The organism is Rhodococcus sp. 24CO (genome assembly GCF_050586165.1).
Lineage (GTDB): Bacteria > Actinomycetota > Actinomycetes > Mycobacteriales > Mycobacteriaceae > Rhodococcus_F.
Genome location: NZ_JAZFNF010000003.1, coordinates 230,686 through 287,827, shown reverse-complemented (window position 1 = coordinate 287,827; position 57,142 = coordinate 230,686). Strand labels below are relative to the sequence as shown.

Sequence of the window (57,142 nt, the reverse complement as noted above, 5' to 3'; positions counted from 1 at the left end):
CATCGGTCACGGCGCCGGCTTGGACGGCGTTGCGGCGCAGTTCGTTCGGTGGTTCGACTCGAACCCGAAGGACATCGGCAACCAGACCCGCGCAGTACTCTCCCAGCGCCCCGCAAGCGCCGAAGCCATGACGGCCCGCGCCCGGGCAATCACCGGACGCAAAGGCGGCAACGGCTCACTGATGCGCACCGCACCCGTGGCGCTCGCTTACCTCGACAACGCGAGAGAGTGCATCGGTGCTGCCGCTCAAATCGCGGCGCTCACCCACGACGACGAACGCGCCGTCCAGGCCTGCCAGCTATGGACGCACGCAGTTCGACATGCTGTTCTGCACGGCACCTTCGATGGGGTCCGCGGCTACCTGTCCATCGCCTCGTCCTCGGTCGCCGAGTTCTGGGGACCGCTGCTCGATCAGGCTGAACAGGGCTCCCCCGAAGATTTCGCGAACAACGGCTGGGTGGTGCACGCCCTGCAGACCGCGTGGTGGGCGATCACCACCACCGACGCCGGCGACGCCCGCCACCTGCAGCGAGCGCTCGAAGCCGCGGTCCGCGCCGGCGGCGACACCGATACCACCGCCGCGATCGCCGGTGGTCTGCTCGGGGCCCGGTGGGGCGCATCCGCAGTACCGGCGCGCTGGCGGCGGATCCTGCACGGCTGGCCCGGCTACACGGCGACGGACTTGGTGCGCTTGGCCGTCAAGACCGCCAACGGTGGATGCGATGACACACACGGTTGGCCGTCCACGGCGGCCCTCGACTACAGCCGCTTCCGTGGCACCGGCCATCTGACCCGTCACCCCCATGACGACGGAGTGTTGCTCGGCGGCAGCGACGCCGTCGAAGGTTCCGGGTTCGATGCCGTGGTGAGCTTGTGCCGAATGGGAACCAAACAGGTCAGCGGCGAACACATCGAGTTTCGGCTCATCGACGCCGGTAGAGACAAGAACCCGAACCTCGAGTTCGTCCTCGACGATGCCGCCCGCACCGTGCAGGCCCTGCGCGCCGAAGGTAAACGCGTTCTCCTGCACTGCGTCCAGGCACACAGCCGCACCCCCTCGGTCGCCGCCCGGTACTCGATGCTGCTCGGAGCCAACCCCGACGACGTACTCGGCGCAATGCCCTGGGCTGACCCGAAGCCTGAACTCTGGCAGGCCGCCACCACCCCCAACACGGACGACCGCGGCGGAGAAGTAATGACCAGGATCGACGTCATCGAAGGCGATATCACCACCCTCCACGTCGATGCCATCGTCAACGCCGCCCGATCCTCGCTGCTCGGCGGCGGCGGAGTCGACGGAGCCATTCACCGCGCCGGCGGAACCGACATCCTCGCCGCCTGTCAGGTGCTGCGCGCCACCAGCCTGCCTGACGGTCTGACCGTAGGTGCTGCAGTCGCCACCACCGCGGGAAAACTCCACGCGCAGTCGGTGATTCACACCGTCGGCCCGCGGTACTCACGCCGCGAGGATCGGTCGGAACTGCTGCGGGCGTCGTATACCCGCAGTCTCGCTGCCGCGGATTCTGTCGGCGCCCGCACGGTCGCGTTCCCGTTGATTTCCGGCGGATCATATGGCTGGCCGAAGGCGGACGCGGTTCGTCAGGCGGTCGCAGCGATCCGGTCCGCGGACACCAGGGTCGAGGTCGTGACGCTGGTGGCCTACAACGAAGAAACCGCGGCGCTGATGCGCCGCGCCCTCCGGTAGACATCAACCTTCCCTACCACCCGCAACACTCGCACCACGCACCACTCAACCGACACGATTCCTTTGCCCGACAACAGAAACGGATACGAATATGCCTCGGCCTGGACCCCGCAGAGCAGCCACCGCCTTACGCCTTGGCGACGACATCCTGATGCAGCTGGATGAGCGAGCGTTGCTCGAAGAGTTCGTCAAAGGCGACGGCGAACCCAACCGCTCCGACATGATCAGACTCTTCGTCGACTACGGCCTTGCCACCATGCCGATGAACTGGCGCCCGACCGTCGACACGCTCCAGAAACTCCGATAGCAACTACGTCGCGCCGGTCCTCGCTGATCCCACATACAGTACAAATCCGGAACGTCAGAGAATATCCCAGCAGCCAACGCAGCGTCAGAGTGAAAGTGAAAAATATGAGAGTCGAAAAGGGCGACGTTGTCGACGCCTTGGCAAACGATCCCCTGTACCAACTCTCCGCCTCGGACCAAGACGGATTCCACACCGGAATGCTGTACTGGCTGCTCAGCACCCATCTGAATGCGTCAACACCATTGACGGAGATTTCTCATTCCTTTTATGGAAGTATCGTCAAACGAGACTGGCTCGGCTTGGACCTTTACGTTGGCCACGACGACATGGGCGGATATGATCCGCTAGGCGCCGTAAATACCTCGACGCCCGAAGCGAAGTACGTGTTACACGACGACACCAAGAAAATAAAATATCACTCGAAGGAACCAAATATTTCATATATATACCGCCACGTTCCCCCCGACATGACACACGACGAACTGGCTGACATCTTAGCCGAATTCACTTCATATACCGACCGGTACTCCGCCACCCACTGAAATCCCCCGATTGAACGATCTAAACCAGACAAATGCAACGACGTACACAGAAATTTCAAAGAATAGAGAGGTGACGATGGACGATTCCACCAATTCAAGTGAAGTTTCGGAGTGGGCCACAATGGTCGACTGGATAGTGAAATCACTGCCCGACAAACCGGTTGCGCTCGTCCTCGACATGGGTCCCAATATTCGCATCGCCAATGAACACCAGGAGGTCGTCTGCGCGCAGATTCAGTTGCTCGGAGACGGGGTGCTGATGCTGCGCCGATCACGCACTATAATGCGCCGCTTTACTGCTGGCGGACTACCCGCCAGATGAGCTGGTACTCGATCGATGGCATTTCGACGGCCACTTCGAGGAGTCAACACATGGCAACTTCTTCGGTTGATTACGAACCGAGGGCACACAAGCTGCATTGAAATGCCTGGTGTAGGCTTACTGCCGCCACCATGAATTAACGGTTCTTGTGGAATGCAGTTCTAACTAATCCAAATTCCGATAGAGACAGAAAGTAGGCCACGGACTGCAGTGGTCCGTGACCCCTTTGCCCATAAGCCGGTTTGTCGTCAGACACGCAAACAGGTCGGGTCAGCGTTTGCCCGATCAAGATCGAAGAGCTCCATACCTGATGACCCATCCCTAGCCATGCGTGAAGAATATGTGCAATATCTAACAGCTCAAACCCTCGTCGAACTGAACGGCCTGTTAGATGCTGTCATCTGGGATCAATTGCAAAGTCCACGACGGAACTGCCGAAAATCTCTGGGTTGAATACGAAATCCTCAAAACCCGCGTAAATTGCCTCGCCGCAAAGAGCGCGAATACATCGAAAGTGAGCTACGGCGACGGTCGCCGTGGAGCAACTGAAAGGCACGACAATGACTCAGCCTCCCGGCTCAGGTTGGTTTCCCGATCCCGAGGGAGTTCCGAACCAATTGCGGTGGTGGGACGGTCACCAGTGGACCAGCGCTACTCAGCCCACACCAACTCCGGTCACACCAATTGCTCCTGTACCGCAGCCGGAACAAATCAAATCGGCACGGCAGACCAGCGAAGAAATACCGACACTTGGATTAACTGATACCAACAGTAACGAGCCTAAGAAGAAGTCGAACAAAGTTGTTCTCGGCGCGATTGCCGCAGTTGTCGTAGTCATCTTCATTGGAATTGCAGCAGCCAATAGTGGTAATGCCGATGAGACCGAAATAGCCGCAGCCACCACATCCAAAGTTGCGCAAACAACCACTGCTAAGCCGACGACTACAACAAAATCTGCTGCTGAAGTATCCGCAAGCGCTGCTGCGGCCACATCCGCACAAGCCGCAGCGGCCGCAGCCGCAGAAGCTAAACGACAAGCCGAAGCTGCGAAGTTCGATCCGAATACCTACGAGTCGATATCTGACCGAGACTTCGCACTATTCGCAAAGAACCCTGACGCCTACAAAGGCCGGAAGCTGACCCTTTACGGAATTGTCACTCAGGCTGACGCCGCAACAGGCAACACGCTATTTCTTGCCCGCACAGCCGGGTCGCCACAAGATGCGTCGTACGACTACGACCAGAACACGATCGTCACGGCCGAGACCGCTGCGCTGGTAGCTGACGTCGTCGAAGATGACTTCGTAACACTGCACGTCGAAGTTCTCGGCTCTCAGACCTACGACACACAACGAGGCGGAAGCACAACAGCCCCAAAAGTGCAGGTCAACATAATCACCGTCACAGGATCCAAGTAGTTCAGAGTTCTTCGAGAGCTGCTATGAGGACGTTGGATGCGGCTTGCACGGTCCGACGATCCAATGACCATAAATGTTGATCATCATCATCCACGACGCACACGAAGACCGTAGGTCATGTGGACGGGCGCTGTGAACCGCACCGGAGTATCCGGAGACTTTGATGTGCATCGGATCCGGCACGGTTCACTCCGACGTCTCAGTAGAGGGTTCATCAACTCTGACCATCCCGCGGCGTGACACAGCATGAGTGGCGCGGCTGCCTGACCGATAAGGGTGATGCCGCCGACCTGAACCAGCTTGGGGGGCATCCTTCACTCGGGAAAGAACCGATCATCTCACGAGGAAATTTCTATACTGCCATACGTGACCGGTCGAAAGTCCTAGCATCTCTCGACAGCGTGCGCCAAGCTGAGCGCTGTTCCGATGGTACGGAAGATGGTTGCGAGCACTCCGTTTCGTGCGCGCCTCGTCAAGACGACGAGCTTCAAGTCCTGATGAATTCGATGGTGTTGTCTACGCTGGGGAAATGTGAGTGGACGGTGTCGACGACCACCTCATCGAGGATGCAGGCGAGTTACTCCACGAGTCCCTCGACACTCTCCTCGAACGTGTAGCCAGGCGGCCGGAATTCGGGCCCAAAGCGGGCTGCCGAGATGACTGAGTTTCCTGCTGCGGCCAGGAAATGCCGGTCCAACACCGCCGTCGACCCCATTCTGGAGCACGTTCAGCGCCGTCCTTCAACGCCCTTCGATATTGGGATTGTTATGAGCGCTTTTCCACGATCCGAGCGCGACAGCGAATGAGGTGACCCAGAGTGCACCACCGCAGAGAAGAACAACCCAAAGACCTCAACCGATCGAGGCTGCTAGGGTCTGACCCGACTGGGTGGGTCGTCGTCGTAGATTACGCCGATCCCGTCATCTACGACGGTGAGCTGGTGCGGGGCTGGGCGCCGGTGCTGCGATGGACGATCGTCCCCGACAACGGCGGTCTGGTCTTCGCCGCCGAGGGTGGCCTCGAACTCGCCTGAGCTTCCCCTCCCTCACCGAGAAAGAATCACGGGATGCAGGTGTGCTACTCGTTGGTGTCAGTGAGAAAAGATTCTGTTTACAATCTCAATGTTCGGCATCGAAAGCATCGATGATGTCGGCTTTGACTCTTCCGCGTGGAAAGACGTCGAATCCGTTTTTGCCGGCCCATTCCCGGATTGCTTTCAGTTCATCGACGGATCGACCTGATCCCGACGTCTTAGTCGCAGACGAGGCTTTTGCGCGGGTTTTGCTGGCAGAGGAGACCTTCTCTGCAACCTTCATATAAGGGGCGAACGCCGCTGCGATCTTGTCGGCATTGGCGGGTCGAAGATCAATCCGATAATCGGCACCCTGATAGGAGAAGGTGACTTCGTGTTCCAATCCGGTGTCGATGGGTTTTCCGTCGAGATCGTCGATGAGTTGGCGAATGAATATTTCAGCCACAGGGAATCCTCTTCGTTGCATGCTGGATAAATATCTCATTCATGTTAACCGCAGTATCCGATAATCAAAAACACCCCTCCAGTCGCCACGCGGTTGCATGACCACTCACCGCACCGGGGCCCAAGCGTGCCGCCGCGGCCTCGGCAGTTGATCGGCCCCGATTTTCGGCCTCCCAGAACCATGTTTCATAAACGCTGATATGTGAACCACGGCCGTAGCAAAGTATTGACCTGCGTTTGGCCATGTTCTGAAACTCGTGTCCGAAAATGATGGTTCATAAATTCTGCTGTCGACGAGTTATGGAAACTGGCGTATGAGGTATCCCTACGCCGCGTACGAACAATGACCGTAAGAGGTGGTTGAGATGGACAGCTTCATTCATTTGGCGGGAGACAGTTGGAACTTCTGGTCCCCTTTTCCACCCGCAGTGACTTCCTGGCTGATCGATGTCATGGGCCAGCTTTGGCGATCGGGAATCATCCCCGGAGGCGGCTGAGGATCTATCGGCCCGAGATAAAATGGCCAATTTTCGCCATTTGAATAATTCTGGGCGATGAATTCATGGGTGAACCTTCCACCTCGACGGGACTTACGTCCCCGCCGCCTGCAGTCGTGTGGCACACTTCCAGCTATGTGGTGGATTGTCGGAATTGTCGCCGTCTGGATCGTCCTGGGCACGTTAGCTGCCTTCTGGATCGGACGAGCAATCAGCCACACCGACCTTGAGGAATCAGCCGCCGAACTGCGACGTGCGGAAAAGCATCGAGAGCAACCCAAAAGTTGCCGAGAGTAGTGCCCGACTGAGCGGAAATGCTCGCGGCCATTTTATTCACATCGGCCCTTGGCTACGCCGATTTCTGACATCGGGCAGCTCGCGCCGTCGGTGCCGGACACTGATGCGTACCCGCGAAATTCATCCTTCTGAGCCCCACAACCGAATCGCGTTGAGAGCGTTTCTGCGGGTTTGGGTGTGCGTTTTGACCATCGTCATACCGGACGATCGCAAACGGGCTTCTGCGAGAAATTGACGTGGGGAAATTCTCGCGATTTCGTCCGGTTTATGTGTCCGTTGGATTCGTCCGATATGGCATAGTTTCTAGCGGACAGTTTGTGTCCGGGACGTCGTGATCGGCGAAAATCCGAGTGGAATGAAGACCGGCTACGCGCGCGTGAGTACGGCCGCCCAGGACTCGTCGATCCACGTTGCATTTCTGCCAAAGAAGGGGTCGGCGATCACGCCGCTCCAAGGCTCAAGAATGCGATCAACACCGTCCGGTGATGACGACGTCTCGGCGCGGCCAAACTCGAGTCTTTCTCGCCCTGCGCAAACGCCAAAAGAGGCAGTCAAGAAGTTGGTCAGGCAAGGCGGCGCAGTGTCGATCAGATGGAAAATCTACGACCCAACCGATTCGATGGGCGATATGTTCTTCGGCATCCTCCGCCTGATGACCGAATTGAAGTCGACCTGATCCGGGGTAGTGGCGCCGAATGGAGATCGAAATGCGGACGTAGCGGATCCGTGGCACGTTCGCTCAACGCCCTCGCTTCGCCCGCTCCGCCACATCCATTGCCGCAGCTTCCTCCGGAGTGGGCGCGCCTCCCCCTAGCCGACGCGGGACCCAGTAAGCACCCGGCTCATGGGCAAAACCGTCCTGAACGTGACGCAAGATGGCGTCCATCTCAATCCGCAGAATTTCGGTGAGCGCGTCCGCCGGCTCTACCGGATCAATTGGCGCACCAACCTCTACGGAGATGGGAAAGTGATTGCGGCCCAGGTTCTTCGGTCCGCCTTTTGTTACCAACCGCTGCGCACCCCAGACGATCACGGGAATGATCGGCACATTCGCTTCGATGGCCATCCGGGCAGCACCGGACTTGAATTCCTTGATCTCGAAGCTCCGACTGATTGTCGCCTCCGGATACACGCCCACCAATTCGCCACGGCGCAGAGCGTCGACGCCGACTTGGAAGGCCTCGGCACCGGCCGAGCGATCCACTTCGATGACGCCACAGCCGCGCATGAGGAACGCGAGAACCTTGTTGTTCGCCAATTCTGTTTTGGCCATCACCCGAAGCTTCCGCTTCGACTCGCGCACGGCAAGGGCCGCATGAATGAAGTCCAGGTAGCTCGTGTGATTGATCGCGATCACCGCTCCGCCGATACGCGGAACGTTCTCGGTGCCGGTTCGGGTGACCGCCAGACCCTGTAGACGGCAGAGAACACGCGCGGTGGTCTCGACTGCCGTGTACACGGGTTCGGCGGTCACGGACTCAGCCTTCCGACTTGCGGGCCTCGCGTGCTTTTGCCTTGGCCTCGGCTTCTTCGGCATCCATCTTGTCTGCCTGTTCGAGGGTGGGCGCACTGCCACCCAATCGTGCGGGTACCCAGTACTCGCCAGCGGGATGCTGGTAGCCCTTCTGAGCTTCGAGTAGCAATTCCTGCATCGTCGTGCGCAACTTGGCCGTCAGCTCACTGGCCGGTTCGAACGGTTGGATGGGCTCACCGACAGCAATGGAGATCGGAGTATTGGTGCGGCCCAACCGCTTCGGGTAGCCCTTGGTCCACACGCGCTGTGCACCCCAGATCGCGACGGGGATGATGGGAACACCGGCCTCGATTGCCATGCGGGCAGCACCGGACTTGAATTCCTTGATCTCGAAGCTCCGACTGATTGTGGCTTCCGGATATACGCCGACCAGTTCGCCGCGCTTGAGAAAGTCGACGGCCGCCTTGTAGGAATCAGCACCAGCGCCGCGATCGACGGGGATGTGCTTGAGGGCTCGCATGATGGGCCCGGAAATCTTGTTGTCGAAAACTTCCTTCTTGGCCATGAACCGGATGTACCGCTTCGGGGTGCGCGCCGGCAAACCCGCGTAGGTGAAGTCCATGTATCCGGTGTGGTTGATCGCGATCACCGCACCACCGGTTGCGGGGATATTCCGATCGCCCTGAACCGAGAACTTCAGGCCTTCGAACGCGAAGACGGTACGGGCGATGCCGATGACTGTTCTGTATACGGGGTCCACAGGTTCCCAGCCTAGCGGTGAACCCGTGATCTGACCCACCGCGTGGGCGCGTGTTTCCGGTGGTGACGTCGGGTTATCCGCGATGCCCAGGGGTTGCCTGATCGAACCCGCTGCGCGGAGGGCCTACCCTGGTACCGTCGCTCAGCACATTTTCAGGAGGCATACCAGTGCAGGTCACCAGCGTCGGTCACGCCGGATTCCACATTCAGACGACCGCAGGCTCGATCCTGTGCGATCCGTGGGTCAACCCCGCGTACTTTGCGTCGTGGTTCCCGTTCCCGGATAACTCGGAGTTGGATTGGGACGCCATCGGTAATTGCGATTACCTGTACGTCTCGCACCTTCACAAGGATCATTTCGATCCCGAGAACCTGAGCAAGCACGTCAACAAGGACGCCACGGTCCTGCTGCCGGATTATCCGGTCCCGGACCTCAAGCGTGAGCTCGAGAAGCTCGGTTTCCACAAGTTCTTCGAAACCGAGGATTCCGTCAAGCACACCGTCTCGGGCCCCAAGGGTGACCTGGAGATCATGATCATCGCCCTGCGCGCCCCGGCCGACGGCCCGATCGGCGATTCAGGCATCGTGATTTCCGACGGCGAGACCACCTGCTTCAACATGAACGACGCGCGTCCCGTCGACATGGATGTTCTGGGCGAGCAGTTCGGCAAGATCGACATCCACCTTCTGCAGTACTCGGGCGCCATCTGGTACCCGATGGTCTACGACATCCCGAAGGGCACTAAGCGCAACTTCGGCAAGCAGAAGCGTCAGCGCGGCATGGACCGCTGCCGCAGCTACATCGAGCAGGTCGACGCCACCTGGGTCGTCCCGTCGGCCGGCCCGCCGGTTTTCCTCGACGACGCTCTGCGCGACCTCAACGACGATCACGACGACGAGGGAAACATCTTCCCCGATCAGATCGTATTCCTCGAGCAGATGCGCATCCACGGCAACAACGGCGGCCTGCTGATGATCCCCGGCTCCGTCGTGGATATTCACGGCAGCGAAGCTGTTCTGTCCCATCCGATTCCGGATGCCGAGGTCGACAAGATCTTCTCGAACAAAGCCGAGTACATCGAGAACATGGCCCAGAAGATGGCTCCCGTCCTCGCTGCCGAAAAGGCATCGTGGGCACCCGCCGAGGGTGAACCGCTCCTCGAAGCGATCAAGGCGAAGTTCGAGCCCATCATGGCGCAGTCGGACGTCATCTGCGACGGCATCGGCTACCCCGTCGGACTTGTCATGGGCGACGAGACGGTAGTCCTCGACTTCCCGAAGCGCCTCGTCCGCGAGCCCATCGACGGTGAAGGCAAGTACCGCTACGGATTCCGCATCGCACCCGAGTTGGTTCGCACCGTCCTGCGCGACGACGAACCTGACTGGGTCAACACCATCTTCCTCTCCACCCGCTTCCAGGCGTGGCGAGTGGGCGGGTACAACGAGTTCCTCTACACGTTCTTCAAGTGCCTCACCGACGAGCGCATCGCCTACGCCGACGGCTGGTTCTCCGAAGCCCACGACGACACCGCGTCAATCGAACTGGGCGGCTACGAAATTCAGCGTCGTTGCCCGCACCTGAAGGCCGACCTCACCAAATTCGGTGTGGTGGAAGGCAACAAGCTCACATGCAACCTGCACGGCTGGCAGTGGGATCTCGAAACCGGCGCCTGCAAGACGTCCAAGGGACACGAGTTGCGCACCCGCAAGCTCTAACCATGACATAGCCAAAAGTGGGGCTGCAGGTCGTCAGACCTGCAGCCCCACTTCATGTTACGGATGAGGAAAGTTCAACTTCTGCCCTACGAGCCGAAGATGTTACCCAGCGAACCCGATCCACCGGGTACCGTACCCGCCTCGGTGACGTTGATTGTCGACCCGGCAGATTCCGACGCCTTCATCCCGGGACCACCGCTGAACACCGCAGTGATCGAATGACTGCCCGCAGTGGCGAAGGTGTGATCAAGAACAGCAACACCGTTGACCACGTCCACCGCTGCGCCCAACGGCACATTGCCTTCGAAGAACTGCACTGTACCGACGCTGCCCAGCGGAGACACATTGGCCTTCAACTGAACACTTTTACCCACAACACCTGAGGCCGGCACATTCAACGTTGTCGTCGTATCCACATCAGTCGGCGCTACAACAGTCACATTGACAGTCTCCGCATTCGACGTCGAGCCGGCCAACGTACCGGAACCGCTGTACACCGCAGTCACCGTAACCGTGCCGACGGCGTTGAACGTGTGCGTCAACGTCGCTGCACCGTTAACTACAGGAACCGAACCAACACTGACACCGTCAACCTTGAAGTCGACCGTGCCGCCCGACGGAGCCGGATCACCTGAAGGTTGACCGGCAACAGCAGCGGAAAGATCCAGTTCCACACCGACCTTCGCTTGACCGGCAACACTGAGCACCGTTGCCGAAGTCGTGTCGACCACCACTGCATCAGTCACCGTCACTGTCGACGGACCAGCGCTAGACGCCACAAAACCCGTACCCGAGAAATCCGCCGTCACCGACTGAATACCGGCAGAAGCAAACGTATGCGACAGAGTCGCAACATCATTCGACACCGAAGCAGTACCAACCTCGACACCGCCAACCTTGAACGACACCGAACCCACAGCATTCGCCGGAGCAACCGTCGCCGTCAAATCAACAGCGACACCCGTCGTCGCCGCAGACGGAACCGACAAACCAAGCGTCGTATCAACATCAGGCGGAGCCAAGACGGTCACAGTGACCGGAGCTGAGATCGGACCGACACCAACAGCATTCGCCGCAACGGCAGTCACGGTCAGGGTGCCGACCTCGCTGGTGACGATGTCACAGCTGAAAGCACCGGCAGCACCAGCAGTAGCCTTGCACGTCTTGTCACCAGCAATGACAGTGACCTCCGAATTGGCCTCAGCAGTCCCGGAAACCGTCACGGTGCCACCGACAACAACAGATGTCGGGTTCACAGTAACGGCGGTCGGCGCCGCCGGTGCGGTCGGCGCAGCGGCAACCGTTCCGGTCTGTGCGGTCGAGGTCGATACTGCGTTGGTGGCGTCGCTGAGGTACTTCGCGGTGATCGAGTACGGCTTGCCGGCGTCCGCGCCGGACGGGGTCCACGCGTAGGTAGCGGTGCCGTTGGCGATCATGCCGGTACCAAGGGGGTTGTCGTTGTTGAAGAAGGCGACGTCGCCGGTGGCACCTGTTGTGACGGTGGCCGTCAGAGTCGAGGCCCGATCGGCCTGCGGTGCAGGCGCTACGGCGAGGGTGGTCTGCGTCGCAGCCTTTGCGACGGTGATAGACGGACCCGTATTGGCGGTTTCAGAGCCCGTACCCTGGTTCGCACTGATGCCGGCGCCCGTTATCAGGGCTACGTCGCGGGCACAGTTCTGGCCGACGGTGTACTTGACCGTGTAGTCGATGTTCCGATCGACGGCGCTGCGGATCCACGATCCTGTCATGCTCACAGATGTGGAGGTCGAACTCGTGCCGACGCCATTTCCGGCGACTTTTGACGAATCCACGACGTAGGTGAGGCAGTCCGGGTGAATGTCCTTGAAGGCACTGATGGTCGGAGCGAGACCACCGTTCCACCGGATGTTGTTCGTGACGGTAATTGTCTCGCCGGGGACGGGCGTACCGTTGCTGATCGTTCGGTTGAATGTCCAACTGCCTGACGCCGTCGATGTGCTCACGGGCGCAGCGGACGCCGTCATGACGCCGAACGTCGTGGCGAAGCCCACCGCCATCGCTGCGGTGCTGACGCCGGCTAACAACCGACGTAACTTCTTGTCTTTCATGTGCTTCGAGCCCTCTCTCTGCGATGCACTGACTGGACGGAACAACCGCCGCAGCCAGTGCCACAGCAGCAGTTGAGCTAAATCCGAATCTGCTTTGCGCAGCAGAAGGGAAGCCCACCCAGCGAGTCGACATTTTGGTTAAGAACTGTTGATCAAAAGTTGAATCACAGAGTAGCTAGAAAACTGCTACCTGTATCAGTTTTCGCAAGACGGACGTCCAATAAGGAACAAAATGTTGCTGGCCTCTGTGTTGGGCGAGCTATGGAGGCCGAAATAGACAAGAGCGGGGCTGCAGATCGTCAGACCTGCAGCCCCGCTCTGTGCGAAACGACTACCCCAAGCCGAACACACTTGGTCAGGTACAAAAAGCAGCCGAGGCCGCGACGAATCGTCGCGGCCTCAGCTTTTCAGCTAAGAAGAAGTCAGCGCAACACATCCGTGCCGACAAACGGAACCAGTGCTGCCGGCACCCGAACGGTGCCGTCGGCCTGCTGGTGGTTCTCGAGGATCGACACAATCCAGCGCGTCGTGGCGAGGGTGCCGTTGAGGGTGGCAGCCGTCTGCGGCTTGCCGTTCTCGTCGCGGTACCGAACGCTCAACCGTCGTGCCTGGAAGGTCGTGCAGTTAGACGTCGAGGTCAGCTCGCGGTACGCCTGCTGCGTCGGAACCCATGCCTCGCAGTCGAACTTACGGGCAGCGGAAGACCCGAGATCTCCACCGGCAACATCGATGACGCGGTACGGAATCTCCATGGCGTCCAACATGTCCCGCTCCCAACGCAGGAGACGCTGATGCTCGGAGTCGGCGTCCTCCGGTCGGCAGTATGTAAACATTTCGACCTTGTCGAACTGGTGCACGCGGATGATGCCGCGGGTGTCCTTGCCGTAGCTGCCCGCTTCGCGGCGGAAGCACGAGGACCAACCGGCGTAGCGCTTCGGGCCTTCGTTGAGCTCGAGAATCTCACCCGAGTGGTAACCGGCCATCGGGACCTCGGAGGTGCCGACGAGGTAGAGGTCGTCTTCCTCGAGGTGGTAGATCTCGTCGGAGTGATCGCCGAGGAAGCCGGTACCGGCCATGATCTCGGGGCGCACGAGCACCGGCGGGATCATCATCGTGAAGCCGTTGGAAATAGCCTTCTGGGCGGCAAGCTGCAGCAGACCGAGCTGGAGCATCGCGCCGTAGCCGGTCATGAAGTAGAAACGCGAACCCGAGACCTTCGCGCCACGCTCCATGTCGATGAGGTTCAGCGATTCACCGAGCTCGAGGTGATCCTTCGGCTCGAAGTCGAACGAAGGAATATCGCCGACAGTCTCGAGGACGATGTAGTCGTCTTCGCCGCCGGCGGGAGCGCCCTCCTGCACGACGTTCGAGATTGCGCGATGCGCGGCGTCGAGCGCTGCCTGCGCCTCGTGCTGCGCGGCTTCGGCTTCCTTGACCTTGGCGGCAAGTTCCTTGGACCCCGCGAGCAGTGCGGGACGCTCCTCCGGAGATGCCTGTCCGACCTTCTTGCCGAACGCCTTCTGCTCGGCGCGGAGGTTGTCTCCGGTCAGCACAGCGGCGCGTCGGGACGCGTCGGCTTCGAGCAGAGCGTCGACCAGTCCGGGATCTTCTCCACGGGTGCGCTGCGACTCGCGGACGATTTCGGGATTCTCGCGGAGGAACTTGAGGTCAATCACGACTAGGAACTTTACCCACTCACCCCAGGTCGCCAACGGTCACGTCCGCGGCCGCTCCGTACGACGCTCAGGATTCGAGCAGGGAAAGATAGTCCTCGCGTCCGAACATCCGAGCGGCGTCGATAGCGCTCGGATGCCCGCCGCGCGGGTCTGCTCCCCCGCTCACCAGTGCTTTTACGACGGCGTCCTCACCCTTGAAGACGGCACCGGCAAGAGGTGTCTGGTTCTTGTCGTTGGCCCGATTGACGTCTGCGCCACGCTCGATCAGAGCTACGACGGCATCAACGTGGCCGTGATATGCGGCCAACATCACCAGCGTGTCGCCGCTGCTGTTGGTCAGATCCACCGGAATCCCGGCGTCGATGTACGACGCCAGAGACGCAGCGTCGCCGGTCCGCGCCATGTCGAAGAGGCGTCCGGCAAGTTCGACGGCTTCGGGTTCGAGCCCGGATTCTTCGGTCATAGTCCATAAATTACCTGCTTCGGACGTAAACGTTTTGCCGTGAAGGTTCGGTATGGCATGGAAAACAGGCATGATGGGATCGATGCCTGAAGACAAGATCGAGAAGCCGTCCGATCCGGCGGGCCCGACGGGCGCGTCGGGGAAGAAAACCGTCTCAGCGAACCGCACCAGACGCGTTCTGGCTGCTGTTGCGGTGGGCGCGGTTGTTGCCGCTATTGCGACAATCGCCATTTCCGGCGGCATGAACAGTGGCGACAAGCCAGCTGCCACTGTCGGCGGAATCGGCTCTCAGGCCACCAACAAGTCTGCCGAAGAAAACGCCTTCACGTCTGCCGGCGCCGGTGATTGCCTGAACTGGACGCCCGCGACGGCATCGGGTGGTGATCGCACCGACATGTCCATCGTCTCGTGCGACACCGAGCACCGCTTCGAAGTTGCCGGCCCGCTCGACTTGTCGGTGTTCCCGGGCGCGGAGTTCGGCCCAGGATCGCGGTACCCGGGCGCGCTGCGGTTCGCGGAACTGCGCGACGAGCACTGCACTCCGATCGTGAACTCGTACCTCGGCTCGCGGTTCGATCCGAAAGGCAAGTTCAGCGTCGGTCTGATGTTCCCGAGTGAGTCGTCCTGGACGTCTGGCGACCGTTCGTTGCGCTGCGGCCTGCAGTTCTCGACCACAACCGGCGAACTTCTGCCGTTCACCGGCCGGGTTGCCGATCAGGATCAGTCGAATGTCTGGGACGTCGGAACCTGCATCGGCATCAACCAGAATCTTCCGACCGACCCCGTGGATTGCTCGAACCCCCACGCATATGAGGTCATCTCGGTAATCGACCTGGGCACACAGTTTCCCGCCGGCATGCCGTCGGTCGAGGATCAGGACGCCTATCTCGAAGGTGTCTGCACGCAGGCCGCCAACGAGTACCTAGGTACGGCGGACGCGCTGCGCGACAAGACGCTGACCCTGTTCTGGGACAACATCGCCCTGGAAAGCTGGCTGGCCGGCAGCCGACGCGTCAACTGCTCGGTCGGCACGGAAGTCGCCACCGGCGGGTTCGCGACCATCACCGGCAGCGCCAAAGGCGAAATCCTGATCAACGGCGCGGCTCCGGTCCCGCCGCCTTCAGCACCGGAAGGTCGGTCTGTGCCGACGCCGTTGCCCGGCGCGTCCCCGCCGTCGTAAGCCATGACGGTAACCATGAACGACGACCGGTTCGAAGACCTGGTCGGCGAGGCACTCGATCTCATTCCGCCAGAACTGGCCAAGGCCATCGACAACGTTGTTGTCCTGGTCGAAGCTCGTGACCCCGAGGAACCGGGGCTTCTCGGGCTGTACCAGGGCATTGCCCTCACCGAGCGCGATTCTCAGTACGGCGGATACCTGCCCGACACGGTGACCATCTACCGCGACGCGATCCTCGACATCTGCGAGTCCGAGGAAGAGGTCGTGCACGAGGTTGCGGTCACTGTCATCCACGAGATCGCCCACTATTTCGGAATCGAAGAGGACCGCCTGCACGAGCTTGGGTGGGGTTGAGAAAACCAGTCCGATTTCGAGGGAACCGATAGCTCCCGGCCTGCATCAAAGTAGGTGCGGGGAGTTCGACCTTCGGCGCCTGTAAAGCGACGGCTGATGATCCTCGCACATCATTCGCACTGGTCACCTAGGAGTTCGGCACATGCACGTCGATCCTCACGCCCTGATTACCGCTGCACTCGAACTCGAAGCGGGGGCCGCACGGCTGCGCGGAGTCGTCGCGTCGACACGACCCGCCCGGCAAGTTCTGCCGTCCGGCTCCGACGAAGTGTCCACCAGCGCCGCGAGCAGTTTCAATGCGACGTCCGAAAGCTTGGCATCGTCGGCCGACCGCGCTGTTGTCGAACTCGAAAACGCGGCCGCCGCACTGCGCCGCTACGCCGCCGCTTACGAATTCGAGGACAACCGGACGCAGGCGGATCTGGCTTCGGCTCCACTCTGATTTCTCGTCCGCAGGCACGTCACTACTTCGCACATATTCGCTTCTGGGGGAAGAACAATGGTCGGCATCACCGGCGTCATCTGGTATCCACGCGGCGCAGCGCCCAATTCGGCTGCGTTGATCGCCGGCGCAGGTCCGGTGCCACTCAGCGTCGCGGGCGGGGCCTGGACGGCAGTGTCCGCCGGCCTCGGAGACACGGCGTCGACGGTCAGCCGAGTGATGGCAAATCTACGAATCGGGTGGACGGGCGACGCTGCCGATGCCGCACTCGCCAAGTTCAAGCCGTTCGAGGAGTGGGCAGCGCGGTCTTCGATCATCGCCCAGAAGACCGGTGGCAAGGCCCAGGTTCAGTCGGCGTCGTACACCGTCGCGGCCATTGCCATGCCGTCACTACCGGAGATCGCGGCCGTCGAAGCAGCCAAGCTGGCCGCGTACACGCTCGGCGGTGCCCTCACCGGATCGGCTGCGGTAGCTGAACTGGCGGCAGAGCAGCTCAAGCTTCGGGCTGCGGTGGCCATGGAAACCTACGATTCCGCTACGGCTCCCCTCGCCGTGCGGGACGAGTTCGAACCGCCGCCGTCCATCGCCATGTCCGATGTTTCGGGTCAAGGCTCCCAGCAGAATGTCAGCGTCGCCGAACAAACCGTCAACGCATTTGTCGAGCCGGTTCGCACTGCCGCGGCGGCAATCACGTCGGTGCTCTCCAACCCTGCCGTCACTGTGGCCGCTTCCCAGCTCGGCGCCGTACTGGGCGGAGCCAATGCCGCCACCACCGCAGCAACAGCAGCCGCAACAACTGGTGTCGTGTCGACAGCGATCGGTGCGGGCGCCGGGTTGGGCGCCGGTGCAACGTCACTCCTGAGTTCGCCGTTGACCGCGCTGGCCGGCGGCAACAGCACCGGGCGCCCTGCCGCAGCCACCACTGCAGCGGCTGCCACAACACCCGTCGGTTCACATTCGACAAACGCAGGGCTCTCGGGCAGTTCTGCCGGCCAGATCACGCCCCGCGCGGCGTCGGGGACGGTAGTCAATGCTGTCGGCACCGAAAGTGTGCGCTCCGACGCGGTTCGCACCGACGCCGTCCGCGCTACGCCGAGTTCCGCAGCCGGCCCCGTCGCCAGCGGTCGGCATGCCGCGGCGGATGACGACGACACCGAATTCCACGACACCCCCGACTACCTCAAGCACTTCGAGCTTTTTGCCGATGGGCGTACCGTCATCACCTCGGTGATCGGCGGCGCCGACATGGAATCGCGCCTGTGAGCACCCTTGATCTCGGAATAGCCACCGACACCGACGCTTTCCCTTCCGTCGATCTGACGTCGGAGGAGATCGAGTACGCCCGCGAGCGCCTTGGTCTCGACGTGCTACCGGTGGTACTCGGCGGCACAGCACTCTGGGATTCGGTAGCCGAATACGAGGCCGCGATGCGCAGTGCAGCAACATCTTTGGCTGCGCGAGATCTTCTCCCCGGCGGCGAGATCCATCACGGCATAGCTAGCACACTGCGCACCCTGACTCGCCCCTCGTGGGAACTTGCACTGCGCAGCCACAACCAGGGAACTCTGACCCGGGTGTGCGTTGCCGCAGATGAATCGCTGTGCGTGGAAGCATCTTTCAACGAAGAAACCAAAATCTACACACTTCGCAAGGGCATGAATCCGGCAGATGCGGTGGTGCGCGTACTCGGCCCGTCAGACGCCATGCCGATTGCCGTGATCAACGCACCCACCGACATGCTGAGCGGCGCACTGAACGCCGGACCCGACGCAGACACCGTCGCCGCCGCTCTGATCCAAGCCGGCGTACCACCCGCTGATGCCGGCCAGCTGGGCAGTGCGATGGTCACCTGCACGTCCTTCATCGAAATTGTCGGCATCCCGCGGGGCGTCGGCACCGAGAACATCCCGGCAGGAGTGGTGTCGGTCTTCAATACCGCGCATGGCCGCATTGTCGCGTCGTCAAGCACGTCGGCCGACGGTACGCAGTGGAGTTCGATCAGTTCCGGAACACCCCAACGGCTCCGACAGGCGGTGAATTCGCTGATAGAACAGCTGTCCGAATCGCCTGGCGCCGTCTCCCGGTAACCTAGGGCGATCCCCTAGACGCCCGGAGCCTTCACTCAGCATGCCTTTGCCCACCCCCGCCACCACCGTCGAGTCACCGCACAAACCGAGAACACGGCAGTACCGCGAAGACCTGAACGGGCTTCGTGGACTCGCTATCGCCTTGGTGGTGGTCTTCCATGTGTGGTTCGGCAAGGTGTCCGGCGGGGTCGACGTCTTCTTGGTTCTGTCCGGCTACTTCTTTGTCGGTTCGCTGGTTCGCCGCGCCGAGGCCGGTGGCTCGCTCAATCCCCTGCCGGCGTTCAAACGTGTATTCGTCAGACTGTTCCCGCCGATCGCGGCGGTGACGTTCCTGACCGCGGCGGCGGCCTTGGTGCTGTTGCCTCGCACCCGATGGGCGGGCCTCGCCGACGAGCTGACTGCTGTTCTCGGTTTCTTCCAGAATTGGCAGCTTGCACTCACGTCGAGCGACTACCTGGCCGCCGACGGTTCGGTGTCTCCGCTCCAACACCTGTGGTCGATGGCTGTGCAGGGTCAGTTCTATCTCGTGGCCATCGCCGTGGTGCTGGTGGCCGCGTCGTGCGTATCACGCACTCGCCCAGAGCTTCTGCGGCCAACACTGACGCTGGTGTTCGCCGCCTTTGCGGTCGCGTCGTTTACCTACGCCGCAGTGATGTCCGGCCACGATCAAGCCTGGAACTACTACGATTCCGCAGCCCGGTTGTGGGAGCCGTCTGTGGGCGCACTCGCGGCGTTGATGCTGACACGCTGGAATATCACGCGGGTCGGGGCCTGGCCGCTTGCGCTCAGAACAGCTCTCGGCATCGCCGGACTGGTGTCGATTCTGCTGTGTGGGTTCTTCCTCGACGGCGCCGAGCAATTCCCGGGACCGTGGACCCTGGTCCCCACGCTCGCGGCCATCGCACTGATAGTCAGCGGCGAGGGAAACAAGACTTGGACCGCACAGGTTCTCGCGCACCCCGTTCTCTCGCAGCTGGGTTCATTCGCCTTTGCGCTGTACCTGGTGCACTGGCCGATCCTGGTGTTCGCTCTCGTTGTCACCGGGCGCCCGGAAGCCGGATTTGTGGGCGGGACGTTGATCATCGCCGCATCGCTCGCGGTGGCCTACGGCTTGCGGATGGCGGTCGAGGTACCGATCGAGCGCGATGCTCCGGCACGGAGGCCGATCCTGCTGGCCTCCGTCGTCGGTGCGGCGGTCATCGTCACCGGAATGTTCGGTTGGCAGGCTTACGTGGGAAGTCAGAGCACGGGTCAGCGCGCAGCCGATACTCTCGACATCCCCACCCACCCGGGCGCCTTGACGTTGACCGACGGCGTCTCGATCCCGGAAGCGTCGATGGTTCCGTCCATTTTCGACGCACCACTGGACCTTCCGATAACCACACTCGACGGCTGTATCTCGGATTTCCAGCAGATCGACATCGTGACCTGCACGTACGGCGACGTGACCGCAGACCGCACGATCGCCCTGGCCGGGGGATCCCATTCCGAGCACTGGATCACCGCACTGGACGAACTGGGCCGCAGTAATGGTTTTCGGGTCGAGACGTATCTGAAGATGGGTTGTCCCCTGGTCGCGGGCGAGAGCCCGGACGTCAGCGACGTACCGGATTGTGCGCCGTGGTCGAGCGCGGTCCTCGACCGACTTGCCGCAACCACACCCGATTTTGTGTTCACGACAGCCAGCCGGCCCAGTCCGGACGGTCCCGGCGACGTGACGCCCGAAGCCTACGTCGAGGTGTGGCACGAACTGGAGCAGAGCGCCGTTCAGGTTCTGGCCATCCGCGACACTCCATGGCTGCACCACGACGGCGTGCCGTATCGCGCCATCGACTGCCTCGCAACTGCTACCTCAGCGGATCATTGCGCCTTGCCGCGGGCAGACATGCTCAGCGACATCAACCCAGCGTGGGACGCAATCGCGGAACTCTCCAACGTGCAGCTACTGGATCTGAGCGATGGCGTTTGCGGCCCCGACCTGTGCCGCGTGGTGGAGGGAAATGTGTTGGTGTACCACGATTCCCACCACCTCACAGCAAGCTACGTCCGAACCCTGACGCCGGAACTCGGCCGACAGTTGGGTTCAGCGACAACCTGGTGGTGAGCTGGAGCGTCAGCCCATCACGTCGTCGGCGCCCGGGATGAGCCGGTGCTCGAACGGCGGGTTCACCGTCCCCCAGCGCAGGCACTCCCAACCGCCGTCGGCGCGCGGCAGAAGTTCGACGCTTTCGGTGTTCGCGAGGTGATTGTTCGCCGCGAACAGCCCCGGGATGCCCGCGAGCTGAGCTGCGACCAGCCTGATGGCGGCGCCGTGGCTCACAACGACGATATCGCCGGCCCCTGGTGATCCTTCGAGAAACTCGTCGCGCAGTGAGTTGACTACGGGGACATATCGTTCCAAGACGTCGTAACCGGTTTCGCCACCGGGTATGCGGGCACCGAGATTGCCGGTGTGCCAGTGATGGAAAGTTTCGACAAACAGTCGGTGCGCTTCTTCGTCGGTTCGATCTTCCAGGTCGCCTGCCTGCACTTCATGCAAACCGTCTCGAACGTCCAGCGAGACCCCAGCGGCCTGTTCGACGAATCCCGCTGTCTGCCTTGCTCGCAACGCCAAAGACGACACCAAGGCAAGTGGCGGTGCGGCGGCCAGACCCTTACCCAGAACTTCGGCCTGCGCCAGCCCTTCCAGGGTGAGTTTGGCTCCAGGCAGTGCGGTGTCGAGCCGCTTGGCGACGTTGGCTTCGGTCTGACCGTGCCGAACGAGGATGAGCCTGCCGGTCATCGTTCTCCCTCTCCGCGCTTGAGTTCTTCGATCCACGCTATTGCTGTGTCATCCGAAGGAGGCTGTGGCCCTGTCGAATTCGCGGTCGCCCACGACCCCAGGAAGCGCACTCCGGATTTGCGATACAACGCGCGCATCGCTTCTGCCACCAGGGAGTCCTCAACATGCCCGACGCAGTCGACGAAGAATCGGTAGGTTCCCAGCTCCGTGCGCATCGGACGAGACTCGATTCGCGTCAAATCGATTCCGCGAGCTGCAAATTCGGAAAGCGCCTGAACCAGCGATCCAGGAGCGTTGTCCAGATGGAGCACCAAGGCGGTGCGGTCTGCGCCGGTTCTGGCCGGAACTGGCGCAGGTTTGGTGACCAGCACGAATCGCGTCACGGCCCCGCCCACGTCGGCGACATTGTCTGCAAGGCTTGCCAATCCGAGCATCTGACCGGCCAAGGCTGTGGACACACCGGCGTCGACGGTTCCCGCCTGCACGTCCAGCGCGGCACCGGCATTGGATGAGGAGATCACAACTTCCGCGTTCGGGAGATTGGCCGCGATCCACTCTCGAACCTGGGCGCTTGCATGCGGATAGGCGCCGATGGTGCGCACTTGATCCGCGGTGACGCCGTCGCGAACGAGGATGGAGAAGCTCACCTCGATCTCGGTCTCGGCCACGATCTGCAGCGGCGAACCCAACGCGAGTGAGTCCAGCGTCGGCGCGACACCGCCTTCCACCGAGTTCTCGAACGGCACCACGGCGCCGTCGACAACGCCGTCACGAACCAGGTCGAGCGTCGAGGGCGGACTACCCGCAGGCACCCGTTCGACCAGCTCGTCGAATGCGCCCTCTGCCTCGAACTGGGCGAGCGCTATCTCCGTGAAGGTTCCCGACGGACCGAAATACGCGATTTTTGGCACGCCTCAAAGGTTACGCAACGATCAGCTCAAACCTGCCGAACGTAGTGCCGTTTCTACGGAAGTCGGATCAGAGACCTCGATCGTGAGGAGAACCTCGCGCAACGCGGACTGGGCTTCGGGGATCAGCGCGGCCAGTTTTGCGGGCTGCGGGTCGAGGATCGCAGCGCGGGCGTCGTCGCCGCGCAGGGCCGCCATGGTTCCGCACAGCAATCCGATCACCTCGTCGGCGTTGGCCGCTCGGGCGACAAATCCCACCGATTCGTGGGCCAGCACCGCCAGGAAATCCGCGATTTCGGCAGGTGAGTGCCCTGAGTCGAGTCCCGGAATGCGGCCACCTTCACAGAGCAGCGCAGCCGATTCAGCCGGAGACAGAACCTCGTCGCCGCCGTCGACGTACACCGCGAGCGGGGCGGGCACGCGGAGCGCGATGGCGTCACCGATCTGGTCGGTTGTGCACTCCAGATCAAAGCGCACGGCTTCGTACGACGCGTCGGCATCCGCTCGCAATCGCGCGGGGTCGATATCGAGGAGAACTACGACGCGTCCGGCGGATTCGGCTCCGAGCAGGGCAGATGCGGGAACAACGCGGGGTTCGCCAGGGGCGCCGAGCAGGAGTCCGTCGAGCAGTCCGCGGGAACTTTTCGGGGGCAACCCGAGGGAAAGAGGTATGGCCACCGCTACACCGTAGTAGCGGGTGGGGTCGGGGATTTCAGGCGAGTTGCGCAAAAGTCTTGCGATTCACACCACAGCAGCTTAGGTTAGGGTTACCTCATCAACCGGTGAGGTAATCGGAAACACCCACCGAGGGGGCAGCATGGCTACGAAAACGAGCACCGGTCCATCCACCGCCGAACGAGTACGTAGCGCCTGTGCCCGAGCCCAGGATGCGGTTCTCGCCATCGAAGGCAGCGAACCGACCGTCACATCGGTGCACCACCTGCGATCCAACGGCGACATCGTTGTGGCCGTCCCCTCCGGTTCGGCTGCAACAGCACTCGCCTGGAGTGCCGGAAACGGCGGCCTACCTGCAGTGCTGGAGCTCACGGACCACGCTCCGCTGGCGCTGCGGGAACCTGTCCGCTCACTCGTCTGGCTGCGCGGCACCCTGCACGCGGTGCCGGACTACGAATCGCGGGTACTGGCCGACGACGTCGCCGCCGAACACCCGCACCCCGCGCTCCTCGACCTCGGCCACACCTCCGTACTACTCCGGCTGAGCCTCGCGTCGGCCGTTGTCGCGGACTCGTCAGGCGCCGAACCCGTCGCCGTGGAGGACCTGCTCGCGGCTCGCCCCGATCCGTTCTGCGAAATGGAAACGGCGTGGCTGCAGCACCTCGACGACGATCACAGCGACCTTGTGGACATGCTCACACGCAAACTGCCCTCGTACCTGCGCACCGGACGGGTACGCCCCCTCGGAATCGATCGCTACGGACTGCGCCTGCGCGTCGAGGACCACACCGGCGACCGAGACGTCTGGATGCCGTTTGCCAACCCCGTCGACGACGCCATCTCGCTGTCCCGCGCGATCCGCATCCTTGTCGGCTGCCCGTTCCTCAACGGTCTGCGCCCCGGCGGTTCACATGTCACGGGCGGCGCGACCAACGGATAGCGTTGCGCGGGTGAATGCCCGCCAAACCGTCCGCTCGTGGTTGAACCCACCCGCTCCCGCCGGACCCGCTCTCGATGCGTCCGAACGCCGCGGTGTGCGGATCGAGATCACGATCGTCCTGCTGGTCACCTTCGGCCTCAGCGGCCTCTCCGGCGTCTTGTCGCTCCTCGAATCTCTCGCAACGCCGGTCGCGCTGTCCGATCAGACGGTGGCACTCAATCCGTCGCAGGCAGCTATCGACTGGATCGACCTGGCTCGCCAATTACTGAGTGTCGCAAGACTGTTCGCGTGGGCTGCACTCGGCCTGTACCTGCTCTGGCGGGCGGGTATCGGTCCGACCGCGGCCGGCCTCCCTCCCAAACCGAAGCTACGACGCGACATTGCGCCCGGCTTCGGCCTTGCCGCCTTGATCGGCCTTCCCGGCCTGCTGTTCTACCTCGCGGCGCAGGCGTTGAACATCAACCTCACGGTGCAGGCGAGTGCCCTCGACGATCACTGGTGGCGCGTCCCGATCCTGATTCTCTCGGCGATCGCGAACTCGAGCGCCGAGGAAGTTCTTGTTGTCGCGTATCTGATCAGCCGGCTGCGCCTGCTCGGTTGGGGCGAGAACTCGTCGCTGCTCGCGTCGTCGCTGCTGCGGGGCAGCTATCACCTGTACCAAGGCTTCGGTGGTGGTGTCGGCAACGTTGTCATGGGGTTGATCTTCGGTCGGTACTGGCAGCGAACGGGCCGCCTGTGGCCGTTGATCATCGCCCACGCGCTCATCGACATGGTGGCGTTCATCGGTTACGCCCTCCTTCGCGATCATGTGGGTTGGTTGCCGTGACCGGTACCGTGAACTGGTGACCGGCGACTCCCCCTATCCTCAGCGCCCGCCGCGACCGGGTCCTCCACCGCAGGGTCCGCCGCCGCGGCGCCAGCCACCGCGGCGACCAGAGGGACAGCGGCCGCCAGAGGGAGCGCGCCCGCCCGAGGGAACTCAGGTCATCCGCCGTGACGGCCGGCCGCCCCAGAACCCAGCGCCGCAGAACCGAGCCTGGTCGCAGACCCCGCCACCCCAAAACCGCAACAACTGGGCCCCGCCGCAGCAACCGCAGCCGTACCGGGACCCCCAGCAGCAGAACCGTCAGCCACAGCAATACCGTCAAGCACCCCCGCCACCGCCACGCAGGACGCCGCCCAACCAGCCGCCCCGCCAGCCACCGCCGCGTCAGCAGCCGCCGTCGGCGCCTCGTCGACGCAAGCATTGGGGCAAGCGCATCGGCATCACGTTGCTGGTGCTGCTGCTCGCGTTTGTCGGCGCGATTTTCTACGTCGACAATTCACTGAATCGAATCGACGCACTTCCCGACTACGCCGGCCGGGTCGCGGATACGCCTGGCACGAACTGGTTGATCGTGGGTTCGGACAGCCGCGACGGTCTGACTCCGGAGCAGGAGCAGGCGCTCGCGACCGGTGGCGATACCGGACCCAAGCGCACGGACACGATCATGCTGGTCCATGTGCCCAAGAGTGGGAAGACCACGATGGTCAGCATTCCGCGTGACTCGTACGTGCCGATTCCTGGTGAGGGTTCCGACAAGATCAATGCCGCATTCGCGTGGGGCGGGGCGCCGTTGCTGGTGCAGACCGTCGAGGAAGCAACGGGTTTGCGGATCGACCACTATGCGGAAATCGGATTCAGCGGTTTTGCGGGCATCGTCGACGCTGTCGGTGGGGTCAACGTGTGCCTGGATTCTCCGATCGACGATCCGCTTGCCGGTATCAACTTGTCTGCCGGGTGTCAGGACCTGACGGGCTCGGAGGCGCTCGGATTTGTGCGTACCCGCGCGACGGCGTTGGCCGATCTGGATCGCATGAACAATCAGCGCAAGTTCATGTCGGCTCTGCTGTCGAAGGCCACCAGTCCTACGACGTTCCTCAATCCGTTCCGGTTGTGGTCCCTTGCCACCGACACGGCAAAGTCGCTTCAGGTCGACAACGGTGACCACATTTGGAATCTGGCGTCACTCGCGTGGGCTCTGCGCGGCGGCATGACAACCACGACGGTTCCCGTCGGCGGATTCGACTACGTCGACGGCTCGGGTGACGTCCTGTTGTGGGACAAGACCAGGGCATCACAATTCTTCGACGCGCTCGCCAATGATCAGCAGATTCCTGCGGAATTGGTCACACCCGGCTGAACGACGTAGATCCCGGAAGGCGGCCTGCACGCAGTAACCTGGAGACATGACACAGGCGAAGAACTCGAGCGAATTCACCCTTCTTCTGCGTGAGCAGATCCGTAACGAGTTCACGGCGTCTCAGCAGTACGTCGCGGTTGCCGTGTACTTCGATTCGCATGATCTTCCGCAAATGGCGACGCGTTTCTACAAGCAGGCGAGCGAAGAACGCGCCCACGCCATGATGATGATCCAGTACTTGCTGGACAACGATCTCGAGGTCGAGATTCCCGGAGTCGACGAGGTTGTCACGAAGTTCGAAAATGTACGCGGACCTGTGGAGTTGGCGCTCGAGCAGGAGCACACGGTGACAAATCAGATCACGCGTCTGGCTCGCACTGCTCGGGACACCGGGGACTATCTGGGCGAGCAGTTCATGCAGTGGTTCCTCAAGGAACAGGTTGAGGAAGTCGCGAGCATGACCACGTTGTTGTCGATCGTGGATCGGGCAGGAAACAATCTTTTCCACTTGGAAAACTTTGTGGCGCGCGAGATGAACAATCCGCCCGCAGCAGATGCCACGGCTCCGAAAATTGCGGGCGCCGGGGGCTGAATAATTAGGTTTCCATTAGTTTGGAAACGCTTACCACAATAAGGCTGCACTGGGATGACAGTGCCTCTGACCTGCATTATCTTGGGGTTCATGACTTCTGGTGACACACACATGACTAAATTCCATGCGCTCCTGCGAGACCAGATTCGCAACGAATTCAACGCCTCGCACCAGTACACGGCAACTGCTGTCTATTTCGACTACGCCGATCTTCCGCAGCTTGCCAAGCACTTCTACAAGCAGGCCGTTGAAGAGCGCAATCACGCGATGATGATCGTCCAGTATTTTCTCGACCGCAGCATCAACGTCGAACTCACGGGTGTCGACGGCGCCAAGTCCGACTTCAAGGATGTCCGGGAAGCCATTGCGATTGCACTCACCCAGGAAAAGTCGGTCACCGAGCAGATCGTTCAGCTCGCGAGCACCGCTCGTGAGGAAGGCGACTACTTGGGCGAGCAGTTCATGCAGTGGTTCCTCAAGGAGCAGGTCGAGGAAGTTGCAAGCATGACAACACTTCTCACCATCGCGGATCGCGCGGGCGCCAACCTGTTCGACATCGAGGATTTTGTGTCTCGTGAGATGAGCGTCGTTGGCGATTCTTCGGGAGCACCCGCAGTTGCCGGCGGAGCCGTCTAACTCCGCAACTCACTGCCGGCCAGCAGAATCGAGCTGATCAGCTCGGGCGAGTCGGTCATCGGAACATGCCCGACCCCAGGCAAAACTATGAGTTTTGCTTGCGGGAAGGGCTTTTTCACGCGATGGGCCTGATAGACCGGCAGGATCAGGTCGCGTCGGCCCCAGGCAACCGTCACGGGCACAGCGGGATTCACGATCGGCGGCAGCACAAAATCGAGTTCGGCCCCGAGATCGACAAGATCATTCGAGATAAGCGAACGGCAGTCGGCCAGGGCTGCGGAGTAGCCGACGTGACTCGGATGCGCAAAGAAAGCGGCAAGCGCTGGATAGCGAATTAGCTTGTACCGCATAGCGTCTGGCAACCGGTTGCCGAGGAGTTTGGCGGTGCTCCGAAGTGCCTGAAACGTGGCTATCGCGCGCACCTGATCCAGGTGATTGACAAAAAATCCGGCCGGCGAGAGCGCCGTTGCCGACGCGACGTCGCCGCGTGCCGCGAGGCACAGTGAGATCCATCCGCCGAGAGAGTTGCCGGCGACGTGAGCGCGCTCGCCAGTCGGTGTCACCTCGGCGATGAATTCGCTGACGTCGTCGATCAACTGACCCATGACATCAGTGCCGAGTTCGGGCAGCACAGAATCCCCGTGACCGGGGAGATCAACAGTGACGACGCGCCGATAGGGCGTCAGCTGATCCAAAAGCGAATCCCACGCCTGGCGCCTGTGGACAATGCCATGGACGAGCACAAGCGTGGGACCGCTACCGGAAATGTCGTGCGCCAAGGTCATCCGTAAACTTTATACGTGACCCGGCGTAACGTCTATAGAAGCGCTATCAGCGCAGCGTGACCTGACGTCCACGCAGTCCGTCACGCGAACGCAGTTCCGCCGACGTCAAAGGCGCGTCGACGGCCAGGGCCTGTGCCAGACGGTCACCGAACTCGACGGTTGCCGCAACCCACTCGTTTGCGTGCTTCTCGGGATCCAGGTCGAAGACCGGAACGAGGAGGCCGTGCGTGCGGAAGGATCCCGCGTAACGCGAACCCTCACCCAGGTTCAGTCCACCGGCAGCGTGAACGCGAGCCAGTGCGAGCATCAGGTCGTCTTCGCTTTCGGGGCGAACCCAACGCAGGTGCGCCTTCTCGCCGGCGTCCACCCACCAGGCTGCGACGAGGCCGTCACCTTCGAGGCGAGCCGACGGCATGATTGCCGCGTTGGCCTGCTCAACGGTGGCCTTGACCTGCGCATCCGTTTCGGTTCCTTCGGGGATCCACCAGTTGAAGTCCTGGTAGACGGTGATGTCGAGCAGTGCGGCGGGATCGACGACGGCGGTGACGGCCGGGGTGTCCTCGGCGGGATCGGCAGCGGGGAGCGCGTCGCCGGGAGCTGCGTCGGCAACCCAGGTCACGGATGCGGCGAGGTCTGCGCCCAGGTCGGCGGAGTGCGCCTGAACCTGAACACCGACAAATCCGGTTGCCGTCTCACCCTCGTTGCGGACGAGTGCGGCAACAGCGCCGGGAAGAACCGTCGCGACGGTGACGGGACGGTCCGAGCCGATGACGGGCAGCGGAGCCGTGGCCGAAGGAACAAATTCGCGCATGGCAACCAGGTCGCACTCTGCCGCGAGGCCTTCGAACGGGCGGTTGACCGCGCCTGATGCGGCGTCACGCTCTGCTTGGCGGGCGGCGAGCTTCGCTGCGCGCCCACTGTCTACCTTCGGTCCACTGTTTCTCTTGCTCTTCTTAGCCACGAGGGCAAAACTACACGGCATCACCCGCGATCAGGCACTGCGTCCCGCACGATCAAGCACTGCGTCCCGCACGATTAAGCATTGCCCAGCCATTGCTTCGTGCGTCCGGGATGGTTTGTGGCCACCCAACTGACCCCGAGCTCACGGCACAGGTCCACATCGGCCTTGTCGTCAACGGTCCAGCAGTAGGTTGCGCGTCCGGCCGCAGCGGCACGGTCCACAAGATCAGGATGCTCGCGCAGCGCCTTGACGGACGGACCGATCGCGGTCGCACCGACAGCCGTCGACGCTCCGCCGCCGAGATACCGCGACGCGTCGCCGAGAAGCACTGTCGGCAGGAGTGGGGCTGCGCGGCGCACGCGCCACACCGCGCTGGCCGAGAAGGACATCACGACGGCCCGGGAATGATCCGCTGACGGCGGCGACGCGATGCCGAAGCGGTGCAGTTCGGCGAGGAGCTTCGCTTCGACCAGTCCGCCGTATCGCACGGGGTGTTTGGTTTCGATGAACAGTTTCACCGGACGCGAGAAGTCCAGCGCCAAGGTGATGAGTTCGGACAGGGTGAGCAGATCTGCGGGCTCGCCGGTTGATCCGAAGTCGAGCGCGGTCAGGGAATCGAGGGTCATCTCGCTGACGATGCCTGTGCCGCTGGACGTGCGGTCGACCTTGCGGTCGTGGACACAGACGAGATGGCCGTCGCGGGTGAGCCGGACGTCGCACTCGAGCCCGTCTGCGCCTTCCGCGAGGGCAAGCTCGTAGGCGGCAAGCGTGTGTTCCGGCCGCGCAGCCGACGCACCTCGATGCGCTACGACAAGCGGGCCACGGCGATCCGGGCTCACCGAGCAGCTGCCTTTTCCGGCAGCGCGTTTTCCAGTACCGATCGTGGAACCGGCACCCATCTGGTCGCGGTGTCCGGTTCGCCTCGCCAGTCCTTGTGCTCGATACGCCGAATCACCACCAGCAGGAGCGCAGCGGTGGCAGCGGCGATCAACGCAATGAAGGCCGAGAGGAGCACTCCGTCGGCCATTGCCTGGAGGCCGGGTCGCGAGCGCCAATACGCGTTCACGACAAGGAGGAAGCCACTGAACACCCAGAACCCCCACCAGATCTTGACGAGCCGAACGCCGCGCGGGTCGCGGCGCACGAGTTCGAGTAGATATACGGGTGCCATCACGAGATTGAGGACAGGCACGGCGCAGCCGACCAGGATTTCACCGCGTGAGCGTGGATCGGTGCGCTTTTCCCGCGCGTACAGGTCGCGGCGCGCACGCAGCAGCCAACACACCGCGGCCACGGCGGCGAGCACAGCCGTCAGCAGCCCACCGAGTTGCGTGAAGTAGACGGCGGCGTCCGACAGCCACAACAACAGTTGTGGGACCAGGCGGGTCTGGTTGTACACCAGGATCGCGTAGCGGCCGAGTTCCGCGAAGACGGCCAACCCGTACAGAACTGTCGCAATGGTGAGCAACGAGCCGACGCGATCGGCCATCCGGTCGGCGCGAGACTCCTCGGCGGGGCTGGTGTCGACGATGTCGGTGAGTCCCCACGTCGGAACGGCGTCGTATCGGGGCGTCGACGGGTCGGCGCCCGGCGGGTGAGGATCTCCGACGCCACGTGGTTCCCCGGGGTTGCGGGCGATCCACCGGAAGCCTCGGCGGGCGGGTGGCAGATACACGTCGGTGCGGACCGGCATGAGGAGGACACCGCCGCAGCGGGGACACCATCTACCCGCGGGGCCGACGACGGGCCATCGTGCGGCGCACCGTGCGCAGACCTGTAGCTGGTTCACATGCTCGATTCTGTCACGCCGTATCGGTAACGGCAGCAAATGGTTTCGGAGCTGTTCCGTAACCTGAACTTCATCTCCGGGTACAACTTTGTGCCGATAATGTGACCTGCGACACCGAAAAACTCGAGTTATCCACACTATCCACAGGTTCATCCCCAGCTTGGGATGAATCCACGGGCCTTTATCCACAGGTCAGGGCTCATGGGTTGTGGGTTTACTGACAGGTGTTAGCGAACGATGCACAGGCTCGAGGATGAATTTGACAAGCGGGCGAATTCCCTGTGAATTCGCGGCCGGAGGCCACCGGACAATCCGTTCACGCGCCACCTGCAGCACTGCCGGAACGGCACCTGGCAGCATTGCCAGGCGATGACTCCTCCGATGCCGAAGCTCTCCTGATGACCAAGCCCACTGCCAAGCACGTTTTGCCGATCGCACTCGCGTCGATCGCGATTGCTCTCGGCGTTCGAACGTGGGTGGCGTCGCAGAACTACTTCTACTGGGACGATCTCATCCTGATCGGACGCGGAGCTCGCTTCCCCCTGTTCTCGAGCGAACTGCTGCTCTACGACCACGACGGTCACTTCATGCCGGCAGCCTTCTTCCTGACAGGCCTCGTGACGCGAATTGCCCCGTACCAGTGGGCTCTTCCGATGACGCTGCTTGTCCTCGGTCAGGCATTGGCATCACTCGCACTGCTCCGCACGCTCAGACTGGTACTCGGATGGCGTCCGGCGCTGCTGATTCCGTTGCTCGGATATCTGTTCATCCCGCTCACCTTGCCGGCATTTGCCTGGTGGTCGGCGGCACTCAACGCGCTTCCCCTGCAGATTGCTCTCGCGTGGGTGTGCGGCGACGCGATACAACTCGTGCGGACCGGCCGACGGCGCTATGCCGTCTCGGGGACAGCTGTTTTTGTGGTCTCGTTGCTGTTCTTCGAGAAGTCGGTACTCGTACCGTTTGTGGCACTCGTGTTCATCGTCTTGTACTTGCGCACGCAGTCCGACGCGTCGCCGATTCGCACAGCCCTGAAAAAAGCCAAGGCGCTGTGGATTCCGTGTGCCGTTGTGCTCGCGATCTGGATTCCGGTGTACCTGTTCACCGTCGAATCGCCGGTGACGGGCAACGGTCGCAGCATGTCTACCTCCTTGCTGCACCACGGCACTTCCTTGGGAATGCTCCCGACATTGTTGGGTGGGCCGTGGCAGTGGGAGCGATGGATTCCGGGTCCCGCGTGGGCCAATCCCCCGATGTTCCTGGTCATTGCTGCCTGGATCATGCTGCTGGCGGCGCTCGTGGTCACCGTGCGCTCCCGGCAAGGCGCTGCCTGGATCTGGATCTGCGCCGCTCTGTATTTCCTGGCGTCGGTTGTTGCGATGACCGCTACCCGCACCGCGGAGGGCACCACGTACGAATTGGCGCAGACCCTGCGGTATTTCACGGATTCGGCCACGGTGTTCGCCCTCGCGATTGCGCTCTACTTCGCGTCGCCACGACGCGTCGAACCCCGCGTCGAACCCCACACCAAGGTGCCGATCCGCGCTATCGCCGTGGGTCTTTCGGTTGTGTTTGTCGCCAGTTCCCTGGTCTCGACATTCTCATTCGTGAATATCTGGCGAGAAAGCCCGACGCGTGACTATCTGCAGAATGCGCGGGTCTCGTTGGCGCAGAACACGGATGCGCCGCTGCTCGATCAGCCGGTCTCGATCTGGGTTCTCCTTCCCTTCACCAACCCCAACAACATGGCCTCCCAGGTACTCGGGCCATTGCCCGATCGACCCGAATTTGCTTCCAGCACCTCGATTCTGCGACTGATCGACGACAACGGCACTGTCGTCGACGGCGAAGTCACGTTCACCAGACGGATCCCCGAAGGCACAGAACCGCAGTGTGGAACACGCGTCGACGGGCCGACAGAACTGACGTTGGACGGACCGTTGGCCGTCTGGGATTGGACAGTTCAGCTCAACTATCTCGCGAGCGCAGACGGAACGATCGACGTGTCCTTGACCAACGGCGATGCGGTCTCCGTACCTGTGAAGCAGGGCCTGCACTCGGTATTCGTGCAGGTTGTCGGCGACGGCACAACCGTCAAGGTAGCGCCGCGGACCCCGGGGCTGTCACTGTGCCTTGCCGCCGGACAGGTGGGTGTGGTTGTTCCCACTCAGCCCTGACGCACCGGCAGTGGCAGAGTTGAGCGCATGGATCTACGTATTTTCACCGAACCCCAACAAGGCGCTACTTACGAACAACTACTGGCGGTGGCCCAGACGGCCGAAAAGCTCGGGTACGGAGCGTTCTTCCGTTCCGATCACTATCTGGCCATGAATTCCGAGGGCCTTCCCGGACCGACCGATGCCTGGATCACGCTTGCGGGCATCGCCCGCGAGACGTCGACGATCCGCCTCGGCACGCTCGTCACGTCGGCAACGTTCCGGTACGCCGGCCCGCTTGCCATCTCGGTCGCGCAGGTGGACCAGATGAGTGGCGGACGCGTCGACTTCGGTATCGGCGCCGGCTGGTACGAGAAGGAGCATCAGGCGTACGGGATTCCGTTCCCGGCGCTGAAGGACCGCTTCGAACTGCTCGAGGAAACCCTCGACGTGGTGACGGGCTTGTGGCGCACGCCCGTCGGCGAGCATTTCGACTACGACGGTAAGCATGTGCAGATCAAGAATTCTCCGGCGTTGCCGAAGCCGCACCAGGCCGGCGGACCGCCCATTCTGATGGGCGGCGTCGGTAAGAAGAAGACACCGGCTCTGGCTGCGCGGTATGCCAGCGAGTTCAATATCCCGTTCCAGTCCGCTGGCGACACCAAGGACATCTTCGGACGCGTTCGCCAGGCCTGTGTCGATATCGACCGGGATCCGAACGAGCTGACGTATTCCAACGCACTGGTCCTGTGCTGTGGACGCGACGAGGCGGAAATCGCCAAGCGGGCCGCTGCCATCGGCCGCGAAGTCGACGAACTGCGTGAAAACGGGTTGGCGGGAACGCCGTCGGAGCTGGTGGACAAACTCGGCGCATTTGCCGAGGCCGGTTCAGAGCGTATGTACCTGCAGACGCTTGATCTGAGCGATCTCGATCATCTCGAACTGGTGGCGAGCGAGGTCATGCCGCAGATCGCCTAGGCCTTCGGCCCGTGCGCCTTTTTGGTAGCGCCCACTACCGGAAAGGCGCACAGGGGGCGAAGCCCCCTAACTGTTCGCGTCCAGGAATGCGCGCAGGTCCCGGTCCCACTGCGCGTCGCGGCTACGGTCGAGCCATACGCGAATCAGCATGAAACCGATGGTGAGCAGCGACATGATGCTGAACCACGTGAAAATTCCGGTCACGACCGCGGCAACGTCTGCTGCACTCTCCGTGATCGGGGCAACGGTCTTGTCACCGTTGTCGTTGACGTAGATGTCGACGGAAGTGCCGGCCGGCGTGGTCTCGTCGACGATGATGTCTTCGCGGTGAACCTGCCCGTTCCAATTCCACTGAGCTGGTGATGTTTCGGTGTTCGCAGGAATGTAATCGGCCGTCGCGACACTGGACGTGACCGAATCGCCCGTCGTGACGGCGGCGATGGAATGGGTGCTCCTGGCTTGTTCGGCGATGAGCGCATTCTGGCTTGCCGCCGTTGCGCCGCCTGCCCAGATGGCAAACGGCACCAGCAGGACCGCAAGAACGATCAAGCCGAAGGACATGAATCCTTCGATGCGATCACTACGCCTGACCATCGGGTCGTGGCCGACGTGAATGGTGCGTCGGAGCAACGACGCTGTTGCTCGCGTGCTAGCGGACATGATGCGCTCAGTTCTCTCGACAAGACACTCTTACTATCGAGATTCCCTTTATTTCGATCTAGTTGCAAGTATTAACGATCGGAATCACATGTGTCCTCCAACACCAGCTATTCGCGAGGCGGAAGAATATCGGTCTGTGCCGGCACCTGATCTTGGCGCAATAGTCCTACCGGGCAGCTGACTCCCGTGGCATGTACCGGGCAATATCCGCCGGGGTTTTTTGCAAGATATTGCTGGTGATAGTCCTCGGCGTAGAAGAAATCACGCAGCGGACCTATTTCCGTCGTAATTGCGCCATATCCAGCGTCAGTCAATCGTTTGCCGAATGCAAGAGCAGATGCGTGCGCGATCTGTTCCTGATCTTCGGAAGTTGTGAAAATCGCGGACCGATACTGCGAACCCTGGTCGTTTCCTTGACGCATCCCCTGCGTCGGGTCGTGGTTTTCCCAGAAGTGGGCCAGGATCTGCTCGTACGAAATGACGGCCGGATCAAAGACGACGAGCACTACTTCGGTGTGCCCGGTGCGTCCCGAGCAGGTTTCCTCGTACGTGGGGTTGGGGGTGAATCCGCCCGCATAACCGGCAGCGGTGCTGTAGACGCCCGGAAGCTGCCAGAACTCCTTCTCCGCGCCCCAGAAACAACCCATACCGGCGACGACGGTCTGCATTCTCTCGGGGAACGGCGGGGTGAGCGGATGCCCGTTCACGTAATGCGCGGCCGGCACCGGCATCGCGGTCTCACGTCCTGGCAGTGCGTCCTGCGGACTGATCAGGGTGGATTGTGCGGACGCTCGCCCCAGAATGTCGTCGTACCAGCTCATTCTTTGATTCTACGCGTGAGCGCTTGTTCCGCCATGCCGTGACGGCTCGGGCGCCTGGCAGTTCGACCCAGCGATATCCGAATTCCGCGACGAGCGCCGTGACAACAAGAAAGAGGCCGAAGGCAAGTGTCGGACCGACATGCGGGGTCGTGTTCTCGACGACGCGATACAGGATCAGCGTGTGGACGAGGTAGATGATGTAGCTCCGCGTCGACAACCACTTCACGAACGCCCAGCGCGTCGGGGCGCCGTCGTAGCGGCCGATGAGGACCACTGCGGCGGCTACGACGGTGATGGTCCACAAATAGTTCTCGCCGGCCCAGTAGACGCGGAACTCGGTGGCCACGAGGATCACGTGAATCTGTGCCAGAACGGCGACGATCAGCCACCGCCCCGGGGCCAGCCGCGCCCACGCGAGGTACATGATCTGTCCGAGGAAAACCGCCGGGAGAGTCGCCGCGATCTTCGAGAGCATCGGAACGGTGTACGGCATCGGTGCGTAAATGTTGTAGAGCAATACCAGCGAACACAGCGCTGCCCCGCCGAGCGGCATGATGACCGGACGCATGCGCAGAATCGGCCGCATCGCCACACAGGCAAGGTAGAACAGGAATTGGACGGTCAACGTCCAGGTCACCCCGAGAACAGCCACTTCGGGCGTGAGAAAGAACCCGCCGAGGAAAAAACTCATCAGCGCTTGGGTATTCGAAATACCGTCCTGGCCACTGAACATGCCGTTGATGCCGAGACGAACCAACAGGATGGCTATCGCAATTGCCACCCAGAACGCCGGTACCAGCCGGCTCAATCTGTTGGTCAGGAATTTGCCGGGCCGATCACGTATCGCGGACCGCGTCACCAGGGCGCCGGTCAGCATCATGAACGTCGCGACTCCGACAAAGGACAAGTGCTGATTGAGCTGGGCGGGCTCGATCAAAGCGCCGTAGACGACGTCGATCAGCCACCAACCGGAGCCGAGATCGTCGATGACGTAGAACGAGATGTGGGAGTAGATCACCGCCGCCACAGCGAATGCGCGCAGCAGGTCAGCGCCCGGAAGGTGCACCCGAGGCGGTGCGGCCTCTGATGACTCCGGGAGAAAAACTGGGGCGGGCATCGAGCAAGTTTAAGGTTCCGTTCACCTTTACGACGAATTCTCGGGTGCCCCAATGTCCGAGATCACGCAGTTTTCGGGTGCCCGAACTTTTTTGTCAGGTGATGACTACCTGAGCTGAACTGTTGCAGACCGTGTACGAATGTTATTGGGTGGATACCCAAGATTGATCCGCAATCCAAGCACCATACTCTCGAAGAAGCAGGGCTCACGGAGCCCGCAAAGAAGGGACCCTCGTGTCTGTTTACACGCTGCCGGAACTCCCCTACGACTACGCAGCCCTCGAGCCGCACATCTCGGGCAAGATCATGGAGCTGCACCACGACAAGCACCACGCGGCATATGTCGCCGGCGCCAACGCTGCACTCGAGAAGCTGGCCGAGGCTCGCGAGAACGACACCATCGCCGCGCAGGCCAACCTGCTCGAGAAGAACCTGGCTTTCCACCTCGGTGGCCACACCAACCACACCGTTTTCTGGAACAACCTCAGCGCTGACGGTGGCGACAAGCCCGAAGGCGAACTCGCCGCAGCGATCGACGACAACTTCGGTTCGTTCGATCTCTTCCGCGCACACTTCTCCGCGAACGCCAACGCCATCCAGGGCTCCGGCTGGTCCATCCTCGCGTGGGATTCCATCGGCGCACGCCTCGTCATCGTCCAGCTCTACGATCAGCAGGGCAACATCTCCATCGGCCTCACGCCGCTGCTGATGCTGGACATGTGGGAGCACGCTTTCTACCTCGACTACCAGAACGTCAAGGGCGACTACGTCAAGGCATTCTGGAACATCGTGAACTGGAACGACGTCACGGCACGCTTCGAGCGCGCTCGTACGCAGACCGCAGGCTTGATCGTCTAGTCACGCTCTTCTTGCTCCACGCGGCGGCGCTCCTTCACCAGGGGCGCCGCCGTTTGCATCAGCAAGGCCCCCGCAAGAAGGGCCGTCGCTACGCCGAACACCAAAGCGATTGTGCGCGAATCAGATCCACTTCCCGGGGCACTGGTTTGATTCACCGCCACAGGATCGGACAGCACCGACATCAGTTGAACCTGCTGCGGAGTGGTCAACGCAGGCAGCCCGGATTTTGCGGTGTCCAGCCCGGTCACCAACGACGTCGCGACCGACTTGAGAGTCCCGAACCCCTGCGTGATCTGAGTGGTCACATCCTCGAGCATCTGCGGGGCCTGGTCCGCGATCGGAATCAAACCGTCACTCAATTGACCGGCAGCGCTGTTCAATTGAGCACTGGCACCCTGCAATTGGCCGACGGCAGTGCGCACCAGATCGCCGAGAGCCGTATCGGGCCCCACCGACCCACCCAACATCGACGGTACCGCGTTCAATTGCGCAGTCACGGCGCCCAAGTCAGTGCTCACGCTCGCCAATTGCGCCGTAATATCCTGCGGCACGGGCAATCCGCTCAACGCACCGGCCAGTGAGTCGATGCGCGATTTGAGATCTGCGGTCGACGACGACGCCTCCCCCAACGTCAGACCGAGAGAGTCTGCGCGCGTGGCCAATTCCTCCGCCGAACCGGCAGCCTGATCCACGACGCCGGATACCTGCTCCGCGACACTCGTCAACTCCAGCGAACCCGCCCGGGCCGTTTCCAGGTACGGCAGGATCGTGTCTGCCCCGGCCTTCACCTGGTCGATCGACTTCTCGGCGCCCGCTGTTCCCGCCACCAACATCTGCGCGGTCACGAGATTCTGATCGAAGGCCCGTCGAGCAGCCGACGTCTGGGACATCAAACCCTTGATACCGTCGGCACTGACCTGCGCCGACACCGCGCTGGTCAGTGCCACCGCCTGCGCTCCGTCAGTGCCCTGAACGTCGAGGTCGATGCTTGCCTGCTGAGGATCCGGGCCCAGCATCGAGGCAACCGACTCACTGAAATCCTCGGGCACGGTGAGCGTCGCAAAGTAGTTACCGCCGGGGCGCTCCACGACATGGAAGTCGAAATCCTCGCTCGCGCTCAGAGTCTCGACCAATGTGTCACCGGCGCGCAGTTCCTCGCCGTCCAGCACGGTTCCGGCATCGGTGTTGACTATCGCAACTGCCCGCGAGCTGTTCTCGCTGCCCGAGAACCACACCCAGCCGGTACCGGCCACCGCGCCCACCACAACAGCTGCCAAACCGCCCACCGCCAGCCGTCGACCAAGTAGCGACGGCTGGCGGTGGGTGTTCTCGGTGTTGTTCGCGGTGCTCATGGCCGAGACGATAGAGGGCGATCTTGTAGAAATACTGAGAGTCACTTCAGCCGGCGATCACCGGATCTTCGGGCGGCTTGTCGTTCCCTTCCGGTTCCTCTATCGGCCCAGCCGTTTTGCTCACTTCTTTCGGACCACTGATCAAGATGTCGGCCCACCGGGTTGTCGGATCGATGTCGAGCAGGACAGCTTTCACCAGGAGGGAGAGCGGAATAGCCAGCAGCGCACCGAGCGCGCCCAACACCCAGGACCAGAAGATGAGCGAGAGGAAGGTCATCGTCACCGACAGACCAACGGCGTCGCCGACAAACTTGGGTTGAATGATCGACTGGATGACGAAGTTGATCACGGAGTACACGACGATCACCCACAGCATCAGCCATGGTCCGCCCTCGAGGAGTCCGAGCAGTGCCGGCGGGATCACGCCGATCACAAATCCGATGTTCGGGATGTAGTTGGTGATGAACGACAACAATGCCCACAGAATCGGGAGAGGGATCCCCATCAACCACAGTGCCGCGCCGTCCAGCACCGCAACGATAAGCCCGAAGACGGTGGACACCACCAGGTACTTGCGGGTTCCCTTGGCAAAAGTGGAAAGAGCGTAGGAGATTTCAGGGCGCTCGTCGGCCAGGATATGCAGCCTCGACCGGATACTCATGCCGTCGAAGGCCATGAACAGCAGTAGCGCCAAAATGAACACGAGGTCCGAGAACACTCCGAGGAGGCCCTCGAGAGCTGTCTCGACCACGCCCAATACCTTGGTGAGATCGATACTGCTGACCGTGTTTTGGATCTGCTCGGTATCAACTCCGAAGCTAGCCAGACTACTTCGAGCCTCGTCCAGGAGCGCACCCATCTTGTCGGAGTACTCCGGCAGGATCGTGGCCAATTGAGCGGTCGAGACAACCAACGACGCAGCCAGTCCGATCAGGATCAAATACACCGTGACCAGGGCGCCGAGCATGCCGAGCCACTTCGGCCACCCGCGCTTCTGTGCCCAATCCTGAATCGGCTGAACGGCAACGGTGAGCATCAAGGCCAGGAATACGGGACCGAGGATCCCGCTGAAGCCCTTCATCCCGGCCACCGCGACCACAGTTGCGGCAGCACCGAGCAGCACGATCAGCCCGCGCGGAATCGACCAATGCTCGCCACCGGTGACGGTCGGTGCCGGAGCGGGGACGGGAGCAGGAGCGGGAGCCCGCTTAGAGAACACCAGCTTCCTTTGCCCGACTCCTGATCTGGAACGCACCGACGATCATCAGGATGCCGAAGAATATTGCGTACCAACCGAGCAACCAGGTCAAGCCGATGATGCCTTCACCAGGGAAGATGAGCAGTATTATTCCGAAGATCACGGCCAGCACCGACGCGGCGAGTAGCCATCCCCACCCGGAGCCTGACAAGCCCTTGAGCTTGAAAGATCCCACCACGCCGAGGATTCCGAACAGGATGGCGTAGAACGCGATGATGTACAGCAGTACTACCGCTGTGATTCCGGGCCATACCAAAGCAACAACACCGGCGGCCACCGAGACCACGCCCGTGAAGACGAACCACCCCCATGAACTGAGATGCGCTCGGTCACGGATTGCCCGCACCAGGGTGACCACACCGTCCACGATGGAGTAGATACCGAACACGAAAACCAAGGCCACTACGGTTATTCCCGGCCACACGAGGGCGATGATTCCGAAAATCACGCCGAAGATTCCGCGGACCAGGATCATCCACCAGATCTCTTTGCCGTACAACACAAACGGGTTCGTTGCGACCATCAGTAGCCTCCGAGTATTTCAGTTCGTCGGACGAATACCCGGTGCCGTCCACGATCCCGAGAGCACCGAAGCCTTGGGCCAATACAGTCGCAAGAATACGTTGAATCCGTCTGCGGGGCTGGGTAACCAGTTCTTTTCCTTCGGACCGCCTGGAGACTCGTGCTGAATGTAGATATTCAGGCTGCCGTCGCTCTCGAATTCGAGGTCACTTCGGTCACCGATGGCGTATCGATCAATCGGATTGTCCACGAAGAACTGTCGCTCGTTCATCATGGTGAGCGACCAGAAACCTTCGACCGGCGGAAGCTCGTCCTCGTCGAAGTGCAGGACGTAGTTCTTCTCCCCGGTCAGGGCATTGCCGTCGATGTCGGTGGTGGCATGCGGGTACACGGCGTCCGCGTCGAGGTTGGCGCCGAATCCCAGCCACGCGATCAAAGCCCGCTGCGCATAGTGCGTTCCGTAGTGCCCCAACCCGCGGTGCATGGTCCAACCGTTCTTCGGGGAACTTTCGGCGTCGGCCGCGATCGTGTGCAGCAGGTCCATGCCGCTGCGTGCGGCGCGGTCCAGCGCATCACGAACTTCGGGTGGCCGCGACGCCCACGCGAGTCCCGACCCGATTCCTATGTCGCCGAGCTGCTTCATGATCTCGGAATCCTCGGGACGCGGTGGATTGTCGTCGAGTAGCGCGTCGAGTGCGGTGAAGAACGCCTGCCCGTCCATCGCGGCAACCTGGTCGACCGGGGGCGTGAACGTATCGACTGTCGGGTCGAGCGAGCCTTCGGGCGCCGTGTACCCATTCTTGTGGTCCGTCCACTGCGACAGTGGTGTCAGCCGGGTTCCGTCCTGCAACGTGTGTACCGCGGCCAGGTCGGTTCCGCCCGAGGTTGCGTAGCGCGCCACTATCCAATTCATCGCCGTCTGCGAACGGAGAAGCGTCATACCCCTCGGCACTTCGCCTTTCCATGTCGGACCCGCCACGAGGTACGGTCCGCCGGTGCGACCTACAGTGCGCGAACCGGGCACGGTGAAGACATCGCTCCACGCGTCGAGAATCGGGACCAGCCAGTACCTCGTCCCGAAGTCCGGCAACGTCAAGACCTGCGGTTCGGTCCGCAAGTCCAACCACGCCGACGAGTAGAGAGTGTCCGCGTTGGGTGAGACCACATCCGTGAACGACGCATCCGGGGTTTCCCGCGCGTACGCAAACTGGTTGAGCGGCGCTTTCATGCCCTGCGGCGTCGCCGTTGCCGTCATCACGTCCCGTGAGACCGCCGCTATCAACAGTGGATATCCGAATATCCAGGCCTGCGTTGCCAGATCATCCAACGACGAGCGCTTCGAGGCAGTCATACCCGGTGAATACCACCGCCCTCACCTGCGCAAACCACCGGCGGCACCTGCGCACATCACCGCTGGCACTCTCCTACTCTTGTGTGCCAGCAGTGTTTAGGCGCATATTTTACCTACCCAACGACGTGTGCCGGATTTACCTGTCATCACCTCGGGGAGGAACAGAGATGAATAGAAATGAAGCGATAGGCATCTCACCGTTCCAGCAAGCCGGAGCGTTGCAGGGTTTTGTCATTTCTGGGCGTTGGCCCGACACCACCAAAGAATGGGCGCAACTGCTCGCATTGGCTGTGCGGGTCGCATCACTCCCCGGTCTCTTGCCCACCACGACGGTTTTCGGCGTGCACGAGGATGTCCCGGATGATCCACAACCGGGCACTGTGGGATTGGTGATGGCCGAAGGACCGGTTCTCGGAGATTTTGCTCTGCCACCTGGGCGTTTTTCCGAGCATCAACCGCCGGCACTGATCATGCTGCACCCACCCTCCGAAACGACGCCCAGCCTGCCGGAATGTGAGGGCAGCGCCTCCGGGTGTGTCCTGCTTCCCGGCCTGCCGTACCTCGGTTTGGACCATCGGGCGGCCTGGGTGGAAGCTGAGGCCGACGGGACTGTCGTCTCGATGATCAGCCGGGTCGGCATCGATCCGATCAGCGATCCCGACACCGCAGTTTTGGCAATGCTCCTCGCCTGCTGACGGCAACGGTAAGCGATAAGTTCGGTCTCCCAAACTTGCTGTGCGCTTTGCCAATTCGTGCAATGCAGGCTAACCTCGGTAACAACGAAGGGGAGTAGCCCCCAATCGCCTGTGTCGACATACTGGTTCGACGCGTTCCGCCTGGCGCGGATCGCGAAGCACCCGGCCTGGCGAACCGAAGGTCTTGACGGCCTCGGTGGGCGAGACCTTCGGCCGGACAAGCGCACCCGTTGCGTCTGTCCAGGCCGGAGGCCCCATATTTCCTCCGACCGATACGGACCGGAGGAGTTAATCTTGCTTGCCGCAATACTTTTGAGCTTCGGCGTCATCTTCATCGCCGAACTCGGCGACAAATCCCAGCTGATGGCGATGACCTTTGCGCTGCGCTATCGCTGGTGGGTAGTTCTCGGCGGAATCACCGTCGCCACCACACTTGTTCACCTGGTGTCAGTGGCTGTCGGCCACTACCTGGGCGTCGCACTTCCCACGGCGGCAATTTCCATTGTCGGCGGTATCGCATTCCTGATCTTCGGCCTCTGGACCCTACGCGGTGACGATCTCACCGAGGACGAGCAGAACAAGGCCGGTCGCGTCACCCGATCCGCTTTCATCGCCGTCGCGTCGGCCTTCTTCCTGGCCGAACTCGGCGACAAGACGATGCTCGCCACCATCACTCTCGCCACCGATAACGACTGGATCGGCATCTGGATCGGGTCCACCATCGGCATGGTGGCGGCCGACGCACTCGCCATCATCGTCGGTTCGGTTCTCGGAAAACATCTTCCGGAAGGTTTCATCAAGATCGGTGCCGCCGTGCTGTTCTTCGTCTTCGGTGTCTGGCTGCTGCTCGACGGCATTTTCCCGGACTCGTCCGCCGGCATCATCGGTGGCGCTGTTGTCTTCGGAATCTCGGTGGTGAGCGCGCTTGCCAGAATGGCTTGGAAGCGCTCCCGCGCGACCGACTCCGATCCACACCTCGTCGACGACAATCGGACCCCGATCGACTGAGGCTCATCGAAGAATGTCGTCGGCACCCCAAATCGCGACCGGCACATGACCTTCTGCTACTCCGTTGGGACCGAGTAGCTGACCGAATCGCTTCATCGGGTACAGCGAGACACGTCGATCGAGGATCCGCACACTACCGATTCGGCGGAGTCGATCCTCGACGACAAGACTCTGCGCGAGGCTGCTCAGCCACACGCTGATCAACATGTTCGCTGTTCCGGTGGTCGCCACCAACAATCTGATCTCCGGCCAACTCGACACAAGATTGCCGAGTTCGTCGGCGGAACCGTCCACAGCGACATCGAAGATCACTTCGAACGGTGAACCGACAGCCTGTTGCGAGACATCGCAGCGGAAAATCAACTGTTGCGATGCAGTCAGCTGGGCCAAGCGCCGTCGAATCGCAGTCTCGTTCGTTCCACAAATCGCGGCGAGACGCGCATAGCTGGCACGTCCGTCTCGGCCGAGCGCCTCCAACAGGGCACCGTCGGACTCACGGAACACTGTCGGATCTGCCGGCGCCGCAGCGGTTGCCAGCTGAGCGCGACCTGCTTGCCCCAGAGCGCCCGGCTCCCAACTGAAGCCGTCTCGGTACACCTTCACCCCGACCCGGCTTCTGATCGACAAGATTCCAGGATCGGCAGCAAGGTGCTCACACACCAAGGCGTCCAAACTCTTCTGGTCGGCGGCCACAACTCCGACGAAGTACTCGTACTCACCTTCCGTCCTGGCCAACAGATAAGCGCAGGCCAGCTCACGTAACCTCTCCCCCACGTCGGCAACCGCATCCTGAGTCGTCCTGATCAGGAGATAGCCGAATATGTGGGTTCGACCGATTGCGACCGCGTTGACCCAGGAATGACCGTTCGAGACGAGTCGACGCCACCGGCGGGCGATCGTCGTCGAATCCATGTCGAGTACCGACGACAACTGCGTCCACGACGCGCGGGGGTTGAGTTGGAGTGCATTGATGATCTCCAGATCAGATTCCGCGATGACAAATTCGTCGGATTCCGGCTTCATCTGCCAAGTATTGCCGGATTACTGCATTCCGGCCGGTGATCCCTGCCTGTTTGCCAAAGATATGTGAATCACTTCACAGGTTCACCACTTGGAGGCCCAGTGCTTCGCTCCACCAAAGTCACGGTCGCGCTGCTGTTCGTCGCCTACGCGATCGACTACATAGATCGGCTGGCGATCAACCTCGCCCTCCCCTTGCTCGGTGAGGAGTTCGATCTCGACTACTCCCAGCGCGGGTTGATCATCTCCACGTTCTTCATTGCATACACACTGGCCCAACTACCTGGTGGACTGCTCGCCGATCGATACGGCGCAGTCCGGATGGCTCTGATCGGGTTGGTGGCGTGGAGTGTCTTCACCGGCCTCACCGCCCTTGCGTGGTCGTTCGGGACGCTTCTGGTTGTTCGCTTTCTCTTCGGTCTCGCACAGGGCGTGTTTCCGGCAGCCGCAGTAAAGCTGGTTGCCGAACGCAGCATCCCGGAGCAACGTGCCACCGCAACCGGATGGATGAACAGTTCCAACGCCGTCGGTACGCTTCTCGCCATTGTCGTTGCGGCAGCGCTTCTCCCGTTGATCGGCTGGCGTGGGATGTTTCTGGCCGTCGCGGCGCTCGGCGTACTCTCGCTCGTCAGCATCAAGTTGTGGCTCCCTCCAGCACTTCCGGCGGAGATCGACCACGGTCCGGATTCCTCCTGGGACAACATGCGCACCGTACTTCGCTCCCGCGCGATGTGGCTCTTCGCCTTGATGTTCTTCGGATACGACTTCGTGATCTGGGGGATGTCGTCCTGGGTTCCGTCCTACCTCCATGACGAACGAGGAATCGCCCTCTCGAGTGCAAGCCTCCTGCTCATCCCGGCAACCGTGGTGGCCGCCGTAACCACCGTCATCGGCGGCCGAATCTCGGATCGACTGGAAGGCAACAGCCGCATCGTCGTAGTGCCGTCCATGCTCGCCTGCATCGTGATGCTCGTTTCGATTCCTTTCGTCTCCAACACAGCCTTGTTCGTCGTTCTCGTCACTCTCGGATCAGCCGCTGCCTCTTTCGCTTTCATGCCGTGTTTTGCACTACCACTTCGTAGCCTGCCTTCTTCGGTGGTCGGGGCCGCCTCGTCGATGATCATTTTCGGCGGCATGGTCGCCGGAATAGTCGCACCGCTGGTGTTCGGATTCATCGTGGACCATCTCTCCTGGTCAGCGGCGTTCGTATCTCTCGCGCTCGGGCCCATCGTGGCGATCATCGCGGTAATGGCAGCGCCGCAGACCCGAGAAAAGATGCTGAACCTGGTGCAACTGAAAACCGCCAACTGAACACCACCAATCGAAAGAAGATCGACCATGAACCAACTGCTTTCGAACCTTGAATTCGGAGACCCGTCGCGGTTACGAACCGTCGAGCCGCACTGGTTCGATCTGTACCGGGACCTGCACGCACACCCCGAGTTGTCCGGAGACGAAACTCGCACTGCCGCAATTGTTGCCGAAGAACTTCGGCGGATCGGCGGCTGGGACGTCACGGTCGGAGTCGGCGGCACGGGTGTCGTCGGTGTCCTCGAAGGGAGCAGCGGTCCGGTCATCCTGCTACGCGCCGACATGGACGCGTTGCCGGTCGCAGAAGACACTGGTCTGTCCTACGCCTCCAAGACCGATGGCGTGATGCATGCGTGCGGCCACGACGTCCATGTGACCGCGCTACTTGCCACGTGCGCAGCACTTTCCGCGGATCCGACGTCGATCACCGGGACTGTTGTCGCGGTCTTCCAGCCTGCCGAGGAGACCGGCTCCGGCGCTCGTGCGATGGTCGACGACGGAATCTTCGACCGCTTCCCTCGACCGGACCTCTGCCTGGGACAACACGTGGGCCCGACTCCGGCCGGGATGCTGGTCAGCAAACCCGACATCTTGATGGCAGCATCCGACACGATTCGAGTGGTTTTTCACGGCCGTGGTGGACATGCGTCCTCGCCGTACGCGTGCATCGACCCCTTGTTGATGGCAGCATCTTTCGCGCTGCGCCTTCAAAGTCTGGTCGCTCATGAAGCGGCAACCCCGACAGCACCGGTGCTCACGGTGGGAGCATTGCACGCCGGCACAGCTGCGAACATCATTGCCGACGACGCCGAACTACTACTCAGCCTGCGAACTTTCAGTGCATCGTCGCGAGAACACATGCTCGAGTCGGTACGCCGGATCGCTCGTGCAGAAGCAGACGGAGCAGGCGCCACCGAACCGCCGGACGTTCATGCGTACAACGGCTTTCCGGCCACGGTCAACACTCCGGACGCAACGTCCACGGTGATGTCCGACCTACGCCGGGCCGGATTGGGGATGCACACCCTGCCGCAACCGCTTTCAGGCAGCGAGGACTTCGGAGTTTTCGGCACTGCTGCCCAATGCCCCTCCGTATTCTGGCATTTCGGCGGGACGGCGCTTCGCAGTTTCGACGAAAGAGCTCTCGCCGCACTCGCCGAGGGACGGATTCCTCCCGGCACACCCTCGAATCACTCACCGCGCTTCGCACCGGATCCGGCCGCGGCACTACCCGAAGGTGTCACGGCTATAACTGCGGCCGCACTGGGCGCCCTTGCGCGAAGCGCGTGATTCCTACACATATTTCTCCAGGGAGATAACGCCATGTCAGACGACCTGCATTACCTCAGCGCCACCGAAGCTATTGCACACTTTCGCACGCGAGAATTGTCTCCGGTCGAGCTGCTACAAGCAGTCGTCGACCGAACCCAGAAGTTCGAACCTCACATCAATGCCTTCACCGAAGAGATGTTCGACGAGGCACTCGCGGGCGCTCGGGAAGCTGAGAGCCGATATCTCGGCCACGGGCCCGACCCGCGGCCGTTGGAGGGAATTCCGGTAGCAGCCAAGGAAAAACATTCTATTGCCGGAAAGTCTCTGACCGAAGGTTCGCTGGCGACACGCGGAAACATCGCCCGCGAGAACGCGCCGGTGATCGATCGAGTTCTGGCAGCAGGCGGCCTGATTCACGCACGCACCACGACGCCGGAGTTCTGCGTCGCGGCGTTCACACACTCTCCACTGTGGGGCGTGACCCGCAATCCCTGGAACCTCGACTACAGTCCGGGCGGCTCATCCGGAGGAGCCGGTGCCGCACTCGCCGCCGGAACTACCACTTTGGCAACAGCATCCGATATCGGCGGGTCGACGCGAGGTCCAGCAGGCTTCACCGGCACCGTCGGACTCAAAGCGTCGTACGGCCGTATTCCCGGGGTCGCCCCGCTGTCCATGGATTCCTACCGTGGCGACGGTCCCATGGCCCGAACTGTTGACGACGCAATTCTTTTGGCCAACGTTCTGATCGGTCCGGATCCGCGTGACCATTCTTCCCTGAGGCCGGCGATCACGCTGCCACACGAGTACCCGTCGGTCGAGGGAATGCGAATTGCCCTGTGCCTACGGCTCGGTGACTTCCCGATCGAACCTGACATCGAGGCGAACACACGGGCGCTCGCCCAGCCGTTGGTCGATGCAGGGGCGATAGTCGAGGAGATCGAACTGCCGTGGACTCGCGACTCGATGGCAGCAGCAGTGAAAGTCCATTTCGGAACGATCATGGGTGCATCCGTCGCGGAAGTTGCTCGGGCCCACGGTGATCTTCTTGCCGACTACACACTAGACAACGTCGCGATCACGTCGAAGGGCGCTGCGGAAATGTCATTTCTGGACGGCCTTCGCAAAGAAGCCCAGATGCAACGAGAGCTCGCCGAGGCGATGGCTCCATTCGATGCGCTGATCTGCCCGACTTCGGGCACCATCGCCTTCCCGGCAGGCGAGTCTTTGCTCGACGGCCTCATGGTTGCGGGCCAGCACGTGAACACCACCGCCGAAGCACTTCTCACGTTGCCGTTCAACGTCGCCAATCGGTGTCCCGTACTAGCGGTGCCCAGTGGACACGCATACAACGGCGTGCCCACGGGCGTCCAGATCGTCGGCCACACCTACGACGAACCGACCGTGTTCCGGATCGGCAAAGCACTGGAGAAGATCCGCCCGTGGGCATACACCGACCACCATCAACCGAGGTTGGATGTGGTGACGCCAGCTTCCTCGTGATGGCTGAGGAGATCAGAGCTTGGTTCTGATCTCCTCGGCGATCGGCTGGAACTGCTCGAGGAAGCTAAGGGCCCAACCGAATGAGGCGACGCCCTCGTAGTCGAACGAGTACACCTGATCGTTCTTGACGGCGCGCAGACGCTGGAAGATGGTGTCGTTCGCCAACTTCTCGTTGATGGGGCCCTTACCACTGTTGGTTATGATGACGTCGGCCTCGTCGAGTAGCTCCAACTGCTCCTTCGGGAACCACTCGTTGCTGCCGGCGGGAATTGCGAGTGAGCGGTCGTTGAACTGGAATCCGGCCTCGCTGATGACCGTCGTCTGATACTTGGTCGGCGAGTACAGCGAGAAACCACTCTCCTCGAAGTACGTGGTGTAGACGACCTTCACCTTGCTCAACACATCAGCGTTGTCGCTGCGGAACTTCGCGATCCGCGCCTCATACCGGTCGGCCAACTCCTGAACCTTCGCGCTCTGGTTGAGCGCGTCCGCGACCCCGAGGGCACGTTCCTTCCACGCGTACTGGCCGTCTTCGGCAAAAACCGCGGTCGGTGCGATCGACCGGATCTGCTCGTAAAGATCCGGGTTGTTCTCCGAAAGCAGGTTGGTCATCACGATCAAGTCGGGAGACAAAGCCGCTATCGCCTCGGCGTTCGGCTCGTACCAGCGCCCCACCTTCGGGAGAGACCGCAGAGCGGACGCATAGGGCTCCGGGACACCGTCGGCGTTCTCGTAATCCACCGGCAGTCCGACGGGTGTGAATCCGGCATCGAACATCGCGGGGCCCGTGTAGTAATCGGCGCTGACCACCCGTTGCGGATTAACGGGCACCTCCACCCGGCCGTTGACGGTGGTGATCGTGCGCATCTCGCCTTCGGCCGTTTCGCTCGAACTGGTTCCGCAAGCCGTGAGTAATCCGATCCCGGCTAATGCGCCCGCCCCGAGGAAACCGCGACGGGTGAGAGCAGCAGTGATGCGAGCGAATTCGGCGTCGGTATCGAGCGTCGGCAAGAGAAGTGGCGTCATGAGTGTCCTGACAGTAACGGAAATTAGGATGACCTAAAAACTACCCTCACCTGCGGAGTTCCGGTGAAGATTATTGGTCAAGCGTTGTTTCTTTCACGCCAAGAGAACTGGTCTGACCACTTGACCTCTTGCCAGTAGGGGCTTATCGTCAGTACATGTTCCAACCCGTTGCACGTACCTCGGCTTCCGGCGCAGTGTTCGATCAGATTTCGGTGAAAGTGCTGGCTGGAGAGCTTGCGGCAGGCGAAAATCTCCCGAGTGAGCGCAAGCTGGCCGACGCATTCGGGGTCTCCCGCCCCGCAGTAAGAGAGGCAATTCAGAAGCTCGCCCAAGCGGGACTCGTCGAAGTCCGCCAAGGTGAATCCACGTCGGTGCGCGATTTCCGGCGCCAGGCCGGACCCGAACTTCTCCCCCAATTGCTGATACGCGACGGCGTCCCCGACCTGACCGTGGTGCGCAGCGTCCTCGAAACCCGCGAGTTGATGGGGCCGCAGATCGCAGTATTGGCAGCTCGTCGCATTACCCCGGAATCGGCCGAAGAACTCCGCGCGGCCGTGGAACATCTTGGCGCGACGGAAGATCCAGTGGAGCTGCAAGACCGCGCTCTGGCGTTCTGGGATGTCGTGGTCGACAGCGCGGATTCCATTGCCTTCCGCTTGATCTTCAACAGCCTGCGCACCGCTTACGAACCGGCCATGACGGCACTTGCCTCCGTCATGGTTGCCGAAGTCGGCCAGACCGAACTATATCGAAAACTGGCCTCCGCCATCACTTCACACGACGAGGCCACCGCCGAAACTCTAGCCGCGCAGCTCCTCCACACCGGCACGACGGCAATCGGCGACGCTCTCACCTTCCTGGAAGGACTGAAACCATGAGCAAGCCTCTCACTCTGGCCGATGCCGCACGGACGTTTCGCAAGTCACCGACGCCGTGGATGATCGGCGCCATGCTGGTGCTCGCAACGGCGGCGCGCATCATGCTGGGCGACTGGCAGATCACCGACGCACTCGTTCCGCTCGTGATGATCGCCGCATTCCCGTTCGTGGAGTGGATCATTCACGTCTTCGTTCTGCATTGGAAGCCGCGGACCATTGCCAGCATCACACTCGATTCACGGCTGGCACGCAGCCATCGGGAGCACCATTTCGCTCCGCGAACCGTCTCACTCGTCTTCATTCCGTGGCAGACGCTCCTGATCGTAATTCCCGTCCTGACAGCCGCCGCGCTCCTGGCGTTTCCCCGCATCGAACTCGGCCTGACGTTCCTGACCTGCATTTCCGTACTCGGCCTCGGCTACGAGTGGACGCACTTCCTCATCCACAGTGACTACAAGCCGAAAACTGCTCTCTACCGGTCGGTTTGGCGCAACCATCGCAACCACCATTTCAAGAACGAGCACTACTGGTTCACGGTCACCACCGCGGGAACTGCCGACCGCGTACTGGGCACGTATCCCGATCCCAAATCCGTCGAGACATCCCCGACGGCCAAGAACCTGCACGGCAGCGCGTCGAAGCTGTGAAGGTGGGCCCGTTCCTGACCCCCAGCTGGCAATGAACTTGAACTTGACTGTGTATCAGCAATTTTCGTTGAAACTCACTCGAACCGTGCTTAGTGTCGATGGAGTCAGAAGTTCGAAAAACGCTGTTACCAAAGGACGCAACACATGTTCAACGATGTATTCAACAACGTCATCCACCCGATGGTTACGAACTTCCAGCAGGGCGGCGCGGGTCAGTTCATTCCGCAGGGCACGCTGCAGCAGTTCATCCCGCAGCAGTTCCTTCCCCAGCAGGCACCGCAGGCAGTTGAACACGTGACAAGCATCTTCGGAAGCTGATACCTGGATATCCAATATCGGCACCATGCAGGTCGCTCGTCCAATACTCTGGATGGGCGACCTGCCGCCGTCTATCGAGGATTCCCATGAGCGCCAAGATCCAAGTCCACACATTCACCAACGACGCCCTGGGCGATCTCGACGCCACCGGTGTCGCCGCCCGAATCGAATCCGGCGAGGTGACTGCTCGGGAAGTCATGGAGGCATCGATCGCGCGCGCCGAGACAGTTCAGGGGCCGTTGAACGCCCTGGCCTGCGCTGATTTCGACCGCGCCCTCGCCAGGAGCAGCCGGCCGGCCACGGGCGTCTTCGCCGGTGTCCCCACCGCGATCAAAGACAACACCGACAGCGCCGGCCTTCCAACCCAGCAGGGCAGCAAGGCTTTCACCGCAGTCCCCGCCAAGGCAGACAGCGATTTCGCGAAGCAGTTCCTCTCCACCGGGGCCATTTCGATCGGCAAATCTCGACTGCCGGAATTCGGATTCAGCGCGTCCACCGAGTACATGACTGAAGAACCAGTCCACAACCCGTGGAATCCGGCGTATTCATCCGGTGCGTCCTCGGGCGGCGCTGCCGCGCTTGTTGCGGCCGGCGTACTCCCGATCGCGCACGCAAACGACGGCGGTGGATCGATCCGGATTCCCGCCGCTGCCTGCGGGCTGGTCGGACTCAAACCCACCCGCGGCCGCACCATCGCCGATCCGGCCGACAAGTCGATGCCGATCCGGCTGATCGCTCAGGGCGCTGTCACCCGCACGGTTCGCGACACTGCACGATGGATGTCTGCGGCTGAAAGTTACTACCGCAATCCGCGACTCGCACCGGTTCGGCTGATCGAAGGACCGAGCTCCACACGATTGCGCGTCGGCGTGATCACCGATTCCGTGACGGTCACCAAGACCGACGACGAGACGCGCAAGTCCGTCGAAGCTACTGCCGAACTTCTTGCCGGCCTTGGCCATCACGTCGAGGATGCGGCGTTGCCGGTCGGCCCGCAATTCATCGACGATTTCAGCATTTATTGGGGCTTTCTCTCGTTTGCCATCTCCACCGGCGGCAAACAGATGCTCGGATCCGACTTCGACAAGTCCGCAACCGACAATCTCACCAAGGGTCTGTACACGCTGTACCGGAAGAACATCGCGAAGACGCCGCGAGTGCTCTACCGCCTCCGACGCCTCCAGCAGCAGTACTCGGCCATGTTCTTGAAGTACGACGTCGTGCTCTCACCGGCTCTGGGACACACCATTCCCGAGCTCGGATACCTCTCTCCCGCTCAGCCTTTCGAGGAACTCTTCGACAAGCTGATCGCGTACACGTCGTTCACGCCTCTGAACAACATTTCCGGCGGTCCCGCGATTTCACTACCGATGCACCAGACCAGCAATGGTCTGCCGTTGGCTTCACATTTCTCCGCCGACCTCGGCGACGAGCGCACGCTCCTCGAATTGGCCTTCGAACTGGAAGAGGCTCAGCCCTGGAGAAGAATCCAGGACTGAGCCCCACCCGATAAATACCCTCAGTCTCGCGGCAATCCGAGCATGCGCTCACCGATCACGTTGAGCTGCACCTCGGTTGTCCCACCGTAAATGGTGGTGGCACGGCCCGAAATGAGCTGCTCCATCGCCTTGTCGCTTGGCTGACCTGGGATGCTGACCGCTCCAGCAGCACCCAGTTCGGCGACGACGAACTCGGCGATCGACTGGCTGATCTTCATCGCCAACAGCTTGCCGACACTCGACGTCGTACTCACGTCGATTCCCGAAAGTTGCTTGAGCACAACGCGGGAACCGATGAGGTCGATGGCTTGACTCTCGGCAACCAGCTCACCGACGCGGTAGCGTCCGATCGGGCTCAGGTCTGCTGACTTCGCGAACTTCAGTAGATCGGAGTCCGAGGCGTACGCCTCCATCTTCTGGCTCAGCGCGACGCGCTCGCCCGCCAGCGTCGTACGGGCGACGTTCCAGCCGTCGTTGACCTCGCCGACGACGTTTTCGTCGGGGATGAACACGTCGTCGAGGAAGACCTCGTTGAACAGCGCCGAACCCGTCATCTCGCGGAGCGGCCGGACGGTGATGCCCGGCGTCGACATGTCCAGGACGAAGTAAGTGATGCCCTGATGCTTCGGCTTGGTGGCGTCCGTACGGGCGATCAGCATTGCCCAGTCGGAGAACTGCGCAACCGTGGTCCAGATCTTCTGACCGGTGATCTTCCAACCGCCGTCGACCTTTTCGGCCTTCGTCGACAATGACGCAAGATCGGAACCCGCGCCTGGCTCACTGAAGAGCTGGCACCACACCAGCTCACCCTGCAGGGTCGGTACTGCCAGTTCTTGCTTCTGCTTGTCCGAACCATGCGCTACGACGGCCTGCACGGCCCAAGTTCCCATCAGGAGCTGCGGCATCGAGATACCCGCAGCCTTGATCTCCTGCGAGATGACGATCTGCTCGAGCGGAGCGGCGCTGCGCCCGTACGGCTTCGGCAGATGTGGCTGAACCCAGCCACCGTCGCCGAGCGCGATCAGCTGGTCGTCCTCGTCGAGATCAACCAACTTGGCAAGCTCGGCCGCGATGTCGCCGCGGATCTCTTCTGCCTCTGGCGGTAGTTCGAGAACCGAAGCTCGGCTGACACCGTCAAGTGCCTGCTGCGCAACACGGTTGGCACGATCCTCGCGGGTGCCGAGAATGCCGCGGATCGAGAGCGCGCGGCGGTAGTACAGGTGGGCGTCGTGCTCCCATGTGAATCCGATGCCGCCGTGGACCTGCACACAATCCTGCGCTACCTGCACTGCGGCGTCCGGCACGATGACTGCGGCGATATCGGCGGCAAAATCTGCCGTGTCGTCGCCCTTGTCCAATGCGCTTGCCGCATCCCACACAACGGCGCGTGCCTGCTCGAGCGCAATGCCCATCTGCGCGCACTTGTGCTTGACGCCCTGAAACTGGCCGATGGGTCGCCCGAACTGCACGCGGGTCTTGGCGTACTCCGACGCGGTGGACGCACACCAGGACATGACGCCGACGTCTTCGGCGCCGAGAACTACGGCGGCAATGGAGCGTACCTGCACCTCGGTGAGACCGTCGAGTATCCGTTCGGCGCTGATCTGAACATTGTCAGCTTCGATCCGCGCACTGCCGCGCAGCACGTCGATGCTGTCCTGCACGGTGATCGCGACTGCGCTGCTCTCGAGCACCGCGTAGCGGACACCCTCGGGCAACTGGACCGGGACCAGCAGCACGTCGGCGTGTTCACCACCGAGCACACCGTCGAGTGCGCCCGTGATCTTGTATCCGCCGTCCGACGACTCGGCCGTCAACGGTGCACCCAAGGCGACTGCTGCCGTACGACTTCCGTCGATCAGGCCGGGCAGGAACTCAGGTCCCGCCTTGGAATCAGCGGCGCCGAGAACGGCGCTTGCCAATACCGTCGGAACAAACGGGCCGGGAGAGACAGTGCGGCCCAATGCTTCCAGTGCCACCGCCAAGGTCAGCAGACCGGCGCCGTGACCACCCTGCTCTTCCGGAACCGCGAGCCCGAGAAGGTCCTGCCCAACGAGTGCCGGCCAGAACTGCGGGAACTTGTCCTCGGTCCTCGACTCCACGGCCGCGCGAACCTGCTCGGTGGTGATGGTGCGCTCGGCGAAGGACCGCACCGAATCTGCAAGCGCGGTGTGCTCCTCACTCAGCCCGAGACCGAGTTCGTATGCGTTGCGTGCCATGCGCTTACAGACGTTCTGCGAGGTCGGCGGTGGTCCAGGGACCCTCGCTCTCGATGGTGTTAACGCCGTGCCAGCCCGCGAGTTCCGTGATAGCCCCGCCTTGGACTGCGTACACCTTGCCGGTCAGCTTGCAGTCCGCTGCTGCAAGATAGGCCACCAACGGGGAGATGTTGGACGGCGCAAACGCGTCGAACTCACCCTCGGGGACCTCGGCGGCGAACAACGCGCCCATACCGGGTGTCGCCAGCGTCAGCCGAGTACGCGCGATCGGCGCAATAGCGTTGACACGCACGCCGTATCGATCGAGCTCGTCAGCGGCCACCAGAGTCAGGGCTGCGATGCCCGCCTTGGCGGCGCCGTAGTTGCCCTGGCCCGCGTTGGGCATGAAGGTACCCGAAGCCGAAGCCGTGTTGATGACCGAAGCGTTGACGGTCTCCCCTGCCTTGCTCTGGTCCTTCCAGTAGGCGGCAGCGTGGTGCAGCGTCGCCGCGTGCCCCTTGAGGTGCACGGCAATGACTGCATCCCACTGGCTCTCGTCCATACCCGCGATGAAGGCGTCACGAAGAATACCCGCGTTGTTGACCAGAACGTCGAGTCGGCCGAACTCACTGACGGCCTGCTTGACGAGGCCCTCGGCGCCGTCCCAGGTGGCGATGTTGTCGGTGTTGGCGACGGCTTTGCCGCCTGCAGCGACGATCTCGTCGACTACCTGCTGCGCGGGGCCGGCATCTGCGCCCGATCCGTCGTTTGCGCCGCCGAGATCGTTGACCACGACGCTCGCACCCTCACGAGCGAAGAGCAGCGCATGCTCACGGCCGATGCCGCGTCCTGCTCCGGTGATGATCGCTACGCGACCGTCGAGACTTCCCATCAGTTCAGATTCCCATCAGTTCAGTTGTCGGACATGAAGACTCATTTTTCGGCGATGACCGCGAGGCCGTCCTTGATGACGAGGTCACCGACCGCGCTGGTTTCGTACGAGTACGACGTGGCTCCGTCTGCCGAACCCGACTTGTGGAACACCGTCTCGATGTCCTGGGTCGGGAGTACGGGTTTCGCGAATCGCACTGCGAGACGGCGCAACCGCTCGGTCTCGCCGCCTGCCAGTTCGGTCAGGGCTCCCCACGACGTGAACGCCATCGTGCACAGTCCGTGGTTGATGATTCCGGGGAGACCGGACATCCGAGCGATCTCCTCGTCGAGGTGGATCGGCATCGGATCGCCGGAAGCCGGTGAATACCGGAATGTCTGGTCCTCGTCGATATGCTGGTTCACCACCGCTGCGGGACTACCAGCGCGAAGAGCGTCGTCGAATCGGTGTTCGGGAGCCTTCTCGCCTAGTCCGGGGCCCGCGTCGACCTTGCGGAAGAAGGCCGTCATCCACTGCTCGTTGACCAATTCACCCTTGTCGGTTTTGGTTTCGACGTAGATGACGACGGTGGATCCGTTGTCCCGGCCCTCGAATCCGATGGGCTTGGCACGAGCGACAAGGTGGTCACCGGGGTAGATCGGACGGTGGAACAGGAAGTCCTGCTCACCGTGAACGAGCTTCATCAGCAGTTCGACCGGCGCCACCGACAGCGCAGCGGGTGCCATCGACATGAAGACGGGTACCACCGCGAA

The 57,142-nt window shown here is 61.8% G+C and carries 57 protein-coding genes and 1 pseudogene (2 of these 58 running past the window's edge); 33 read left to right on the top strand and 25 right to left on the bottom strand.

Features of this window, described 5'->3' with window-relative positions; translation table 11 throughout:
* The 8 genes and pseudogenes from V2B23_RS08605 to V2B23_RS08570 form a co-directional block, all read left to right on the top strand.
* A pseudogene (locus V2B23_RS08605) lies at positions 1 to 718 on the top strand (ADP-ribosylglycohydrolase family protein) (its annotated part extends 218 nt beyond the left edge of the window); the annotation flags it as partial.
* A 477-nt stretch (positions 719 to 1,195) separates the two neighbouring features.
* Positions 1,196 to 1,705, top strand: a complete 510-nt coding sequence (locus V2B23_RS08600) for an O-acetyl-ADP-ribose deacetylase (RefSeq protein WP_430950211.1) — start codon at positions 1,196 to 1,198, stop codon at positions 1,703 to 1,705.
* A gap of 91 nt (positions 1,706 to 1,796) precedes the next feature.
* Positions 1,797 to 2,012, top strand: coding sequence for a hypothetical protein (locus V2B23_RS08595; protein ID WP_430949964.1), 216 nt, complete (start codon positions 1,797 to 1,799; stop codon positions 2,010 to 2,012).
* Positions 2,013 to 2,116: 104 nt separating this feature from the next.
* Complete coding sequence (locus V2B23_RS08590) at positions 2,117 to 2,554, top strand: hypothetical protein (RefSeq protein WP_430949963.1); 438 nt, start codon at positions 2,117 to 2,119, stop codon at positions 2,552 to 2,554.
* A 76-nt stretch (positions 2,555 to 2,630) separates the two neighbouring features.
* Positions 2,631 to 2,876, top strand: coding sequence for a hypothetical protein (locus V2B23_RS08585; protein ID WP_430949962.1), 246 nt, complete (start codon positions 2,631 to 2,633; stop codon positions 2,874 to 2,876).
* Between the two features lie 560 nt (positions 2,877 to 3,436).
* Complete coding sequence (locus V2B23_RS08580; RefSeq protein WP_430949961.1) at positions 3,437 to 4,294, top strand: DUF2510 domain-containing protein; 858 nt, start codon at positions 3,437 to 3,439, stop codon at positions 4,292 to 4,294.
* A 535-nt stretch (positions 4,295 to 4,829) separates the two neighbouring features.
* A complete protein-coding gene (locus tag V2B23_RS08575; RefSeq protein WP_430949960.1) occupies positions 4,830 to 4,958 on the top strand; it encodes a hypothetical protein in 129 nt (42 codons plus the stop codon).
* Between the two features lie 153 nt (positions 4,959 to 5,111).
* On the top strand, positions 5,112 to 5,327 hold the full coding sequence (locus tag V2B23_RS08570) for a hypothetical protein (protein ID WP_430949959.1): 216 nt from the start codon (positions 5,112 to 5,114) through the stop codon (positions 5,325 to 5,327).
* 85 nt (positions 5,328 to 5,412) lie between these two features.
* Here V2B23_RS08570 and V2B23_RS08565 read toward each other — a convergent pair whose 3' ends face one another.
* Entirely contained in the window at positions 5,413 to 5,772 is a 360-nt protein-coding gene (locus V2B23_RS08565; protein ID WP_430949958.1) for a histone-like nucleoid-structuring protein Lsr2, read from the bottom strand.
* A gap of 1,148 nt (positions 5,773 to 6,920) precedes the next feature.
* On the opposite strand from V2B23_RS08565, the gene V2B23_RS08560 reads away from it, so the two are divergent.
* Entirely contained in the window at positions 6,921 to 7,241 is a 321-nt protein-coding gene (locus V2B23_RS08560) for a hypothetical protein (RefSeq protein WP_430949957.1), read from the top strand.
* Positions 7,242 to 7,304: 63 nt separating this feature from the next.
* Here the strand turns inward: V2B23_RS08560 and V2B23_RS08555 are convergent, their stop codons facing one another.
* A complete protein-coding gene (locus V2B23_RS08555; RefSeq protein ID WP_430949956.1) occupies positions 7,305 to 8,039 on the bottom strand; it encodes a lysophospholipid acyltransferase family protein in 735 nt (244 codons plus the stop codon).
* A gap of 4 nt (positions 8,040 to 8,043) precedes the next feature.
* Positions 8,044 to 8,799, bottom strand: a complete 756-nt coding sequence (locus tag V2B23_RS08550; protein WP_045066842.1) for a lysophospholipid acyltransferase family protein — start codon at positions 8,797 to 8,799, stop codon at positions 8,044 to 8,046.
* A gap of 167 nt (positions 8,800 to 8,966) precedes the next feature.
* Here V2B23_RS08550 and V2B23_RS08545 point away from each other — a divergent pair, with 167 nt between their 5' ends.
* Entirely contained in the window at positions 8,967 to 10,514 is a 1,548-nt protein-coding gene (locus V2B23_RS08545; RefSeq protein ID WP_033235170.1) for an MBL fold metallo-hydrolase, read from the top strand.
* An 86-nt stretch (positions 10,515 to 10,600) separates the two neighbouring features.
* Here the strand turns inward: V2B23_RS08545 and V2B23_RS08540 are convergent, their stop codons facing one another.
* The 3 genes from V2B23_RS08540 to V2B23_RS08530 form a co-directional block, all read right to left on the bottom strand.
* A complete protein-coding gene (locus V2B23_RS08540) occupies positions 10,601 to 12,601 on the bottom strand; it encodes an Ig-like domain repeat protein (RefSeq protein WP_430949955.1) in 2,001 nt (666 codons plus the stop codon).
* Positions 12,602 to 13,023: 422 nt separating this feature from the next.
* Entirely contained in the window at positions 13,024 to 14,277 is a 1,254-nt protein-coding gene (gene serS / locus V2B23_RS08535; RefSeq protein WP_430949954.1) for a serine--tRNA ligase, read from the bottom strand.
* 67 nt (positions 14,278 to 14,344) lie between these two features.
* On the bottom strand, positions 14,345 to 14,740 hold the full coding sequence (locus V2B23_RS08530) for an ankyrin repeat domain-containing protein (RefSeq protein ID WP_092805552.1): 396 nt from the start codon (positions 14,738 to 14,740) through the stop codon (positions 14,345 to 14,347).
* 70 nt (positions 14,741 to 14,810) lie between these two features.
* Here V2B23_RS08530 and V2B23_RS08525 point away from each other — a divergent pair, with 70 nt between their 5' ends.
* From V2B23_RS08525 to V2B23_RS08500, 6 genes are all read left to right on the top strand, one after another.
* On the top strand, positions 14,811 to 15,920 hold the full coding sequence (locus V2B23_RS08525) for a septum formation family protein (RefSeq protein WP_430950210.1): 1,110 nt from the start codon (positions 14,811 to 14,813) through the stop codon (positions 15,918 to 15,920).
* Between the two features lie 3 nt (positions 15,921 to 15,923).
* Entirely contained in the window at positions 15,924 to 16,274 is a 351-nt protein-coding gene (locus V2B23_RS08520) for a metallopeptidase family protein (protein WP_430949953.1), read from the top strand.
* Positions 16,275 to 16,416: 142 nt separating this feature from the next.
* Positions 16,417 to 16,716: a PE domain-containing protein gene (locus V2B23_RS08515; RefSeq protein ID WP_430949952.1), complete on the top strand. Its 300-nt coding sequence runs from the start codon at positions 16,417 to 16,419 to the stop codon at positions 16,714 to 16,716.
* Between the two features lie 57 nt (positions 16,717 to 16,773).
* The gene (locus V2B23_RS08510; RefSeq protein ID WP_430949951.1) at positions 16,774 to 17,979 is read left to right on the top strand and encodes a PPE domain-containing protein; all 1,206 of its coding nucleotides are present in this window, start codon (positions 16,774 to 16,776) and stop codon (positions 17,977 to 17,979) included.
* Positions 17,976 to 18,803 carry an ESX secretion-associated protein EspG gene (locus tag V2B23_RS08505; protein ID WP_430949950.1) on the top strand — a complete coding sequence of 276 codons (828 nt, stop codon included), beginning with the start codon at positions 17,976 to 17,978 and terminating at the stop codon, positions 18,801 to 18,803. Before V2B23_RS08510 ends, V2B23_RS08505 begins: the two co-directional genes overlap by 4 nt.
* Positions 18,804 to 18,843: 40 nt before the next feature.
* A complete protein-coding gene (locus V2B23_RS08500; RefSeq protein WP_430949949.1) occupies positions 18,844 to 20,907 on the top strand; it encodes an acyltransferase family protein in 2,064 nt (687 codons plus the stop codon).
* Positions 20,908 to 20,916: 9 nt separating this feature from the next.
* Here V2B23_RS08500 and V2B23_RS08495 read toward each other — a convergent pair whose 3' ends face one another.
* The 3 genes from V2B23_RS08495 to V2B23_RS08485 are packed head-to-tail and all read right to left on the bottom strand — an operon-like array spanning position 20,917 to position 23,171.
* Positions 20,917 to 21,585, bottom strand: coding sequence for a histidine phosphatase family protein (locus V2B23_RS08495; RefSeq protein WP_430949948.1), 669 nt, complete (start codon positions 21,583 to 21,585; stop codon positions 20,917 to 20,919).
* Positions 21,582 to 22,496 carry a prephenate dehydratase gene (gene pheA, locus V2B23_RS08490; protein WP_430949947.1) on the bottom strand — a complete coding sequence of 305 codons (915 nt, stop codon included), beginning with the start codon at positions 22,494 to 22,496 and terminating at the stop codon, positions 21,582 to 21,584. The genes V2B23_RS08495 and pheA overlap by 4 nt, the downstream gene beginning before the upstream one ends.
* A 21-nt stretch (positions 22,497 to 22,517) precedes the next feature.
* Entirely contained in the window at positions 22,518 to 23,171 is a 654-nt protein-coding gene (locus V2B23_RS08485) for a hypothetical protein (RefSeq protein ID WP_430949946.1), read from the bottom strand.
* A 139-nt stretch (positions 23,172 to 23,310) separates the two neighbouring features.
* Between V2B23_RS08485 and V2B23_RS08480 the strand changes: the two genes are divergently transcribed.
* From V2B23_RS08480 to V2B23_RS08460, 5 genes are all read left to right on the top strand, one after another.
* The gene (locus tag V2B23_RS08480) at positions 23,311 to 24,108 is read left to right on the top strand and encodes a DUF2470 domain-containing protein (RefSeq protein ID WP_430949945.1); all 798 of its coding nucleotides are present in this window, start codon (positions 23,311 to 23,313) and stop codon (positions 24,106 to 24,108) included.
* Positions 24,080 to 24,934, top strand: a complete 855-nt coding sequence (locus tag V2B23_RS08475; RefSeq protein WP_430949944.1) for a CPBP family intramembrane glutamic endopeptidase — start codon at positions 24,080 to 24,082, stop codon at positions 24,932 to 24,934. The genes V2B23_RS08480 and V2B23_RS08475 overlap by 29 nt, the downstream gene beginning before the upstream one ends.
* A gap of 16 nt (positions 24,935 to 24,950) precedes the next feature.
* The gene (locus V2B23_RS08470) at positions 24,951 to 26,291 is read left to right on the top strand and encodes an LCP family protein (protein WP_430949943.1); all 1,341 of its coding nucleotides are present in this window, start codon (positions 24,951 to 24,953) and stop codon (positions 26,289 to 26,291) included.
* Between the two features lie 46 nt (positions 26,292 to 26,337).
* Positions 26,338 to 26,883: a ferritin gene (locus V2B23_RS08465; RefSeq protein ID WP_430949942.1), complete on the top strand. Its 546-nt coding sequence runs from the start codon at positions 26,338 to 26,340 to the stop codon at positions 26,881 to 26,883.
* Positions 26,884 to 26,973: 90 nt separating this feature from the next.
* Positions 26,974 to 27,519, top strand: coding sequence for a ferritin (locus V2B23_RS08460; RefSeq protein ID WP_430949941.1), 546 nt, complete (start codon positions 26,974 to 26,976; stop codon positions 27,517 to 27,519).
* Here V2B23_RS08460 and V2B23_RS08455 read toward each other — a convergent pair.
* The 4 genes from V2B23_RS08455 to V2B23_RS08440 all read right to left on the bottom strand — a co-directional run bounded on the left by V2B23_RS08455 (position 27,516) and on the right by V2B23_RS08440 (position 30,958).
* Positions 27,516 to 28,304: an alpha/beta fold hydrolase gene (locus V2B23_RS08455; RefSeq protein ID WP_430949940.1), complete on the bottom strand. Its 789-nt coding sequence runs from the start codon at positions 28,302 to 28,304 to the stop codon at positions 27,516 to 27,518. The two genes, V2B23_RS08460 and V2B23_RS08455, sit on opposite strands and share 4 nt — an antisense overlap.
* Positions 28,305 to 28,350: 46 nt before the next feature.
* Entirely contained in the window at positions 28,351 to 29,265 is a 915-nt protein-coding gene (locus V2B23_RS08450) for a DUF5926 family protein (RefSeq protein ID WP_033235247.1), read from the bottom strand.
* Positions 29,266 to 29,339: 74 nt separating this feature from the next.
* Positions 29,340 to 30,104 (bottom strand): glycerophosphodiester phosphodiesterase, encoded by a 765-nt coding sequence (locus V2B23_RS08445; RefSeq protein WP_430949939.1) that lies wholly within the window; start codon positions 30,102 to 30,104, stop codon positions 29,340 to 29,342.
* Positions 30,101 to 30,958 (bottom strand): DUF4328 domain-containing protein, encoded by an 858-nt coding sequence (locus V2B23_RS08440; protein ID WP_430949938.1) that lies wholly within the window; start codon positions 30,956 to 30,958, stop codon positions 30,101 to 30,103. The genes V2B23_RS08445 and V2B23_RS08440 overlap by 4 nt, the downstream gene beginning before the upstream one ends.
* A 494-nt stretch (positions 30,959 to 31,452) precedes the next feature.
* Between V2B23_RS08440 and V2B23_RS08435 the strand changes: the two genes are divergently transcribed.
* On the top strand, positions 31,453 to 33,228 hold the full coding sequence (locus tag V2B23_RS08435) for a hypothetical protein (RefSeq protein ID WP_430949937.1): 1,776 nt from the start codon (positions 31,453 to 31,455) through the stop codon (positions 33,226 to 33,228).
* A gap of 27 nt (positions 33,229 to 33,255) precedes the next feature.
* On the top strand, positions 33,256 to 34,185 hold the full coding sequence (locus V2B23_RS08430; protein WP_430949936.1) for an LLM class F420-dependent oxidoreductase: 930 nt from the start codon (positions 33,256 to 33,258) through the stop codon (positions 34,183 to 34,185).
* Positions 34,186 to 34,251: 66 nt separating this feature from the next.
* Here the strand turns inward: V2B23_RS08430 and V2B23_RS08425 are convergent, their stop codons facing one another.
* The 3 genes from V2B23_RS08425 to V2B23_RS08415 all read right to left on the bottom strand — a co-directional run bounded on the left by V2B23_RS08425 (position 34,252) and on the right by V2B23_RS08415 (position 36,783).
* On the bottom strand, positions 34,252 to 34,845 hold the full coding sequence (locus tag V2B23_RS08425) for an Rv1733c family protein (protein ID WP_430949935.1): 594 nt from the start codon (positions 34,843 to 34,845) through the stop codon (positions 34,252 to 34,254).
* A 107-nt stretch (positions 34,846 to 34,952) separates the two neighbouring features.
* Entirely contained in the window at positions 34,953 to 35,666 is a 714-nt protein-coding gene (msrA, locus tag V2B23_RS08420) for a peptide-methionine (S)-S-oxide reductase MsrA (RefSeq protein WP_430949934.1), read from the bottom strand.
* Positions 35,584 to 36,783, bottom strand: a complete 1,200-nt coding sequence (locus tag V2B23_RS08415) for an acyltransferase family protein (protein ID WP_430949933.1) — start codon at positions 36,781 to 36,783, stop codon at positions 35,584 to 35,586. The genes msrA and V2B23_RS08415 overlap by 83 nt, the downstream gene beginning before the upstream one ends.
* Before the next feature lie 233 nt (positions 36,784 to 37,016).
* Between V2B23_RS08415 and V2B23_RS08410 the strand changes: the two genes are divergently transcribed.
* On the top strand, positions 37,017 to 37,640 hold the full coding sequence (locus tag V2B23_RS08410; RefSeq protein WP_033235191.1) for a superoxide dismutase: 624 nt from the start codon (positions 37,017 to 37,019) through the stop codon (positions 37,638 to 37,640).
* Here V2B23_RS08410 and V2B23_RS08405 read toward each other — a convergent pair.
* The 4 genes from V2B23_RS08405 to V2B23_RS08390 are packed head-to-tail and all read right to left on the bottom strand — an operon-like array spanning position 37,637 to position 42,123.
* Complete coding sequence (locus V2B23_RS08405; protein ID WP_430949932.1) at positions 37,637 to 38,992, bottom strand: hypothetical protein; 1,356 nt, start codon at positions 38,990 to 38,992, stop codon at positions 37,637 to 37,639. The two genes, V2B23_RS08410 and V2B23_RS08405, sit on opposite strands and share 4 nt — an antisense overlap.
* A 46-nt stretch (positions 38,993 to 39,038) precedes the next feature.
* Entirely contained in the window at positions 39,039 to 40,211 is a 1,173-nt protein-coding gene (locus tag V2B23_RS08400; protein ID WP_430949931.1) for an AI-2E family transporter, read from the bottom strand.
* Positions 40,201 to 40,773: an HdeD family acid-resistance protein gene (locus tag V2B23_RS08395; RefSeq protein ID WP_033235197.1), complete on the bottom strand. Its 573-nt coding sequence runs from the start codon at positions 40,771 to 40,773 to the stop codon at positions 40,201 to 40,203. The genes V2B23_RS08400 and V2B23_RS08395 overlap by 11 nt, the downstream gene beginning before the upstream one ends.
* Positions 40,774 to 40,791: 18 nt before the next feature.
* Entirely contained in the window at positions 40,792 to 42,123 is a 1,332-nt protein-coding gene (locus V2B23_RS08390) for a DUF1254 domain-containing protein (RefSeq protein ID WP_430949930.1), read from the bottom strand.
* A 167-nt stretch (positions 42,124 to 42,290) separates the two neighbouring features.
* On the opposite strand from V2B23_RS08390, the gene V2B23_RS08385 reads away from it, so the two are divergent.
* Entirely contained in the window at positions 42,291 to 42,818 is a 528-nt protein-coding gene (locus tag V2B23_RS08385; RefSeq protein ID WP_233364288.1) for a peptidase, read from the top strand.
* Between the two features lie 294 nt (positions 42,819 to 43,112).
* Complete coding sequence (locus V2B23_RS08380; protein WP_430949929.1) at positions 43,113 to 43,826, top strand: TMEM165/GDT1 family protein; 714 nt, start codon at positions 43,113 to 43,115, stop codon at positions 43,824 to 43,826.
* A gap of 3 nt (positions 43,827 to 43,829) precedes the next feature.
* On the opposite strand, the gene V2B23_RS08375 is transcribed toward V2B23_RS08380, so the two are convergent.
* On the bottom strand, positions 43,830 to 44,849 hold the full coding sequence (locus V2B23_RS08375) for an Lrp/AsnC family transcriptional regulator (RefSeq protein ID WP_430949928.1): 1,020 nt from the start codon (positions 44,847 to 44,849) through the stop codon (positions 43,830 to 43,832).
* Positions 44,850 to 44,948: 99 nt separating this feature from the next.
* Between V2B23_RS08375 and V2B23_RS08370 the strand changes: the two genes are divergently transcribed.
* Genes V2B23_RS08370 through V2B23_RS08360 form a run of 3 tightly spaced genes read left to right on the top strand, consistent with a single transcriptional unit; the run spans position 44,949 to position 48,932 of the window.
* The gene (locus V2B23_RS08370; protein WP_430949927.1) at positions 44,949 to 46,157 is read left to right on the top strand and encodes an MFS transporter; all 1,209 of its coding nucleotides are present in this window, start codon (positions 44,949 to 44,951) and stop codon (positions 46,155 to 46,157) included.
* 27 nt (positions 46,158 to 46,184) lie between these two features.
* Entirely contained in the window at positions 46,185 to 47,447 is a 1,263-nt protein-coding gene (locus tag V2B23_RS08365; RefSeq protein ID WP_430949926.1) for an amidohydrolase, read from the top strand.
* Positions 47,448 to 47,480: 33 nt separating this feature from the next.
* A complete protein-coding gene (locus tag V2B23_RS08360) occupies positions 47,481 to 48,932 on the top strand; it encodes an amidase (RefSeq protein ID WP_430949925.1) in 1,452 nt (483 codons plus the stop codon).
* Positions 48,933 to 48,944: 12 nt separating this feature from the next.
* Here V2B23_RS08360 and V2B23_RS08355 read toward each other — a convergent pair whose 3' ends face one another.
* Complete coding sequence (locus V2B23_RS08355; protein ID WP_430949924.1) at positions 48,945 to 49,958, bottom strand: ABC transporter substrate-binding protein; 1,014 nt, start codon at positions 49,956 to 49,958, stop codon at positions 48,945 to 48,947.
* A gap of 155 nt (positions 49,959 to 50,113) precedes the next feature.
* Between V2B23_RS08355 and V2B23_RS08350 the strand changes: the two genes are divergently transcribed.
* The 4 genes from V2B23_RS08350 to V2B23_RS08335 all read left to right on the top strand — a co-directional run bounded on the left by V2B23_RS08350 (position 50,114) and on the right by V2B23_RS08335 (position 53,300).
* A complete protein-coding gene (locus V2B23_RS08350) occupies positions 50,114 to 50,836 on the top strand; it encodes a FadR/GntR family transcriptional regulator (protein ID WP_430949923.1) in 723 nt (240 codons plus the stop codon).
* Positions 50,833 to 51,483, top strand: a complete 651-nt coding sequence (locus tag V2B23_RS08345; protein WP_430949922.1) for a sterol desaturase family protein — start codon at positions 50,833 to 50,835, stop codon at positions 51,481 to 51,483. Before V2B23_RS08350 ends, V2B23_RS08345 begins: the two co-directional genes overlap by 4 nt.
* A gap of 144 nt (positions 51,484 to 51,627) precedes the next feature.
* Positions 51,628 to 51,801: a hypothetical protein gene (locus V2B23_RS08340; RefSeq protein WP_415394986.1), complete on the top strand. Its 174-nt coding sequence runs from the start codon at positions 51,628 to 51,630 to the stop codon at positions 51,799 to 51,801.
* 86 nt (positions 51,802 to 51,887) lie between these two features.
* A complete protein-coding gene (locus V2B23_RS08335; RefSeq protein WP_430949921.1) occupies positions 51,888 to 53,300 on the top strand; it encodes an amidase in 1,413 nt (470 codons plus the stop codon).
* A 20-nt stretch (positions 53,301 to 53,320) separates the two neighbouring features.
* On the opposite strand, the gene V2B23_RS08330 is transcribed toward V2B23_RS08335, so the two are convergent.
* The 3 genes in view from V2B23_RS08330 to V2B23_RS08320 are tightly spaced (at most 41 nt apart) and all read right to left on the bottom strand, a layout consistent with a single transcriptional unit that may run on beyond the window.
* Positions 53,321 to 55,519 carry an acyl-CoA dehydrogenase gene (locus tag V2B23_RS08330; protein WP_430949920.1) on the bottom strand — a complete coding sequence of 733 codons (2,199 nt, stop codon included), beginning with the start codon at positions 55,517 to 55,519 and terminating at the stop codon, positions 53,321 to 53,323.
* 4 nt (positions 55,520 to 55,523) lie between these two features.
* The gene (locus tag V2B23_RS08325; RefSeq protein ID WP_007735961.1) at positions 55,524 to 56,390 is read right to left on the bottom strand and encodes an SDR family oxidoreductase; all 867 of its coding nucleotides are present in this window, start codon (positions 56,388 to 56,390) and stop codon (positions 55,524 to 55,526) included.
* Between the two features lie 41 nt (positions 56,391 to 56,431).
* Positions 56,432 to 57,142, bottom strand: partial view of a MaoC/PaaZ C-terminal domain-containing protein gene (locus tag V2B23_RS08320; RefSeq protein WP_430949919.1) — the 3' portion only. 180 nt of this gene lie beyond the right edge of the window; 711 of the gene's 891 nt are visible here — the last part of the coding sequence; its start codon lies beyond the right edge, outside the window; the stop codon is at positions 56,432 to 56,434.

Excerpts from the sequence above, each read along its gene's own strand:
- V2B23_RS08600 (WP_430950211.1), top strand. The coding sequence starts at position 1,196 with ATGACCAGGATCGACGTCATCGAAGGCGATATCACCACCCTCCACGTC.
- V2B23_RS08595 (WP_430949964.1), top strand. The coding sequence starts at position 1,797 with ATGCCTCGGCCTGGACCCCGCAGAGCAGCCACCGCCTTACGCCTTGGC.
- V2B23_RS08590 (WP_430949963.1), top strand. The coding sequence starts at position 2,117 with ATGAGAGTCGAAAAGGGCGACGTTGTCGACGCCTTGGCAAACGATCCC.
- V2B23_RS08585 (WP_430949962.1), top strand. The coding sequence starts at position 2,631 with ATGGACGATTCCACCAATTCAAGTGAAGTTTCGGAGTGGGCCACAATG.
- V2B23_RS08580 (WP_430949961.1), top strand. The coding sequence starts at position 3,437 with ATGACTCAGCCTCCCGGCTCAGGTTGGTTTCCCGATCCCGAGGGAGTT.
- V2B23_RS08560 (WP_430949957.1), top strand. The coding sequence starts at position 6,921 with ATGAAGACCGGCTACGCGCGCGTGAGTACGGCCGCCCAGGACTCGTCG.
- V2B23_RS08540 (WP_430949955.1), bottom strand. The coding sequence starts at position 12,601 with ATGAAAGACAAGAAGTTACGTCGGTTGTTAGCCGGCGTCAGCACCGCA.
- V2B23_RS08530 (WP_092805552.1), bottom strand. The coding sequence starts at position 14,740 with ATGACCGAAGAATCCGGGCTCGAACCCGAAGCCGTCGAACTTGCCGGA.
- V2B23_RS08525 (WP_430950210.1), top strand. The coding sequence starts at position 14,811 with ATGATGGGATCGATGCCTGAAGACAAGATCGAGAAGCCGTCCGATCCG.
- V2B23_RS08520 (WP_430949953.1), top strand. The coding sequence starts at position 15,924 with ATGACGGTAACCATGAACGACGACCGGTTCGAAGACCTGGTCGGCGAG.
- V2B23_RS08515 (WP_430949952.1), top strand. The coding sequence starts at position 16,417 with ATGCACGTCGATCCTCACGCCCTGATTACCGCTGCACTCGAACTCGAA.
- V2B23_RS08510 (WP_430949951.1), top strand. The coding sequence starts at position 16,774 with ATGGTCGGCATCACCGGCGTCATCTGGTATCCACGCGGCGCAGCGCCC.
- V2B23_RS08500 (WP_430949949.1), top strand. The coding sequence starts at position 18,844 with ATGCCTTTGCCCACCCCCGCCACCACCGTCGAGTCACCGCACAAACCG.
- V2B23_RS08495 (WP_430949948.1), bottom strand. The coding sequence starts at position 21,585 with ATGACCGGCAGGCTCATCCTCGTTCGGCACGGTCAGACCGAAGCCAAC.
- V2B23_RS08480 (WP_430949945.1), top strand. The coding sequence starts at position 23,311 with ATGGCTACGAAAACGAGCACCGGTCCATCCACCGCCGAACGAGTACGT.
- V2B23_RS08475 (WP_430949944.1), top strand. The coding sequence starts at position 24,080 with ATGTCACGGGCGGCGCGACCAACGGATAGCGTTGCGCGGGTGAATGCC.
- V2B23_RS08465 (WP_430949942.1), top strand. The coding sequence starts at position 26,338 with ATGACACAGGCGAAGAACTCGAGCGAATTCACCCTTCTTCTGCGTGAG.
- V2B23_RS08460 (WP_430949941.1), top strand. The coding sequence starts at position 26,974 with ATGACTTCTGGTGACACACACATGACTAAATTCCATGCGCTCCTGCGA.
- V2B23_RS08455 (WP_430949940.1), bottom strand. The coding sequence starts at position 28,304 with ATGACCTTGGCGCACGACATTTCCGGTAGCGGTCCCACGCTTGTGCTC.
- V2B23_RS08440 (WP_430949938.1), bottom strand. The coding sequence starts at position 30,958 with ATGCCGGTCCGCACCGACGTGTATCTGCCACCCGCCCGCCGAGGCTTC.
- V2B23_RS08435 (WP_430949937.1), top strand. The coding sequence starts at position 31,453 with ATGACCAAGCCCACTGCCAAGCACGTTTTGCCGATCGCACTCGCGTCG.
- V2B23_RS08430 (WP_430949936.1), top strand. The coding sequence starts at position 33,256 with ATGGATCTACGTATTTTCACCGAACCCCAACAAGGCGCTACTTACGAA.
- V2B23_RS08425 (WP_430949935.1), bottom strand. The coding sequence starts at position 34,845 with ATGTCCGCTAGCACGCGAGCAACAGCGTCGTTGCTCCGACGCACCATT.
- msrA (WP_430949934.1), bottom strand. The coding sequence starts at position 35,666 with ATGAGCTGGTACGACGACATTCTGGGGCGAGCGTCCGCACAATCCACC.
- V2B23_RS08415 (WP_430949933.1), bottom strand. The coding sequence starts at position 36,783 with ATGCCCGCCCCAGTTTTTCTCCCGGAGTCATCAGAGGCCGCACCGCCT.
- V2B23_RS08405 (WP_430949932.1), bottom strand. The coding sequence starts at position 38,992 with ATGAGCACCGCGAACAACACCGAGAACACCCACCGCCAGCCGTCGCTA.
- V2B23_RS08395 (WP_033235197.1), bottom strand. The coding sequence starts at position 40,773 with ATGGTCGCAACGAACCCGTTTGTGTTGTACGGCAAAGAGATCTGGTGG.
- V2B23_RS08390 (WP_430949930.1), bottom strand. The coding sequence starts at position 42,123 with ATGACTGCCTCGAAGCGCTCGTCGTTGGATGATCTGGCAACGCAGGCC.
- V2B23_RS08385 (WP_233364288.1), top strand. The coding sequence starts at position 42,291 with ATGAATAGAAATGAAGCGATAGGCATCTCACCGTTCCAGCAAGCCGGA.
- V2B23_RS08375 (WP_430949928.1), bottom strand. The coding sequence starts at position 44,849 with ATGAAGCCGGAATCCGACGAATTTGTCATCGCGGAATCTGATCTGGAG.
- V2B23_RS08365 (WP_430949926.1), top strand. The coding sequence starts at position 46,185 with ATGAACCAACTGCTTTCGAACCTTGAATTCGGAGACCCGTCGCGGTTA.
- V2B23_RS08360 (WP_430949925.1), top strand. The coding sequence starts at position 47,481 with ATGTCAGACGACCTGCATTACCTCAGCGCCACCGAAGCTATTGCACAC.
- V2B23_RS08355 (WP_430949924.1), bottom strand. The coding sequence starts at position 49,958 with ATGACGCCACTTCTCTTGCCGACGCTCGATACCGACGCCGAATTCGCT.
- V2B23_RS08350 (WP_430949923.1), top strand. The coding sequence starts at position 50,114 with ATGTTCCAACCCGTTGCACGTACCTCGGCTTCCGGCGCAGTGTTCGAT.
- V2B23_RS08345 (WP_430949922.1), top strand. The coding sequence starts at position 50,833 with ATGAGCAAGCCTCTCACTCTGGCCGATGCCGCACGGACGTTTCGCAAG.
- V2B23_RS08340 (WP_415394986.1), top strand. The coding sequence starts at position 51,628 with ATGTTCAACGATGTATTCAACAACGTCATCCACCCGATGGTTACGAAC.
- V2B23_RS08335 (WP_430949921.1), top strand. The coding sequence starts at position 51,888 with ATGAGCGCCAAGATCCAAGTCCACACATTCACCAACGACGCCCTGGGC.
- V2B23_RS08330 (WP_430949920.1), bottom strand. The coding sequence starts at position 55,519 with ATGGCACGCAACGCATACGAACTCGGTCTCGGGCTGAGTGAGGAGCAC.
- V2B23_RS08325 (WP_007735961.1), bottom strand. The coding sequence starts at position 56,390 with ATGGGAAGTCTCGACGGTCGCGTAGCGATCATCACCGGAGCAGGACGC.